Here is a 57,294-nt window from a genome sequence, read left to right as displayed (position 1 = left end):
TGCGACGCCGCTGGCCCACCGGCTGCGCCTCACGGCCGTGGAACCGGCCCCCCGCCCGGCGGACCTGCCGCCCGACATCGCCTGGACGACCGAGCCCCCGGCGGGAATCACCGGCCTGCTGACCGCGACCGAATGGCTGGACAACGTCCCCCTGGACGTGGCCGTCCCCACCGGCACCGGCTGGCGCTACCACCTGGTGGACCCGAGCACCGGAGAGGAGACCCCCGGCCCCCCGCTGACCCCGGAAGACCTCACCTGGCTGACCACCTGGCACCCCACCCCAACCCCAACCCCCACCCCGGCCGCGCCCCCCACCACCGCCCCGGTGATCAAGAGGTTTGCCTCAACGGAGGGGCCCGAACCTGACGCAAACCTCTTGATCACCGGGCGGGGGGAGCGGGGGGAGCGAGAGGGGCGAGGGGGGCGGGTAGAGGTGGGGCGGAGTCGGGACGAGGCGTGGGGGCTGGCCGTCGGGCGGCTGCGGCGGGGGGTGGCGTTGGCCGTGGACTACGGGCACCTGCGCGAGCGGCGGCCGGTGGACGGGACGTTGACCGGGTACCGGAACGGACGGCAGGTGCCGCCGGTGCCCGACGGGTCGTGCGACATCACCGCGCACGTCGCCATGGACTCCGTCGCCGCCGCCGGTGCACAGGTCGCCGGGTGCGCGTACACGCTGGTGTCGCAGCGGGAGGCGCTGCTCGCGCTCGGGGCCGACGGTGGGCGACCGGCGCTGAGCCTGGCCGGCAGCGACCCCGCCGGGTACGTGCGGGCCCTCGCCGCCGCCTCGGCGGTGGCCGAACTGACCGACCCGGCCGGACTCGGCGGGCACCACTGGCTGCTCCAGCCGGTCGGCGTCGCCGTCGATGCGCTCATGGCACGATGACCGGCATGACCACGGACACCGGTGAACTGCGCGAGCTGACCGTCGGCACCGGGGCCGGCGGGGAACAGCTCGGCACCGACATGGTGCTCAACATCGGCCCGCAGCACCCCTCCACACACGGCGTGCTGCGGCTGAAGCTGGTGCTCGACGGGGAACGGGTGGTCGCCGCCGAACCGATCGTCGGGTACATGCACCGGGGCGCGGAGAAGCTGTTCGAGGTCCGCGACTACCGGCAGATCATCGTGCTGGCCAACCGGCACGACTGGCTGTCGGCGTTCTCCAACGAGCTGGGTGTGGTGCTCGCCGTCGAACGGCTCATGGGCATGGAGGTGCCCGAGCGGGCCACCTGGCTGCGGATGGCGCTGGCCGAGCTGAACCGGGTGCTCAACCACCTGATGTTCCTCGGCTCCTACCCGCTGGAGATCGGCGCGATCACCCCGGTCTTCTACGCCTTCCGGGAACGGGATACCATCCAGGCGGTCATGGAGGAGGTCTCCGGCGGCCGGATCCACTACATGTTCAACCGGGTCGGCGGGCTCAAGGAGGAGGTCCCCGCCGGCTGGACCGGACGGGCCCGCGCCGCCATCGGCGAGGTCCGCCGCCGGATGCCCGACCTGGACCGGCTGATCCGACGCAACGAGATCTTCCTGGCCCGTACCGTCGGGGTGGGGGTGCTGTCGGCCGCCGACGCCGCCGCTTTCGGGGCGTCCGGGCCGGTCGCCCGCGCCTCCGGGCTCGACCTGGACCTGCGCCGCGACGACCCCTACCTGGCGTACGACCAGCTCGACGTGCCGGTGGTCACCCGCACCGCCGGGGACTGCCACGCCCGCTTCGAGGTGCTGCTCGACCAGGTGTACGCCTCACTCGACCTCGCCGAACAGTGCCTCGACCGGGTCGACCGGCTCACCGGGCCGGTGAACACCCGGCTGCCCAAGGTCGTCAAGGCCCCCGAGGGGCACACCTACGCCTGGACGGAGAACCCGCTCGGGATCAACGGCTACTACCTGGTCTCGCGGGGCGAGAAGACGCCGTGGCGACTCAAGCTGCGCACCGCGTCGTACGCCAACGTGCAGGCGCTGGCCACCCTGCTGCCCGGCTGCCTGGTGCCCGACCTGATCGCGATCCTCGGCTCGATGTTCTTCGTGGTCGGCGACATCGACAAGTAGACCGGGGCCGACACCACACCCGGGCCCGACCCGGCCCGGCACCGGGGGCCTGACCCGGCACTGCCCGGCAGCGGGGCCTGATCCGGCCCTGCCCCGCACGAGGGCCCGACCCGGCACCCGGACGGTCAGCGCCAGTGGCCGCCGGCACGCGGGACGTCGTCCTGCGGGGGGTAGCCGTACCGCTCCTCGCCGTCCCACTGCTGGTGCCCGCGTGGTTCGGGGTCGGGGGTACGCCACGACACCACCGGCTCCCGGTCCCGCCACTGCTCGACCGGTTGCCCGCCCCACCGCTGGTCGTCCACGGGAACGGACCGGTCCGCAGCGGACTGCCCGGTGCGCGTGGACCAGTCAGGCGACGGCTGTCGTACGCTGCCCGGCCACTCCTCGCCCGGCGGGACGGCCCGCCCCGGCCGCTCCTGGGCCGGCTGGGCAACAGACGCCGACCAGTCCGGTGCGGACGGCGCGGGCTGGGCGGTCCGGGCCGGCCGGTCCGGGGCCGCCTGGACCGGCTGGGCGGCCCCGGCCGACCACTGCTCGGCCGGCCGGTGACTGCGCGCCGGCTCCCGCCACTGCTGCGGCACCGGGACACCACCCGCCGGCAACGCCGGGCGGCCCTCCGGCGTCGACCGGCCGCCACCCCACCGCTCACCGGTCCGCGCCGGCTCCTCCCGGTAGGCGTCCTCCTGCCGGTACGGGTCCTCCTGCCGGACCGAGGCCCACCGGTCGGAGTAGTGGTAACCGGCCCCGTCGGCGTGCACCTCCGCCCGGCGCTCCCCGACCCGCAGCTCCCGGGCACGCCCGTCGTCGCGCACCTCGGCCCAGCGGTCACCGGCGCGTACCTCGCGGGCCGGCGGGTCGGCCCGGTCCTCGACCCACCGGTCACCGGAAGGCACCTCGGGCGCGGACGATTCGCCACGGGTCTCGGCCCAGCCGGACCGGCCGCCGGACGACCTGACGCCGCCCTCCCCACCGACCGGGGACCACTCGGGGCGGGGCTGCTCGGGACGGGACCACTCCGCGCGGGCCGGTTCGGGGCGGGGCTGCTCGGGACGGTCGTCGGCCGGGGCACCCCACGAGGGGCCGGACGCGGCCGGCCAGGCCCGCTCGTCGCGGGACGGCGGGCGGGACGCCCGGGACCGGTCGTCGGACGGGGCGGACCAGTCCCGGCCGGGCGGCTCCGCCTGACCCGACCAGGGGTGCTGCGGCTCCCCACCGGCCCAGGACGGCTGCTCCGCGCCGGGCGTCCAACGACCGGCGTACCCACCGCCGTAGCCGCCGGCCGGATCGGGACCGTCGACGACGGTGTGCCGGGTGGTCACGTGCACCGTCTCGGTGTGCCGCACCACGCCGAGCGGACGCGACGTCGACTCGGCACCGGGCACCGGGCCACGTGGTTCGCGAGCGGACGTCCCGTACCCGCCGGGCTGGCCGGTGGTCGGGCGGTCCGGGGCGTACCGGCGGCCGGACGCTGCGGGGGTCTCCCGGTCGGCGGCGACCCGGCCCCGGCCCGCCGCGACCGGCTCGGCGTCGTCCGCCGCGCCCCAGTCCGGCGGGCTCTCCTCGGCGACGGCCCGCCGACGGCCGACCGGGACCTCCGGCGCCGGCTCGACGACCGGGACCCGGGCCCGGCCCGCACCGACAGCCCGATCCTCGACGGCCGTCGGGTCGCCCGCGGCCGTCGCCAGATCGGCCGTCACCGCATCCAGCCGGCGACGCAACGCGGTGACCTGCTCCTCGGCCCGCTGGGACTGGTCCAACGCCTGGTTGCCTCGCTGGGCGGCGGCGACGATCTCGCTACGCAGCTCGCGCCGCAGCTGCGCCAGCTCGTCGAGCACCTCCGCGTCCGACGACCGGGTGCCGCCGTCGGCCCGCAGTGCGATGGAGAGGCCGATCAGCACCACGGCGGTGATGGCCAGCACCGCGGCGAACCGCAGCGGACCGTTGCCGTCGGCGAACAACAGGATCAGCGCGGCGATCGGCGCGAACGCCACCCCGATCCAGAACAGGACGGTCAGAAGCTGCGGGCTGCGCTTCTCGGAGACGACCGGGGAGGGCATGGCTGTGCAGCCTACCGAGATGTATGCGGGCTGGGAACGGTCCCAGGGCAGAAATGCCCTGATCTCGGCCGGTACGGCGCAGCGGGCCCGGCTGACCTGCCCAGTGCACCGAGGTCGTCGCCGCACCCGTCGACGGGGAAGGTGAGAAAAGACTCAGGACGGGCCCGGTCGCGGTCGGGGGGAGCCGACCGCGACCGGGAACGCTCAGCTGGTGGCGAGCGCGCCGTCGGACGAGAAGACCAGGCCCACGCTGGCGGTGCCGGTCTTCAGCGCGTTCTTGGTCTGCGGGCCACCGGCGTCCAGCGAGCTGAACGAACCGGCCTTGAAGTCGTAGACCTCGACCAGACCGGCCTGGCACTTCGGCCGCTGCGGGCACTCCGGCGGGCCGGCCAGCACGGTGTCCTTGCCGGAGCACTTGGCCGCCAGGTCGGAGAGGGTCTTGAGGGAGTACTTGTCGGCGAACGCCTTGGTCACCGCGAAGGCGTTCTGGTCCTGCGCCGAGGACGGGGTGCCGAACGTGATGCCCGCCTTGTCCCCCTCGGACTTCAACGCGCTGACCGTCTTGTCCAGCTCCGGCGAGGAGACCGGGGTGGCGTCCTTGCCGTTGGCCTTGGTGTTGAGGAACTCCGCCATGGTCGCCGCGTACTCGGGGACGACCTGGATCTCGCCCTTCTCCAGGCTCGGCCCGTACAGCTCGCGGTTGCCGATCTGCTGCACCTTGACCTGGTAGCCGGCCGCCGTGAGGGCGATGTTGTACAGCTCGGCCAGGGTCTGGCTCTCGGAGAAGTTGCCCGCCCCGACGACGATCTGCCCACCGGGCCCCTTGGCGATGCCGGTGGTCAGACCCGTGGCGACGGCGAACTCCTCGGCCGCCGCCTTCGGCGTCTTGCGGTCCACGTCGACGGCCTTGTTGAGGGCGATCAGCTTCGGGGTGTCCAGCGCGGCGGAGACCTTGTCCAGTGCGGCGAGCAGCTGCGGGTTCGCCACCTTGGCGTTGACCGCCGGAATGATGTTGTCGGTGTTCTGGAGCTTCTTGTCGTCGTCGAGGACGACCAGCTGCTCACCGGCGACCGGGGCGCAACCCGCACCGCTCGCGCCCTGCTCCGGAGCATCGGTGCCGGACGAGCCGGCGTCTCCGCACCCGGTCAACAGACCCGCCATGGTCAGGGCGCCCACCGCACCCACCGCCAGCCGTGTCCGTACGCGCATCGTGCCCGCCTTCCGTGTCCCGGCACGGCCCGGGCAGGGCCGGCCGCGTGTCCGACGGGCGACGGCCGCCGCCCGCGGGTTCAGCCAATATCCTTCCGGACCGACCGACAAACTCTGAACCGCTTTCGTAACGTGATCGTCACGGAAAGGGATCAGTTCCCCGCCGTGGCGTCCGCCGCCCGCCGGTTCGCCACCCGCCGGGTACGCCGCAGCGGTCGCGGCGTCACCACCCGCTCGACCAGTGCCAGCAGCCCCTCCGCCGCCAACGCCAGCCCGGCCACCAGCACCCCACCGGCGATGATCTGCCCGCCACCGGCCGCGATGTCCAGCCCGAAGCCGGCCCGGATGATCTGGCCCAGCCCACCACCGTTGACGAACGAGGCCAGGGCCGCCGTCGCCACCACCTGCACGGCGGCCGTCCGGAACCCGGCGGCCAGATACGGCACCGCCAGCGGCAACTCCACCCGCCGCAGCACCTGCCACCCGGACAGCCCCATCCCGCGCGCCGCGTCCCGGGCCTCCGGGTCGGCCTGCCGCACCCCGGTGTACGCGTTGGCCAGCAGCGGCGGCACCGCGAACACGGCCAGCGCCACCACCACCGCCGGCCGCCCGAACCCGAGGAAGGTCAGCGGGAGGATGGTGAGCAGCGCCAGCGTCGGGATGGACAGGGTCAGGTTGGAGATCAACACGACCGCTCCGCCGCCGCGCCCCGAGTGCCCCAGCCAGAGACCGACCGGCCAGGCCACCAGGCAGCCCAGCAGCACCGCCGCGACGGACATGCTCAGGTGCTCCCCGACCCGGTCCAGCACCCCACCGGGGTTGGTCCAGTTGAGCGGGTCGTTGAGCCAGACCACCGCCTGCTGCACCGGATTCACCGGATAGACCTTTCGTTCGTGACTGCCGGGCTCCGCTGCGCTGCGCTCCTCGCGCTCACCCGACCGACCTTCCGTTCGCGACTGCGGGGCTCCGCTGCGCTGCGCCCCTCGCGCTCACCGGGGACGGCTCCGCAGCCAGGGGGTGAGCAGGCGGCCCACGCCGGCCAGGATCAGGTCCAGCACCAGGGCCAGCAGGACGCAGAGCAGCGTGCCGGTCATGATCTGCGCCTTGTAGAAGTTGTTCTGGAACCCGGCGAAGATCAACTGCCCCAGGCCACCCCGGCCGATCACCACCCCGACGGTGACCAACGCGACGGTGGAGACCGTGGCGAGGCGTACCCCGGTGAGGATGCCGGGCAGGGCCAACGGCAGGTCGATGCGGAACAGCCGGGCCCACCGGCCGTACCCCATGCCCTCGGCGGCGTCGCGCACCTCCGGGGGCACCTGGTTCAGCCCGGCCACCGCGTTGCGGACGATCACCAGCAGCGCGTACAGCACCACCACCGTCAACACGGTCACCGCGCCGATGCCCAGATAGGGGGCGATGAACGCGAACAGGGCCAGGGAGGGGATCGTGTACAGCACGCCGGTCAATGCGAGAATCGGCCCGGCGAGACGGCGGTACCAGTAGGCCACCACCGCCAGCGGCAGGGCCACCAGCGCGGCGAGCAGCACGGCCCGGCCGGTCAGCGAGGCGTGCTCGCGCAGCGCGGCGAGAATGGTGTCAGAGTTGTCCCGCACGTACTGCCAGGAGAACCACGGATTACCCGGCTCGGCCCGGTAACTCAGGTGGAAGGACACACGTGGACGTTACCCCCGGGGGCACCGGCGACGCAGGACACACTGCCGCCTCGATCACGCTCGACGGCATCCGCAAGCGGTACCCCGACGGCACCGACGCCGTCCGCGAGCTGAGCCTGGAGGTGCCGGCCGGCGAGCTGGTGGTGCTGATCGGCCCGTCCGGCTGCGGCAAGTCGACGGTGCTGCGGATGATCAACCGGCTGATCGAGCCGACCGGCGGCCGGATCATGCTCGGCGACGAGGACATCACCCGCGTCGACCCGGTGAAGCTACGGCGGCGGATCGGCTACGTCATCCAGAACGTGGGGTTGTTCCCGCACCAGACGGTGACCACCAACGTCGGCACCGTACCCCGGCTGCTCGGCTGGTCGAAGGAGCGGATCCGGCAGCGCAGTGGCGAGCTGCTGGAGCTGGTCGGGTTGGACCCGGCCCAGTTCGGACGCCGCTACCCGCACGAGCTGTCCGGCGGGCAGCGGCAACGGGTCGGGGTGGCCCGCGCGTTGGCCGCCGACCCGGTGGTGCTGCTGATGGACGAGCCGTTCTCCGCCGTCGACCCGATCGTGCGGACCCGGTTGCAGGAGGAGTTCCTCCGGCTCCAGGCCGAGGTCCGCAAGACCATCGTGCTGGTCACCCACGACCTCGACGAGGCAGTCCGGCTGGGCGACCGGATCGCGGTGCTGTCCGAGGGCGGCCGGCTGGAGCAGTACGACACCCCGGCGGCCCTGCTCGGCACGCCCGCCTCGCCGTTCGTCCGGGACTTCGTCGGCGCGGACCGGGGCATCCGCCGGCTGGCGGTCACCCCGGTCACCCGGGAGGTGCTCGACGGGGAGGCCACCGACGCCACCCTGCCGGAGCTGCCGCTGGGCCGCTCGGCGTACGACGCCCTGGCCGCGATGCTCACCGCCGGCACCGACGCGGTCCTGGTCACCGCCGACGGCCGGCCGGCCGGCACGCTCAGCCGCGCCCGGGTCCTCGATCTGGGGCAGCCCGGCAGCTAGCCGGCGTGGAAGTGCCACCCGGACCGTCCAGCGGGTCGGTGCGGGGGCGGACCGGCCGCCTGCGGGTCAGGCCCGGCCGCCCAGGCTGGCCAGTCCGATGATCCAGCCGGCGAAGAAGCCGTAGCCGGCACCGGTGCCGGTGGTCTCGAACGCGGCCTGCAGCGGCCCGTCCGTGGTGAGTAGCGCCGCCACCAGGGTCGCCGCCGCCCCGGCCAGGGTGTACGCGGCCCAGCCGGAGAAGAACTGGCTGGCCGAACCCGGCACCCGGGCCACCTGGCCGGTCGGCAGCAGGTAGAGCAACGCGGCGGCGAACACCAGCAGCAGGATGGCCCGCAGGTCGGTGGCGAGCACCCCGTACGCCGGGTCCGCCGACTCGACCCGCCAGGCCGGCCAGGCGAGCAGCCGCAGATACCAGCCACCGGCGGAGTTCGGGTCGGTGTGCGCCTCGGCCCAGCTCACATACCACGGGCTGCCGCAGACGCCGACGAGGATCAGCGCGGCGAGGGTGCCGGTGCCGGCGGCGGTGCCGTACCCGCGCACGGTGCGGGGACGTTGGGTGAGGGCCATGCGGCGGGAAGTGCCCGACCCGCCCCGACCGGCAAACCTCTCCCGCCAGCCGGCGACGCGACCGCTCAGTGCTTCATCAGGTAGTCGATGAACGCGGCCCGCAGCAGCGGCGCGGACTCCTCGTAGCCGTGCCCGGTCAGCTCCCGCCACAGCGCCGCCGCCTCGTCGATGGTCGGCCCCACCGAGTTGGGCGCCCCGTCGAGCGCGGCGGCCTCGTCGGCGTTCGGCAGGTGCCGCAGCACCGACCAGAAGAAGCCGACGTCCCGCCGCTCCCGGGCCCGCGCGAAGGCCCGCTCCCGCAACTCCTCCGTGGAGAGGGCGTCGAGCTGGTCGAAGGTGTGGCCGGTGCCGGCGGAAGGAGTCTCGGTCATGCCCGCGAGCCTAACCGGCGAGATCCTTCCCGGCCCGTCGTCCACGCCCGCCCGTACCGTCGCCACCGGTCCGGGCCCCGCTGGGATGGTCGCCGCCCGATCGGGGTCACCGTTCGTCGGCGTCCCAGCGCGGCGGGCCGCTCTGCCACCGGGGGGCCTCCCAGGGGTCGGGCGGGGTGTCGGCGTCGGTCGTCCGCTCCGGCAGCGCCGGGGTCCAGTTGCGCGCCTCGCCGGCCGGGGGCATCGACCACCCCGAGCTGATCGCCCCGTCCCGCACCGGCGGCAGCTCCACCGGCTCACCCCGGGCCGTCCGGGGTCGGCCCCACGTCTCGACCATCCGGGTGACCACCAGTCCACCGGCGAGCGCCACCCCACCGACGGCCCACCGGTCGGTCGGAGCGCCGGTCCCGGTCGCCCAGGCCAGATAGGTCACCACCAGGGCGACCGCGAGGAGGGCACCGAAGATCCCGCCCCGCCGGCCGTACGCGCTGGCACCGCCGAGCATGGACACGCCCACCGCGAGCACCGTCCAGTCCAGCCCCGACCCCGGCGTCACCGGGCCGGTCGCGTTGGCGGCGACGAGCACCCCGGCGAGCGTGGCGAGCACGGTGGAGGCGGTCAGCGCGGCGGCGGTCACCAGGGCGGCCGCCATCCCGCGACGCAGGGCCGGATCGGCCACCGGCCGGAACCGGCCGACCAGCCGACGTACCGCCCGGATCGCGCCGAACGCTCCGAGCAGGACGGCCACCGCGGCGAAGCCGGCGAACAGGTAGTAGGCGTTGCGCCGGGGGTCGTAGTCGGCCTGCACCGCCACCGGCAGGGTCCACCGCTCGATCCACACGATCATCCCGGCGGCGGCCGCGAGGCTCGCCGCCCAGCCGGGCACGTGCAGCACCACCACCGCCCAGGCCAGGGCCAGCCCACCCAGCGCGGCGGCGACCAGGGCCGGCACGACCGCCGTGGACACCCCCCGGTCGCCCTGCTCGGCGAAGTGCAGCGCGGCGGCCAGCGCGACCGGGCCGATCGCCAGGTTCACCGCTGCGGTACGCAGGCTCAGCCCGGCGGCGACGACGAGCAGACCCAACGCGACCGCGTCGACGAGCAACCGGCGCAGGCCCGCCCCGCGCAACGCGTCGGGGTTCTCCCGCCAGAGCAGGTAGGCCAACGCGACGAGGGCGAGCAGCAGCACCAGTTCCCAGACCACGTGCACGCCCAGCCGGTCGCGGCCGGGCTCCCCGTGCGTCGGGTCGTCGAAGACGGTGTCCAGTGCGGTCACGGGCACCTCTGCCGACGCCGCCCGGCCCGGTTCGTCGTACACCATGCGGTGCGCCTCCCAGGTGACCGGCCGTCCCCGGTGACGGCTGACTGTTCTCCGGTCGCCAGGCACCGTACCCGCGCGCAGGGCTGGGCGTAACCCCTCGGTCAGCGGCCGGATCGGTCCTGCCGGTCGTCGGCGTCGTCGTCGGACTCGGGGACCCGGCAGGAGCGTTCGAGCCAGAGCGCGGCGGCGACCAGTGCCAGGGAGGCGAGCGCGCCGGCCCCGGCGGCCGGCCGGTCCTCGATCGCCGCGTTGGTCGGCTCGACGAAGAGCCAACCGGTCAGCCCGACGTAGAAGCCGAGGAAGATCGCCCCGGCCAGCGCGGACGCCTTGGCCAGCACCACGAACCGGGCCACCAGCAGCGGGTTGACCGGTTCCCGGCCGGGCTTGCGCTCGATGCGGCCCCGGGTGTTGACCGCCGCGTACGCCTCCAGCACCGCCAGCGCGGCCAGGGTGACCACCGGCAGCCAGGGCAACCGGGGGATCCCGCTGTAGTAGAAGCTGCTGATCAGCAGCCAGGCCAGGGCCGCGGCGGCGAGCGCGGCGACCACCAGGGTCGAGAACCGGGTGGGGCCCATCCTCGACCCGTCGGGTTCCTGGTCACGGGGCGGTCGGGGCGCTGTCATGCCGGCCGGCTCCACTGGTTCATAAGTCCGACTCTAACGTCAGATCGGGGCGCGGGTTCAGTTCCAGGGCGTCACCGGCGACCGGTTCGGCGTTGAGCAGGTCGGTGAGCCAGCCGTGGCCGGCCAGTCGCCCGTGCGGGTCGATGTCGATCCACGGTCGGAGCACGAAGGCACGCTGGTGGGCGCGGGGGTGCGGCAGGGTCAGCTCCGGGTCGTCGCTGAGCACCGGCTGGCCGCTGTCGTCCCAGACGGCGACGACGTCCACGTCGAGGGTGCGCGGGCCGAACCGGCGGGCCGGGTCGCGGACCCGACCGGCGGCCCGTTCGGCGGCCTGCGCGCGGGCCAACCAGTCGCCCGGGGCCGCCGCCGGGTCGGCGACCATCACCGCCGCGTTGAGGTACGCCGGCTGGTCGGCGTCCCCCCAGGGGGGCGTCTCGTAGACGCCGGAGAGCACCAGCACCGTGTCACCGAGGCGGTGCACCGCGGTCCGCAGGTGGCCGAGCCGGTCGCCCAGGTTGCTGCCGATCGACAGCACCGCCCGGGTCACCGGGTACGCCGCAGGGTGACCGACACGTCGGCGAAGGGGTGCGGGATCGGGGCCTCGGGTTTGTGGACGGTGACGGTGGCGGCGGTGACCAACGGTTCGGCGAGGCAGACCGCGAGCAGCCGGTCGGCGAGCGTCTCGATCAGGTTGACCGGCTCGCCGGTGAGCACCGCGACCAGCCGCTGCGCCAGCTCGCCGTAGTGGACGGTGTCGGTCACCTCGTCGGAGCGGGCGGCCGGGGCGAGGTCGAGTTCGAGGACGGCGTCGACCACGAACTCCTGCCCCTGGGCGCGTTCGAAGTCGTACACGCCGTGTCGGCCCCGGGCCCGCAGGCCGGTCAGGGCGATCCGGTCGGTCATCGTCGTCCTCCCTCTGCCCGGCCGGCGTGGGCCGGGTCCTTCGCGATGGGGGTGGTGGCGAGCCGGGGGTGGCCGGTGGCCGACCAGACGGCGAGCGCGTCGACGGTGCCCAGGACGTCGTGCACGCGGACCCCCCAGGCGCCGGCGGCCACGGCGAGCACGCTGGTGGCGACGGTGGCGGCGGCCCGGCCGTCGGTGTCGCGGGGGGTGCCGTCGGGTGCGGCGAGCAGCCGCCCCAGGTAGGACTTACGGCTGGCCCCGAAGAGCAGGGGGAGGCCGAGTTCGAGCAGTTCCGGCAGGCGGGCGCTGAGTTCCCAGTTGTGCGCGGCGGTCTTGGCGAAGCCGAGCCCGGGATCGATCACGAGCCGGTCGGCGGCCACCCCGGCGGCCAGCGCGTCGTCGACCCGCTGGGCCAGCTCGACCCGGACGTCGGCGACCACATCGGTGTACGCGGCCAGTCCGGCCATTCCGCGCGAGTGTCCCCGCCAGTGCATCAGCACCCAGGGGCAGCCGGCGTCGCGGACCACCCGGGCCATGTCGGGGTCGGCCAGTCCGCCGGAGACGTCGTTGACCACGGCGGCACCGGCGGCGACGGCCGCCTCGGCCACCGGCGCCCGGGTGGTGTCGATGCTGACCGGCACGCCGGCGGCGGCGAGTTCCCGGATCACCGGCAGCACCCGGGCCGCCTCGGTCCGTGGGTCGACCCGGTCGGCGCCCGGTCGGGTGGACTCGCCACCGACGTCGACCAGGTGCGCACCCTCGTCGCGCAGTCGCACCCCGTGTGCGACGGCGGCGTCGAGATCCGCGTACCGGCCGCCGTCGGAGAAGGAGTCGGGCGTGACGTTGAGGACGCCCATCACCACCGGGGCCTGCGCCCGTACCAGATCGGTCACGACTAGACGGTACCGGTCGCGCCGGGGCGTCCCGGGAACCCCCACCGGCCCTCTCCACGGCCGGACTGACGTGCCGATTAGAACATGTGTACTATCGGTCTTCCGGGCCGAATCGGGTCGACTCTTCGCGGCTTGTCGCAAAGGGGGGCGGCCCGTACGCTGTGGAATTGCCCAGCATCAAGAGATGGCGAAGCCTGGAGGGAGGGCCAAAGCGGGAAAATCCCCCCAAATCTCGCCACTCTCCGTGGTGGGAGACCCGCACCGCGTCAACGACGCCGTGCACAGTGAGCACATTCCCGCCAGGCTTGCCTACTGCACCACCGCGGCGCCGCCGGCCGCGTTATGGGGAGGTTCCAGTGATCGCCTTCGAGCTGATGGAGACGACGTCGTCCGGCGTCGCGCAGGTGCTGCACACCCTGGCGACGGCGCCACTCGCCGAACCAGCCCCCAAGGGCATCGACACCAACGGTGTCGTCACCTTCTTCGCCAGCAAGATCGCTCCCATCCTGCTCGCGGTGCTCGGGGTCATCTTCATCGGGCGGGCCAGCCGGGGTGAGATCTCCAAGGTGCTCACCAGCTCGGCCATCGCGATCGTCGGGCTGGCCTTCATCGCCGGCGCGGCCACACTCTTCTTCATCGGTGACTATCTGATCGATCTGATCTTCGAATAGGCGCGGGCGAGACATGCGGCTGCGCACCGACGACGACATCTACCGGGCCCGCCTGGTCTACCTCGGGCCGCCCGGCTACACCCTTCCGGTCCACCTGCCCTACGCCCAGTACGGCCTGTTCATGCTGCTCGTACCCCTCTACATGTTCATCCACTGGCTGTTCACGTTGCAGGTCGAGCTGTTTCCCGCCTGGGAGATCGCGCTCGCCATCGTGAGCACCTCGTTCATCTTCCGGTACGTCGACCCGGACCGACCGGCGCGGATGGTCATCCGCACCGCGCTCACCGACTGGCGACGCACCCGGGAACCGGCCGCCGAGCTGCGGGACCCCCGCCTGGTCGGCAGCCGGATCAGGATCCGGGAGGAACTGGCATGACCGGGTGTACCCGCATCGGGCAGTCGGACCACATGGGTGAGGCGGTCGAATGAGTCGCTCTTCCACGCCGGGTTTCCCGGCCGGACGACACAGCGCCCCACACGGTAACCGTGCGCGCTCGTTCGACTACCCCCAGGAGGAGTTGCGGGACGACGAGCCGTACGACCCGGCCCTGCTCACCGGCCCGGGCAAGGTCGGCGTCTTCCAGGCACCCCGCCCAACCCCCGGCGGGGGCACCCCCCCGGTCGAGCCGGTCTCCGCCGCGCCGATGCTGGTGGGTGACGGCACCGACATCGACTCCCCCTTCCTCGACCTCTTCGGCGGCGGTCCACGCCCCGGCACCCCCCCGGCACCCGGTGGGCCGCCCCCCGGCACCGCCGCGCGGCGCGGCCCCGGCCGGCAGCCCCAGCCCGCCCCGCACCGAACGGCCGCCGCGTCGACGCCGCCGGCGGCGATCGAGGCGCAGGCACCTCCGGCGGCCATCGAGGCGGCCCCGCCGACCGAGCGACCGGCCCGTACCCGGGTTCCACACCAGCAGGGCGACCGGTCGGCGGTCGCCGGTGACCGGCCGACCGAACCACCGCAGCGGGCACCGCGCCGCGTCCCGGCCGAGTTGTTCCCCCGGGACACCGGCGAGCCGCTCACCGCCCGCGAAGCGGCCGAACGGGCCCGCCGGGAAGCCACCGAACGGGCCCGGGAAGCCGCCGACCGCAGCCGCCGCGAAACCGCCGAGACCGCCCGCCGGGAAGCGGCCGAGCAGGCCCGGCGGGAAGCCGTCGAACAGGCCCGCCGGGAGAGCGCCGAAGCAGCCCGACGGGAGGCGATCGCGCAGACCCAGCGCGAAGCCGCCGAACAGGCCCGACACGAGGCCGCCGAGACGGCGCAGCGGGAAGCCGCCGAGCAGGCCCGCCGGGCGGCGGCCGACGCGGCCCGGATCGAGGCCGCCGAGCGCAGCCGGCGCGAGGCCGCCGAGTCGGCCCGGCGGGACGCCGACGAACAGGCCCGAAGGGCCGCAGCGCTGACCGCTCGGCCCCGCCCCACCCCGGTGGAGTCCCCGCCGACGGCCTGGCCCGACCACGTCGAGCCGGTGTGGCCGGAGACCACCGACCCGGCCTGGCCGGAGCCGGCCGAACCGGTCCGCGTCGAGTCCGTGACCGCGCCGGCCGGCGCGCTGACCGCCGAACCGACCCGGCGTGCACTCGTCGAGCCCGACCCCACCGAACCCGGCCCCCGCGAACTGGCCGCGCCGAGGCAACGTGCGGCGAGCCGCCGGACCGAGGCGACCAAGCCCGTCCGGGTACGCCCCCCAAAGATCAAGTTCGGTGACCGGGACCCCTCGATCGACCTGGCGATCACCGAGATCGCCGGGCACCTGACCTTCACCCCCAACACGGTCACCGCCTGGTACTGGCTCCCCGAGGTCCGGTGGGCGTTCCGCCCTGACGCCGAACGCGAGGCGCTGCTCTCCGCGATCTCCGAGCAGTACGCCGGCCTGGCCGGTTTCCGGCTGCACCTGCGCCGCACCACCCGGCCGTTCCCGGCCGACGAGTGGGCCCGCACCATCGACGCGCACACCGCGTCACCGCTGCCCGACGTCCCCGGCACGCCCGGCTGGGCCGACCACCTGGTCGCCGCACAGCAGCACCTGATGTCGGTCAACCACGCCGAGGGGCAGACCTACCTGGGGGTCACCTTCGCCCGTCGCTCGCTCGGCGACTCCCTCACCGAACGCCTGCTGCGCGCCTTCGGCAGGGGCACCGCCGACGGGGAGCGTCGCAAGCTGGGCCGCACCGTCGAGCAGTTCGACGAGGTGCTGGGCAGCTTCGGCATGCGGGGTCGGCGGGTCACCGCACAGGAGCTGGAGTGGTTGCTCTACCGCTCGGTGGCGCTGTGCATGGCCCCGCCCGGCACGCTCTCCCCGGTGACCAACGGGCGGTGGGAACGCGGTGACCTGCTCGCCCTCACCGAACAGGTCGAGCGGTACCGCACCCCGTACGGCACCACGGTCAAGCTGGTCAACCGGATGACCGGGGAGGAACGGCACGTCGCCGTGCTCGCGGTCGGCCGGATGGAGCCGTTGGAGATCCCCGAACGGCACGAACCGTGGCTGCACTTCCACGAGCGGCTGCCCTGGCCGATGGAGATCTCCACCCGGGTCGACATCCTCGGCTCCGGTGACTCCTTCCGTAACCTCGAACACCGGCTGCGGATGATCCGCTCGCAGCAACTCGACTACGCCGAACACGGCATCGACGCCCCACCCGAGCTGGAACGGCTCGCCAAGCGGGCGCTGGTGATCGGTGACGAGATGACCACCGGCCTGCCGGTCGACTCCGCCCGGGCGCACGGCTGGCACCGGATCGCCGTCGGCGGCCGCACCCGCGAGGAGTGCATGGAACGGGCCCGCCGGCTCATCCAGCTCTACTCCCGCGAGCTGCGCATCTCGCTGCAACACCCCAAGAACCAGGACTGGTTGGCCCGGGAGTTCATCCCCGGCGAGCCCATCGCCAACACCGGCTACGTCCGCCGGATGCCGGTGCCGCTGCTGGCCGCCGCACTCCCCCAGGCGGCGTCCACCGTCGGTGACCGGCGGGGCGACCTGATCGGTCGTACCGCCGGGACCTGCCGCCGGCCGGTCTTCCTCGACCTGCACTTCCCGATGGAGGTACGCGAGCGCTCCGGCCTCGCCGTCTTCGTCGCCGAACCCGGCGGTGGCAAGTCGACGCTGCTCGGCGCGCTCGGCTACCTGGCCGCCCGGCGGGGGGTCCAGGTCACCCTGCTCGACCCGTCCGGCCCGTTGGCCCGGCTCTGCGCCATGCCCGAACTCAAGCCGTACGCCCGGGTGCTCAACCTGACCGGCTCGGAGCCGGGGACGCTGGCCCCGTACGCGCTCATCCCCACCCCGCTGCGCAGCGAGTTCAACAGCGGCGCGGCGGGTGACCGCGAGTTCGAGATCGCCGTCTCCAACGCCCGGGCCGAGCGACGCATGCTGGTGCAGGACATCTGCATGATGCTGGTGCCACCGCAGGTGGCCAGGGAGGCGTCCACCGCCACCCTGTTCCGGCACGCGGTACGCCAGGTGCCCGCCGAGGAGACCTCCACCCTCGACGACGTGGTCACCTGCCTGCAGGGGCTCGACGACGACGCCGGCCGGGAACTGGCCCACCTGCTGCTCGACACCGCCGAGATGCCGCTGGCCATGCTCTTCTTCGGCCGCCCGCCGGAGGGGCTGCTCGGTGCCGACGCGGCGCTCACCGTGATCACCATGGCCGGTCTCCGACTGCCCGACCTCAAGATCGAACGCGAGTACTGGTCGGCCGAGGAGGCGCTGGCGCTGCCGATGCTGCACACCGCGCACCGTCTCGCCGTACGCCGCTGCTACGGCGGGTCGATGTCCTCCCGCAAGCTCGTCGGCCTGGACGAGGCGCACTTCATGGAGGGCTGGCGCTCCGGCCGGTCCTTCCTGGTCCGCCTCGCCCGCGACTCCCGCAAGTGGAACCTCGCCGCCCTGGTCGCCTCACAGAACCCCAAGGACATCCTCGGCCTCGACGTCCAGAACCTCGTCTCCACCGTCTTCGTCGGCCGGATCGCCGAGGACACCGAGATCGCCTCCGAGGCGCTCCGGCTGCTCCGGGTTCCGGTCGACGACGGCTACGAGGCCACCCTGGCCTCCCTGTCCGCCGTCGACACCACCTCAGCCACCCGGCTCGGCTTCCGCGAATTCGTCATGCGGGACGTCGACGGCCGGGTGCAGAAGGTCCGGGTGGACGTGTCGTACGTCGAGGGGCTGCTGGACCACCTCGACACCACCCCCGCCGCAGCCGCTCAGGCCGCCGGGATACTACCGACCGTCCTGGCTGATCTGGAGGCGTGACAATGGCGAGGACCCGGGCACGGATCACGGCGCTCCTCCTCGCACTCGGCGTACTCGCCGGTGCCACGATCGCCTGGCCGGTGATCGGGGCCACACCGGCGTACGCCGCGACATCCGTGACGGCACAGGCCGCAGCGGATCTCTGCACCACCAAAGAGTGGCAGGCCGACTTCCGCGCCTGCGTGAAGAAACTGAAGCAGGTCAGCGAAACCGAGGTGGACTGCCGCAAGCCACCGGTTCCCTCAGCCCCCGACTCCGGGCTGGCCGGCTGGTTCGCCTCCCGGCCCGACGCGTCGAAGCTCCCCGGGCCGAAGGGCCTCTACAGCGACTACGGCTACGGCGGCTACAGCTTCAACACGTACGACGTCGATGGTGGCTGCGCCTCCACTGTCCTGCATCCGGACTACAAGTTCACCACGACCGTCGCCAACGGCGAACTGATGATGGCCACTGCGGTGGTTGGTGCCTCGAACGCGCTCCGGGAGCGCGCCTGGGATCCACGGTCGATGTGGAACTGGGCGGACCCACTGGTGGAGAAAGCGACCAAGGCCGTCTACCAGAAGGTGTTCAGCGTCTTCGGTATCGTGACGCTCTGCGTGGTGGGCCTCTACCTGCTCTGGCGTTCCCGTCAGTCAGACATGAGCAACGCGATGACCACCGCTGGCTGGGCCCTGCTGGTGATGGTCGCGGTGACCGCGCTGGCGGCCTGGCCGGTGAAGTCCGCCAACATAGCTGACGGCACCCTCATCACCTCCCTCGGCGTCGTACACGACGCCGTCGGACCTGCGACCCGTGACATTCCACCGGACCGATGCGTCCTACCGAACCCGGATGCATGCGTGGACAAACGGCCTCCTGCCGTCCGTGCCAGCGACACCGCCACCGAATCGATGTTGTACCGCAACTGGCTACGTGGGGTCCTCGGTTCGGCGGACAGTGAGACCGCGCAGAAGTACGGGGCGGCCCTCTACGACGCCAAGTCGCTCTCCTGGGAGGAGGCGGAAAAGCTCCGGCAGAACCCCGCCACCCGTGAGGCCACCATCAAGGCCAAGCAGCAGCAGTGGATGACGGTCGCCGAGCAGATCAAGGCCGAGGATCCCGAGGCGTACGAGTATCTCCAGGGCAGCCGGGACATGGACCGGATCGGTTCCGGGTTCATCGCGGTGCTCGCCTCTCTACTCTTCGCCATGTTCGACCTCACCGCCTCCTTGCTGGTACTGCTCGGATTCATGATCTTCCGGTGGGCGGTCATCGCCGCGCCGATCCTGGGCACGATCGGCCTACTCCGCCCGGCCAGCGCCGGGTTGCGGCGACTCGCAAATGCCGTCGTCGCCGCCGTCTTCAACATCGCCATCTTCGGCACCGGGGCGGCGATCTACCTGTTCGCCGTCGACCTGATCATGAGCACCCCCACCCTGCCGGGCTGGCTTCAGGTGGTGCTGGTCTGGCTCTGCGGTGTGGTCGGTTGGTTGTTGCTCCGGCCCTACCGGAGGATCACCCAGCTCGGCGGCAAGGACAGTAGTGAGGCGGTCGGCTCGGCCGGGTCGTGGCACCGCCGGTTCTTCCGGGACATGCGCGTCGCCGCCCGCCTCGACGTGGCCGAGCCGGGAGGTACGGCCGAGCCGAAGCTCACCCGGCGGCGCGGGGCCGCGCTGGAACCGGTCACCCTGCGTCCTGAGGCCAGACGCGAGGACCCCAGCCACTCCACGGTCAGCACGCCGGCGCAGCGGGAACGCCCGGATGGACGCGAGCGCGCCGACGAGACCGAGGCGAAGCCACCGTCGCGGGAGACCAGCCGGCCGACGGCCGCACCCCGCCCCCGGCGCCGCACCCCGGCGAGCTGGACCGAGCCGGACGTACCGGAGGAGGCCCCGTCCTTCGTGGTCTACCGACCCGACTCGGCCGCACCCGCAACGACACCCGCGAAGCCCAGCCCCCGTATACGCTCCGAGGCCAGGTGACGCGATGCGGCGAGCAGTCGAATTCCTCTTCACGCGACTCATCCGGTCGCGGCTCGGCATCGCACTCGTGATCGCCGTGCTGGTGCTCGGGGTGATCGGCACGGCCCGCCTGGTAGCCGGTCCCGATGACCTCAGAGCGGGACTCAGCAGCCGCCCACGGGAACCCATCACCACCGTCGATCCGGAAGAGGGTGACGACGGGGTCATCGCCACGCCGTCCCCGGAGTCACCGCGTACCCGACCCGGTGAGTTGACTCCCGAGCAGACGGCCACCCGGTTCACCACTGCCTGGCTGGGCGGGTCCACCACCACTGCCGAGCAGTGGCAGGCGGCTCTACGGCCGATGTCGACGCCGGAACTCACCGAGAAGTTGACCGGTGCCGACCCGGCCGGGGTGCCTGCTGTCAAGATCGCCGGCGCTCCGACGCTGCGTCCCCGGACAGCGGTCTTCGCGGAGGTTCTGGTTCCCTTGGAGGGCGGACGGCTGCGGCTGGAACTGGTTGCACCCGACGGCCATTGGTTGGTGGATGCCGTGGACTGGGAGCGGGAATGACTGCCGAGCTGTCACCGACCGGAGCCCCACGCCGCCGGGTCCGGGTAGGTGCCGTCGCCGCCGCACTGACCGGCGTTTTCGCGCTGCTCTGCTGTGGTGGCGGCAGCGCCGCGTTCTTCCTGACCAATCTCGGTGGCGACCAGGAGACCCTGGTGTCGAACGAGCAGCAGTGCGATGACGAGCACCGGGTCAGTGTTACCGGCAAGATGCCCCGGATGTCGGTGTACGGGGCCACTCAGATGCGTAATGCCGCAGTCATCATCAAGGTCGGTCAGGAGATGAAGGTTCCGCCCCGGGGCTGGGTGATCGCGGTGGCCACGGCGATGCAGGAGTCGGCGTTGCGCAACCTGTCCAACAGCACCGTCGCCGGTTCCCGCGGCATTCCGAACGAGGGTGTCGGGTCTGACCACGACTCCCTCGGCCTGTTCCAGCAGCGGGCCGGCTGGGGCAGCGTGACCCAACGGATGAGCCCCGACTACGCGGCCCGCAAGTTCTACGAAAAGCTGCTGAAGCTCGACGGTTGGGAGCGGATGCCCCTGACCCGGGCCGCGCAGAAGGTGCAGATCAGCGCCTACCCCGACGCGTACGCAAAGCACGAGGACATCGCCAGTCAGATCGTCAACGCGCTGGCAGGTGGTGCCGCCCGGACGGTCCAGATCGCCGACCGGCCGGTGTGTGACCGGGCCTCCGCGCGGACCATCGCCGCTTCCGGATGGACCGCACCGATCGAGGGCGGGGTCGGCTCCGGCTTCCGTACCGCGAGTCGACCGCGACACAACGGCGTAGACATCGGCGCACGCAAGCGAACCGAGATCCATGCCGCTGCCACCGGCCGGGTGCTCGTTGCCCGCTGCGATCCGGACCACGATGGCAATCTCAGCTGTAATGTCGACGGCTTCCCCGGAAAGGGGGGGTGTGGCTGGTTCGTCGACATCCTGCACGCCGGTGGCTTCGTCAGCCGCTACTGCCACATGATCGAAAAGCCGCGGGTGACCCCAGGGCAGCTCGTCAAGGCCGGTGAGGTGATCGGCCTGGTGGGTAGCAGTGGCAACTCCTCCGGCCCACACCTGCACTTCGAGGTGCACGTCGACAGTGACCGCAGCTTCGCCGGTGGGATCAACCCGGTGCCGTTCATGCGGCAACGTGGTGCACCGCTGAACGGCTCGGCATGAGACCGACGCGACGATGAGCGGACCGCTGCCGGACCCCTTCGCCGGCCAGCCCGACTGGGCGCCGCTACCGCCGAGACCGATAGAGATCGTTCCCGCCACCAGCCGGGTCGAGCTTCGTGGCCGCCGCGTCCTCGTCGGGCTTCCGGGCCTCGGGTGGCGGGGAGACCTACGCGCCGACGAACGGGTGGTGCAGGGCAGCCGCACCTATGTGCCGATCATTCCCGAACACGAGTGGTACCGGGCAGAGTCTGACCAGGTCGAAGTTTTCGCCCCGCTCGTCCCCGTGGAACGGGTCTGGGTGGAGACTCTCGGGGCCCGCCCATCGGCCACTGATGCTGCTCGTGGCCAGGGAATTCGTCTGGTCTCCCTGGACGGACCGACACACCCCGCCCCCACCCCGGTCTTCGAGACGGATGCGGTCAACGGACGACGGGTGGTGCACGTCGAGGACGCTACGGAACGCCGTGATCTTCGCGCGGTGACCGAGTCGTACTCGGGTGCCGACGGCGACATCTGCGTGCGGGTCACTCCGGAACTGGAGTGGTACCGCTGGGCCTGGCGCGGACAGCCGCCCACCACCCTCGAGGTTCCGGTCCACCTGCTGTGGATCGAATGAACTAAAACTTCTTCGTGGCTTCGCAGACTCTCCAATGGTCTTTGAGTCGGGTTTGAAAGCGCCAACGTTGCCGGTCGGTCTGGGAGATGCCGTCGACGGCGGCTGAGAGAATAAGGTCGGTCTCCACTTGCGCACTTTCGCCCTCTCGTTTGATCAAGAGGGCACCCCAACTGACCGTGAGGGTGGTCGCGAAACGGCGCTCCCTGTCGCGTAGGTCGTCACGTAGGGCTCGAAGTTCGGCAAGGCCGTCTGGGTTCCCCTCGCAAACAAGGAGTTCTGCGCGGGTGTCGTTCTCATTGACCAGAAACTCGCGAAGGTAGTTGTCCACCACTACGTCCGGGGCGCTGCGGTCGGGGGTGGCCGCCCGCTCGTACAGCACGTAGCCGGTCACTCCCGCCCCCACACAGAGCAACGCCAACACCCCGCCGACGACGGTGAGGACGGTCCGGAGCCGGCGAGGCCGACGCGGCGGCACCGGCAGCGGCGCAGGGGGTGCCGACTGGTCCGGTGGGGTCCGCTGCGCCGGTACGCGGGACACCTGGGAACCGGCGGGGGGCTGCACTGATTCCACCCCCTGAGGCTATCGGCTGGCCGCCTCGTACCCAATGCCCCGGAAGCTGCAGATCGTGACAGGACGACCCCGACAGGTGAGAGTTCTCCACCATTCGCGACAAGCCCGGCGCATCGCCGTCGTGCATCCCGGGGGAGCGGCCCGGGCTGGGATACGGTCTGCAGTCGGGGGTATCCAACCTCGAAGGAGGGGTGGACACGCCTCGGAAAGAGGGGTGGACGCGGTGGCCGGTCCGAAGGCTCGTACGAACCGCGCCGCAGCCCTGCACCGTCGGGCCGCCGCCACCGTCGCCGCGGCCACCGTCGTCCTCGACGAGATCCGTCCCGCCCCCGCTGACCAGCGTCGCCAGTACGAACTGGCGGACCGGCTGCGCAGCGCCGCCGCCCTGCTCGCACCGGGGTGGGCCGGTGTCCCGCTGGAGACCGTGTCGGCGGACGCCCCGTGTGGTGAGGACAATCCGCCCTTCGTGCGGATCGGGGTGGCGGCCCCGTTGGAGGACGCCCGGTTCCCGGCCCTGGTGCCGTTGTTCGGGTCGGGGCACCTGACGCTCGACGCGGACGCCCGGGACCTGCGGGTGCGCGGCCTGCTACGGGCCGTACTGCTGCGGGTGCTGGCGGCCATCCCCGCAGGTTGCCTGCTGGTGCGCGGCGTCGACGGCACCACCAGCCGGCCCGGCGCGGGCGTCGCCCCGGGCGGTAGCCGGGGCGACGGTGTCGGGTCGGGGGGCGACGGCGTCTTCGCCCCGTTCGCGGCGCTGGTCGACGCGGGTCTGCTGCCGCCTCCGGCGGCGGACGTGGCCGGGCTCCGGTCGGTGCTGACCGAGGCAGAGCAGTGGGTGTCTCCGGGTGCCGGTCGTCCCCGTCGGCACGACCGGACCCTGTTGCTGGTGATCGCCGGGTTGCCCGAGTCGACCGGGTCGAGCGACCTGGACCGGATCGTGGCGCTGGCCGAGCGCGGCCGGGGTGCCGGTCTGCACCTGGTGGTGGCTGGTTGGCCGGTACTGGGTCGGCCGCCGTTGCCACAGGCCACGCCGGTGCGGCTGCGCACCTCGTACGCGCTGGTGGGTGATCCGCCGGGCAGTCCGTTCAGCGGACCGGGCACCGAGTCACCGGGTGGGCTGAACTGTCCCGTCCTCGTCGATGACGATCCCGGTCCGGAGCTGATCGGGGCGGTGTGTCGTCGGCTGGCCGACCAGGTGGAGGCGGGTTCCCGGTTGGGTCTGGCCGAGTTGTTGCCACCCGGGGACGCCCAGCTGTGGACGACCGCGTCGGTCGACGGACTGTCCACCACGGTCGGGGATGCCGGCGGCCGGCCGGTCACCGTGGGCTTCACCGAGTTGACCCCGCACTGGTTGGTCAGTGGCCGGTCGGACGCGGGTCGGTCGGCGTTCCTGACCACCGCCCTGCTCGGCCTGACCGCCCGGTACGGCCCGGACGAACTGGCGCTGTACCTGGTGGACCTGGGCGACGGCGAGTCGTTCGTGGAGTTCCTCCAGACCGAACGGGACCGGTCGTGGTTGCCGCAGGTCCGCGCGGCGGGGATGGCTGCCGACCCGGAGTACGTCCGGGACCTGTTCGACCAGTTGGCGGCGGAGATCCACCGACGGGAGGAGGCGGCGGCGCGGGCCGGTGGTCAGCGGTTCGCGGAGCTGCGTGACCATCAGATGCTGCCCCGCATCGTCTGTGTCCTCGACAATTTTCCGCTGTTGTTGTCGGATCGGGATCCGGTGGCTGCCGAGGTGCTGGCCCGGTTGGACGGGCTGGCCCGCTCGGGGCGGGGGTACGGCGTCCACCTTGTCCTGGCCGGGGCGGGTGACCTGGGTGTCGGTGCGGGGTCGGCCCCCCGGGACTCGGTGCTGGGGCAGTTCCCGGTGCGGGTGGCGCTCGCCGGGGGCAGTGCGGTGCTGATGCCGACCAACGATGCCGCCGCCGGTCTGGCGGTGGGCAGCGCGGTGGTGAACACCGCCGGTGGGCTGGGTGGTCCACGCGGCGCGACCCGGGGGCACGAGCGGTTGGTCCGGTTCCCCGATCCGCACGACGCCCCGGAGGTGGTCGAAGGGCTGCGGCGTCGCCTGTTCGCGGCGCGGCCGGAGGGTGCCGTACCGCCGGTGGTGTTCGCCGGGTGGGCCCGGCCGTTGCTCGGTAACGACCCACGGATGCGGGCCGCCGTCGCCGGGCGGTCCGGTGCCCCGGCGGCGCTGCTGGGTCGGGCGGTCGACGTGGCACGGACGACCGTGGCGGTGCCGCTGGGTCCGGTGGCCGGGCGCAACCTGGCGGTGCTCGGGCCGGGCCTGGCGGCGGCGGCGCTGCTGGCGACGGCCGCCCGGAGCGTCGCCGCGCACCACCCGCCGGGCGGCGCGGAGTTCGTGGTCGCCGCGCTGGCCGAGGGGTCCGCCCCGCTGGCCGCCGCGCTCGCCGCCGAGTTGGGTGGGTGTCACCGCGTGTCGACGGTGGACGGGCCGGGCCTGCTGACCGCTTCCACCGGCACCGGCCCGACCTATTTCGTGGTGTTCGGGGTGGACGTACCCACCGCGGAGGAGCTGCCGCCGGAGCGGCTGCGCACGCTGCTGCGGGAGGGCCCACCGGCGGGTCGGCACCTGTTGGGCTGGTGGCGGACGGTTCCGCCGTTCGCCGGGTTGGTGGAGCCGGACGACGAGGTGGGCAAGCTGGCTGCGGTCGCCACCGTCGACGTGCCTGGTGCGCAGCTCGCTCCGCTTTTCGGCCATCCGGTGCAGTGGCGTCCCCGACCGGCCCGGGTGGTCCTCTGGGACAGTGCCGACGACCGGGGCACCGTCCTGGTGCCGTTCGCCGACGAGGAGGAAACCTCGTGACCGACCGCGCGGGGAACGGATACGGCCTGACCGCGAGGAACCGACCGCCACGGGGGCCGCAGCTGTGCGACCGCGAGGGGGACCTGAGGTGACCGACCGCGAGGGGGACCTGGCCGTGACCTGTCATGCGGAGCGTCGGGCGTGAGCATCGATGACGCGGTGACGGTGGCGCCGGTCCGGCAGCGGCCCGCCGGTGAGCCGGCCCCGTCGATGACCGCAGCCTGGACCGAGTATCTGGCCGCCGCCCGCCAGCTCGACGGGGTACGCCGGGGTGCGGCGACGGCTGCCGCGGCGCAGTCCCGCGCCGTGGAGGCGGCCCGTGCGGAGTTGGCCGAGGTACGCGCCCGGTTGGTGCCGCAGCAGGCGAGACTGCGCGAGTTGGGCGTACCGGCGATCTCGTTGGCCCCGACGCCGCCGGAGCTGACCGAGGCCACCAGGGTGATGCTGGGCGGTCCGGCGGCGGTGCTGGCCGGACTGCGTACGGCCCAGGGCTGGGTGGAGGGCGCGGACGCGGCGTTGGCCGCGCGCGGTGCGCCGCGTCCGGCGGCCTGGCCACCCCGGTGGCGCAACCTGCTGGTGTACGGTCCGCTGGCGCTGATCGTGCCGGTGGTGCAGTTGGTGCTGTTCCTGACGGTCGACTCCGGCCCGGTGAGCGTGGCGGCGCTGCTGGTGGGTCTGCCGATGCCGGCGGCGGCGTTCGCGGCCGGCTGGGTCGGGATCAGCCAGCTGTTCCCCCCGGGACCGGACGGGAGGTGGGAGCGTACCCCCCGGCTGGGGCTGCTGACCTGCCTGGTGCCGGCGGTGGTGACCACCGCCGGGATCATGCTGGCCCTGCTGGCCGGCTGACCCCCGGCCCCGGCCCGCACCCCGGCTCAGGGCTCAGGGCTCAGGGCTCAGGGCTCAGGGCTCAGGGCTCAGGGCTCAGGGCTCAGCGGGGGATGATCAGTGACATCGCCTCGGCGCGGGACTTCGCGTCGTGCTGGAGCACGCCGCGCACGGCCGAGGTGATGGTCTTGGCGCCGCTCTTCTGGATGCCGCGCATGGCCATGCACATGTGCTCGCATTCGAGTATCACGATGACGCCGCGCGGTTGCAGTCGGCTCATCAGCAGGTCGGCGATCTGCGAGGTGAGCCGCTCCTGCACCTGCGGGCGGCGGGCGAAGACCTCGACCAGTCGGGCCAGCTTGGACAGGCCGGTGATCCGGCCGTCGGGGCCGGGGATGTAGCCGATGTGCGCGCTGCCCCGGAACGGCAGCAGGTGGTGCTCACAGAGGCTCATCACGTCGATGTCCCGGACGAGTACCAACTCCTCGTGGTTGGCCTCGAAGGTGGTGCTGAGCACCTGGGCCGGGTCGACCCGCAGGCCGGCGAAGAGTTCGGCGTACGCCCGGGCGACCCGGGCCGGGGTCTGCTGGAGACCGTCCCGGTCCGGGTCCTCGCCGACGGCGATGAGGATCTCGCGGACCGCCTTCTCGATCCGGCCGAGGTCCATGGTGTCCTCGATCGGGCGACCGTTGAGCTTGCCGCTGATCAGTCGGGCGGCGACGTGGTCGAGCGCCTCGTCACCGGGCTCGGTGGACGAGGCGGCCAGCCCCGCGTTGTCGGGGCTGGCCGCGGCGTCGGTGTTCAGTGCAGACCGTCCGAGTTGTTCGAGGAGCCGCCGACGGAGATGCCGTCCGCGGTGGCTTGCGCCTTGAGCTTCTCCTTCTCGGCCGGGGTGAGCACCGGCGGCTCGGTGGAGGGCAGGCGCTTGCCGAAGCCGTTGTACGGGGCCATCGGCGGGCGCTTGACCACCCGGGAGCAGATCCGGGCCATGTCGGCGGTGGAGAGGGTTTCCTTCTCCATCAGCTCCAGGACCATGTTGTCCAGGACGTCCCGGTATTCCACCAGGATCTCCCAGGCCTCGTCGTGGGCCAGCTCGATCAGGGCCCGCATCTCGCCGTCGATCTCGGCGGCGACCGAGTCGGAGTAGTCCCGCTCGTGGCCCATGTTGCGGCCGAGGAACGGCTCGTCCCCGCTGGTGCCGTACTTGATCGCGCCGAGCTTCGAGCTCATGCCGTACTGCGTGATCATCGCGCGGGCCAACTGGGTGGCCTTCTCGATGTCGTTGCCGGCGCCGGTGGTGGGCTCGTGGAAGACGAGTTCCTCGGCGGCCCGACCGCCCAGCGCGTACGCCAGGGTGTCGATCATCTCGGCCCGGGTCTGGGTGTACTTGTCCTCGGTCGGCAGGACCAGGGTGTGCCCCAGCGAACGACCCCGGGACAGGATGGTCACCTTGTGCACCGGCGCGGCGTGCGGCAGCGCCCAGGCGACCAGCGCGTGCCCACCCTCGTGGTACGCGGTGATCTTCTTTTCCTGGTCGCTCATCACCCGGGTCCGGCGCTGCGGCCCGGCGATCACCCGGTCGATCGACTCCTCCAGCGAGTCGTTGCTGATCGCCCGCTGTTCCTTGCGGGCGGTGAGCAGCGCGGACTCGTTGATCACGTTGGCCAGGTCGGCCCCGGAGAAGCCGGGGGTACGCCGGGCGACCGCGTCGAGGTCGACGTCGGGGGTGAACGGCTTGCCCTTGGCGTGCACCCGCAGGATCGCCTTGCGGCCCTCCATGTCGGGGGCGTCGACGGGGATCTGCCGGTCGAACCGGCCCGGACGCAGCAGCGCCGGGTCGAGGATGTCCGGTCGGTTGGTGGCGGCGATCAGGATGACCCCGCCCTTGGTGTCGAAGCCGTCCATCTCGACGAGCAGCTGGTTGAGGGTCTGCTCCCGCTCGTCGTGGCCGCCGCCCATGCCGGCGCCACGGTGCCGGCCCACGGCGTCGATCTCGTCGACGAAGACGATCGCCGGGGCGTTCGCCTTGGCCTGCTCGAAGAGGTCGCGGACCCGGCTGGCGCCGACACCGACGAACATCTCCACGAAGTCCGAGCCGGAGATCGAGTAGAACGGCACCCCGGCCTCGCCGGCGACGGCGCGGGCCAGCAGCGTCTTACCGGTACCGGGCGGGCCGAAGAGCAGTACGCCCTTCGGGATCTTGGCGCCCAGGGCCTGGTATTTCGCGGGGTTCTGGAGGAAGTCCTTGATCTCGTGGAGTTCCTCCACCGCCTCCTCGGCCCCGGCCACGTCCGCGAAGGTCGTCTTCGGGGTGTCCTTGGTGATCATCTTCGCCTTGGACTTGCCGAAGTTGAGCACCCGGGAGCCGCCGCCCTGCATCTGCGACATGAAGAACAGCAGCAGGAGCACGAGCAGCGCGATGGGCAGCAGGTTGACCAGCAGGCTCACCCAGATGCTGTCGGACGACACCTTGGCGTCCGCCGGGCCGGTGACCCGGTTGGCCGCCTTGGCATCGAGGACCTCGTTCCAGACCTGCTCGCCGGCCTGGTAGGGGAACTGGGCCTCGATCCGGTCGGTCGTGGTGTCGCCGAACTTGGTCTTCTCGGCCAGGTTGAGCTGGAGCGTCTGCTCCTTGTCCTGGAAGACGACCTTGTTGATCTTGGCGGTGTGCAGTTGGTCGAGCGCAACGGAAGTGTCCACCCGGTGGTAGCTGGGACCAGCGGTGAACAGCTGACTGAGCACAACGGCGCCGAGGATGACCAGGATGATCCAGACCACCGGTCGGCGGAAGAAACGCGTACGTTCCATGCTGTTGTCGAGCGCCGAGGCGCCCGCATCCTCCTGATCGACGTCCTGACCGTCTGAATGGTGTCGCCGCCGGAGGCGGCGTCGAGCCGCCGTGCGGGCCGGCCTCGACCCCGGGGCGCGCGAACTGCCGCACCGCGGTCATTCGACGGTACACCGTGCGCGCCAGGTGCGAGCTTGCGAGCCCCGCAGTCGGGCACATTCGTGACCCCGAGTTGCGAGCCTGCGAGCCCGGCGCCCGCGTGGACGGCGAACCGGGGTCTCAGCCGACGTGGCGGGGAACTGCGCACCGGCTCCGTCGACCGCCCGGTCACGCGGGTCGGGGTGCCGGGCGCGGAGCTGCCCCCACGCCACCCGTCCCTACCGTAGTCGGATTGGCTGGGAGCCCGCTGAACGTCCGCTCGATGACGACCGATACGAGCGGAAGTTCAGGCCCGGGCGTAGACCTCGGGCTTGAGCACACCGACGTACGGCAGCTCGCGGTAGCGCTCACCGAAGTCCAGGCCGTAGCCGACCACGAACTCGGTGGGGATGTCGAAGCCGACGTACTTCACCGGGACCGTGACCTTCACCGCCTCCGGTTTACGGAACAGGGCCACCACCTCGACGCTGGCCGCCGACCGGGACTCCAGGTAGCGCAGCAGCCAGGACAGGGTCAGGCCGGAGTCGACGATGTCCTCGACCACCACCACGTGCCGACCGGCGATGTCCCGGTCCAGGTCCTTGAGGATGCGCACCACGCCGGAGGAGGTGGTGCCCTGGCCGTACGAGGAGATGGCCATGAAGTCCAGCTCCACGGGTGGACCCTGGCGGCCCAACGCCCTGGCGAAGTCGGCCATGAACATGACCGCGCCCTTGAGTACGCAGACGAGCAGGAGCCCGTCGGTGACCCCGGCATAGTCCGCCGAGACCTGCTTGGCCAGCTCCGCCGTTTTCTCGCGGATCTGTGCCTCGGAGATGATCACGTGATCGATGTCGGCGTCGTACCAGGAGCCGTCAGCCATGCTCCTAGCCTGCCGTACGCCGGCCGACCCGCGTCGGCGGGGCCGCACCTTTCGGCGCGACCCCGCCACGGTTTTTTCCGGCACACCGGGAGCAACCACCTCAGCAGGCGCGGGACCGCCAGCGGCGACCGTCCTCGGTGGGCTTCCAGTCGGCGGAGTCACGGGTGTCGGCGGTCAGGCCGACCGCCGAGGCGACGGCCAGCGCGACGATGAAGAGCAGGAACAACAGGAACTGCATGGCGGCGCTCACTTTCCGGGGATCTGAGTGGTTTTCGCCGCCGGCGCGCACCGGACTGCTACCAGTTTCCGCCCCCACGCCAGCCCCGGACAGTGGCAGCAATGCCATACCCCCTCGATTTTCTGCCACTCCTGCGGTTACCCTCGTCACATGATCCGATCGGTGGCCGTCATCGCACTGGACCAGGTGGCCGTCTTCGAGCTGGGCGTGCTCACCGAGGTCTTCGGCACCGACCGCACCGACGACGGTTTCCCCGGCTACCGGTTCACCGTCTGCACCGCCGACGGCGACCCGGTGCGCACCGCCTCCGGCTTCGGCCTCACCCCGCACGCCGACCTCGCCCCGGTCGACGACGCCGACCTGGTCGCGGTGCCCGCGTACACCCACGGCGACGGTGAGCTGCCCGAGGCGGTGCTGGCCGCGCTGCGCCGCGCTGCCGACCGGGGGGCGTACGTGTTCAGCGTCTGCTCCGCGGCGTTCGTGCTCGGTGCGGCCGGCCTGCTCGACGGCCGGGAGTGCACCACCCACTGGAAGTACGTCGACGAGCTGCAACGCCGCCACCCCTCGGCCCGGGTCCGGTGCGACAGCCTCTACGTGGCCGACGGGCCGGTGCTGACCAGCGCCGGCACCGCCGCCGGCATCGACGCCTGCCTGCACCTGGTACGCCAGGAACACGGTTCGGGCACCGCCACCCGGCTCGCCCGGCGGATGGTGGTCCCCCCGCACCGCGACGGCGGCCAGTCCCAGTACGTCGAGGCGCCGATCCCGGCCACCCCCGACGCCCCCACCCTCGAACCGGTGCTGAGCTGGCTGGTGGGGCACCTGGACCGGCCGACCACCGTGGACGAGCTGGCCGCCCGCGCCGGCATGTCACCGCGGACATTCGCCCGCCGGTTCCGGGCCGAGACCGGCACCACTCCGCACGACTGGCTCACCAACCAGCGGGTGCTGCTGGCCCGTCGGCTGCTGGAGGAGACCCGGCTCAGCGTGGAGAGCGTCGCCGCCCGCTCGGGGTTCCCCGACGCCGCCGCCCTGCGCCACCACTTCGCCCGCCGGGTCGGCACCACCCCGCAGGGCTACCGCACCACCTTCCGCGACCGGGTCCCCACCGCCTGAGCCGCCGCCCCCGGGGGCAGCGCCGGGGTCAGTAGCCCAGCGCCGCGCCGTCGACCCGGGGCTCCGCGCCGACCACCCAGCCGCCGGCCGGGTCACGCCACAGCGCCTGGCCGTACCCGAAGACCGACGGCTCGTCGGCGACGGTGACCTCGTGGCCCCGGGCGCGCAACCCCGCGACCAGGCCGGGTTCCGCCGCCAGGGCCGGCTCGACGAGCAGGGTCCGGCCGGCGTGCCAGTACCAGCGGGGGGCGTCCAGGGCGGCCTGCGGATCGAGGCCGGCGTCGACGGTCGCGGCGACCAGTTGGACGTGCCCCTGCGGCTGCATGTGCCCGCCCATCACCCCGAACGGCCCGACCGGTGCCCCGTCGCGGGTCAGGAAGCCCGGGATGATCGTGTGGAAGGGCCGCTTGGCCGGCCCCACCACGTTGGGATGACCCGGGTCGAGCCGGAAACCGGTGCCCCGGTTCTGCAGGACGAAACCGTGGCCGGGCAACACCACCCGGGAACCGAACCCCAGGTAGGTGGACTGGATCAGGCTGACCATCAGCCCGTCGGCGTCGGCCGTGCAGAGGTAGACGGTGCCGCCCCGCTCGGGCGTGCCGGCCACCGGGTCGCCGGCCCGGTCGGTGAGCAGCGCCCGCCGCGCCGCCAGGTAGCCCGGGTCGAGCAGGCCGGCGGTCGGCACGTCGGCCCGGTCCGGGTCGGCCACGTGCGCGTGCGCGTCGGCGAAGCCGAGCTTCACCGCCTCCACCTGGCGGTGCACCCGGTCCACCGGGTCGGCGACCGGGTCGAGCCCGTCGAGGACGCCCAGCGCCTGCAGCGCCGCCAGCCCCTGCCCCGGCGGCGGCAGCTCCCACACCTCGTGCCCCCGGTAGCTGACGCTGACCGGGTCGACCCAGGTCGAGGTGTGCGCGGCCAGGTCGGCGGCGGTGAGGAAGCCACCGGTCCGGGCGGCGTGCCGGTCCAGCTCGTCCGCGATCGCACCCCGGTAGAAGTCCTCCGCGCCGGTGGCGGCGATCAGCCGCAGCGTCCGGGCCGCCGCCGGATTGCGCCAGCGTTCACCCGGCCGGGGTGCCCGACCCCCCACCGTGAAGACCCGGTCGAACTCGGTGAACTCGGCACCCGTCGGCACCGGCTGCGCCAGTGCCCGGGCCCAGGTGGCGGCGGTGCCGGTGGAGACCGGGTGGCCATGCTCGGCGTACCCGACCGCATCGGTGAACAGGTCGGCGAAGGGCAGCACACCGAACCGGTCGTGCAGGTCCCGCCAGCCGGCCGGCGCACCCGGCACCGTCACCGGCAGCCAGCCCCGGGCGGGCATCGCCGGCCCGGCCGCCTGCGCGCCACCGAGCGCGGCCACCGGTTCCGCCGCCGCCCCGCCGGTGGCGGCCAGCACCACCTCCCGGGTCAGCGCGGCCGGTGACCGCCCGGCGGCGGCGAGACCGTGCAGCCGGTCGCCGTCCCAGACGATGGCGAACAGGTCACCACCGATGTCGTTGGACGGCGGCTGCACCACGGTCAACGTGATCGCGGTGGCCAGCGCCGCGTCGACGGCGTTGCCGCCGCGCCGCAGCACGGCCAGGCCCGCCGCCGCCGCGAGCGGGTGGCTGGTCGAGACGGCACCGTGCGGGGCGAACAGGGCACTGCGGGGGTACGCCATCAGCCCTGTCTACCGCACCACCCCAACCCACCCCCACGGGTACGCGGCCACACCGCTGCACGGGCGCCTCGGCGCTCGGCGCTCGGCGCTCGGCGCTCGGCGCTCGGCGCTCGGCGCTCGGCGCTCGGCACATCATGATCAGATTGCGAAAATGGAGACGACACGCCGGCCCGAATGCTCAAAAACGCAATCTGATCACTCCCCCGCCCCCGGTCACCCTGCCTGAGGCGCACTCAGCCAGCCAACGGGTCCCCACTCGGCACGCGCCCAGCCAACGGGTCCCACTCGGGAGGCGTCCAGCCGACGGGTCGCCCACTCGGGCACGCTCAGCCGACGGACCCCGATCGGATGTGCTCAGCCGACGGGCAGCAGCCGGCCGCCCCGACGGCCGACGCGTACCCCGCCGGGCAGCGCCGTCGCACCCTGCCCCCGCCAGGCGGTGACCAGCGCGTCCAGCGCGTCCACATGCCGGTGGGAGAGCGCACCGGGTGGGGCCCCCAACTCCCGCGCCCAGGCGTGCAGCACCCGGCTGCGGACCGCCCCCGGCAACCCGGCCAGCGCCACGACGGACAAGCCCCCACCGTCCCGCAGGGGAGGCCGGTCGACTGCCGCCCCGTCGGATGGGGGTGGCGGGGTGGCGAGGGCGGCGGCGGCCAGGTCGTCCAGGGCGGCGGTGTCGGCGGCGAGCAGTCGTGCTGTCCGGGCCAGGTTGTCCAGGACCCCCTCGCCGAGGGCGGTGACCAGGGCCGGCAGCACGTCGGCGCGGACCCGGGCCCGCGCGTACGACGGATCGGTGTTGTGCGGGTCCTGCCACGGGGTCAGGCCCGACGCCGCGCACGCGTCGCGGGTCTGTGCCCGGGTGACGTCGAGCAGGGGGCGCAGCAGCGGCACCCCGGCCAGGTCCCGCCGGGCGGGCATCCCGGCCAGCCCACGCGGGCCGGCCCCCCGGGCGAGCGCCAGCAGCACCGTCTCGGCCTGGTCGTCGCGGGTGTGTCCGAGCAGGACGGCACTGGCCCGGTACCGGCGGGCGGCGTCCGAGAGCGCCTGGTAGCGGGCCTGCCTGGCGGCCGCCTCGGGGCCCCCCGGCCGGCCGGCCACCGTCACCGGCACCGCCTCGACCGGATCGAACCCGACGCTCGCAGCCCAGTCGGCGACGGCGGCGGCACGTTCGGCCGACCCGGCCTGCAACCCGTGGTCGACGGTCACCAGAGCGGCCCGCCGCCCGAGCCGGGACGTCACGAAGGCGGTGGCGACGGCGAGGGCGAGCGAGTCCGGCCCGCCCGAGCAGGCCACCAGCACCGGCCCGTCAGCGGGCAACCCGGCCAGGGCACGGCGCACCGCGACCCGGAGGGTGGCCACCGACGGCGCGAGGGCCACCCCGGGTGGGGCACCGCGAACGTGCCGTCCGGCCACGGCCGGGTCGACGCAACTGGTTCCGCCCACCGGCTCGGCACCGCTCTGCCCGACCACCGGGCCGACGGTCGAGCCGACAGCGCTGCCCCCAACCACCGGACCAACGGCCGGGCCGACAGCGCTGCCCCCGACCACCGGGCCGACAGAGCCGGGCCCGACCACCGGGCCGACAGAGCTGTCCCCGACCACCGGGTCGACGGAGCTGTCCCAGGCCAACGGGTCGACGGAGCCGGGCCCGACCACCGGGCCGACAGCGCTGTCCCCGGCCAACGGGCCGACAGAGCTGGGCCGACCGGCCACCGGGTCAGCCGGCGGTCGGGGTGGCGCCGGCCGGGCCGTGTACCCGGGCCACCCAGGCGGCCGGGTCACCCAGCTCGTCCAGCCGGGGCAGGGTCAGCGGCGAACCGAAGATCTTGTTGAAGCCGGCCATGCCCACCTGCTCGACCACGCCGTGCACGAACTTGCGCCCCTCGGCGTACTGGCGCATCTTGACGTCCACGCCGAGCAGCCGGCGGATCGCCTTCTCCAGCGGGTTGCCCGCCTCCCGGCGGCGGTTGAACCCCGCCCGGATCCGCTCCACGCTGGGGATGACCTGCGGGCCGACGCCGTCCATCACGAACTCGGCGTGCCCCTCCAGCAGGGTCATCAGCGCGGTCAGCCGGTCCAGCACCGCCCGCTGCGCCGGGGTCTGCACGATGTCCAGCACGCTGGTGCGGCTGTCCGGGTCGCGTACCGCGTCGGAGAGGGTGGACACCCCCCGGCGCAGGCGCTCGACCAGGTGTTCGGTGCCCTGCGAGGCGTCCACGAACGCCTGCACCTCACCGAGGAAGTACGCCCGCATCCACGGCACGGCGGTGAACTGGGTGCGGTGGGTGACCTCGTGCAGGCACACCCAGAGCCGGAAGTCGCGCGGGTCGGCACCGAGCTTGCGCTCCACCTCGACGATGTTCGGCGCGACCAGCAGCAGCTGCCCCGGGTCGGCGGAGAAGACCTCGTACTGGCCGAGCACCCGGCCGGAGAGGTACGCCAGCACGGTGCCCGCCTGCACCCCGGTGAGCCGGGAGCCGACTGCCTCGGTCAGTACGCCTGGCGGCTTGTCGCCGGAGAGCCGGCTGACCAGTGGGGTGATCACCTCCCGCAGGCCGGCGATGTTGGTGGCCGCCCAGTCCCGCCGGTCCACCACCCGCACCGGCGGATGACCCACCTGCGGGCGCAGCCCCGTGTAGTCGGCGACGTGCCCGGCCGCCTCGTCGGTGAGCCGGCGTAGATCGCCGACCACCTCGGTGGCCTCCGCGTACGACACGCGGGGGCCCGACTTGCTCAGCGCCCCCGCGGTGGCGGCGGCCAGATCCCAGTCCACGAACTGCGCCATGCCACCCACCGTACCCGCGCCGCGACACCCCGGCCGGTTCCGCACGACGGGCTGCCCCACGGCCGACCGGGCACGACCCGGGCGCGACCCGCCGGACGGCAGCGGGCGAGACCCCGCCCACCCGGCGACGGACGGCAGGGCTGCTCAGCGGCAGCCGCAGCCGGCCAGTGCACCGGCGATCCGGTCCAGTGCCGCCCGGGTCACCTCCGGATCGCCGCCCGGCGCCTGGTCGGTGAGCACGGCGAAGGTGAGCAGCCGGCCGTCGCGGGTGGTCACCAGGCCGGCGATGGCGTGCACCCCGGTCAGGGTGCCGGTCTTGGCCCGGACCACGCCGGCCCCGGCGGCGGTGGACGTCGACTCGTACCGGGTGCCGAGGGTGCCCGACCAGGCGGCCACCGGGAGGCCACCGAAGATGGCGGTCAGCTCCGGATGGGTGCCGTTGCCGGCCAACCCGATCAGGTCGGTGAGCAGCGAGGGGCTGATCCGGTTGTTCCGGGACAGTCCGCTGGCGTCGGCGAGGCTGATCTCGTCGGCCGGCAGGCCCAGCTCGCCGATCACCTCGTCCATCGCCGCCGCGCCGCCGGCGAAGGACGCCTGCTGGTTGCGGGCCAGGGCGACCTGGCGGGCCAGCGCCTCGGCGATCACGTTGTCGCTGTCGGTGATCATGATGTCGACCAGCCGGATCATGGGCAGCGACTCGACCTTGCCCAGTTCGGTGCCGGGCGCGGGTGCACCACCCTCCGTCGCGCCGCCGGCCGCCGGGGCGGTGCCCCGGACCACCCCGGTCTCCGGCAGGCCGAGCAGCCGGGCGAAGGAGCGGCCGGCGGCCAGGTCGGGCTCGGCGTACCGGGTGGCCGCACCGTGGCTGTCGGCGAAGTTCTTCCGCGCCCCCGCCGGGTCCTGGCGCGCGCCGTCGGTCATCAGCGCGGTGATCGACGCGCCGAAGCCGCCGGTCGGGATGTCCGCGTCCCAGCCGGGACCGTGGACCGGGCCGGGGAAGAGGGTCGAGTCGACCACCACCCGGGTCGGGGCGGTGCCGCCGAGGGCCTGCTTGACCTGGGCGGCGAGGGTGTCGAGCCGGGCGGCACCGGGATAGAAGCCGGATTTGTCGACGGCCAGGGTCGGGTCGCCCCCACCGACCAGCACCACCTCGCCCGGGTTCGCCCCGGCGAGCGCACGGGTCGCGATCCGGTAGCCGGGGCCCCGCGCCTTCAACACGGTCACCCCGGTCGCGAGCTTGGTGACCGAGGCGGGGACGGTGCCGTCGTCGCCGCCCCTGGCGTACAGCGATTCGCCGCTGACCACGTCGGCCACCGACACGTTCACCCGGCTACCCAGGGCGGCGGCACCGGTCAGCGGCTCGACCGCGGCGCGTACCCCGGCGGGGGTCGGCACCGGGGCGGCGGCGTCGGGGCCGGCGAGCACCGGGGACGGGTCGGGCTCGGGGGGACGCGCGGAGGGCGACGGGGTGGGGTCCGCGCCCAGCCAGCCGGCGACCGGACCGGGCCGGAGCACCGCCGCCGCCCCGGCGAGGCCGACCAGCAGCACGAGGACCAGCAGCACCGGCACCCACCGCCGACGGCGACGCGGCGGCCCACCGGCCGCCCCCGGTGGGCCGGTGACCGGCGTGGAACCGGGGGGTACGGGACGCGACGCCGGCCCCGGCTGGGCGGCCGACGACGGGTGGGCAGGCGAGGGATGACCAGTCGACCCCGGCTGGGCAGGTGACGACGAATGGACGGGCGGCGACGGCATCCCGCCCCCGGGGGAGACCGACGCCGCACCATGGTGCGGCGCGACCTGCGCGGACCCGAAGTGCGGCGCGACCTGCGCGGTGCCGGACTGCGGCGCGACCTGCGCGGACCCGGAGTGCGGCGCGACCGGGGCGCTACCCGCGTGCGGCGCGACCGGGGCGGTGCCGGAGTGCGGGGCTGCCGGGGCGGAGCCGGACGGCGGCGGGACCTGCGCGGAGCCGGAGGGCGGGGCTGCCGGGGCGGAGCCGACGGACGCGCGACCGGCGGCGGCCGTGGCCGGGGGACGCCAGGCCGGCGGGGGCGGCTGGTCGGCGACCCGACCAGCGGCCGACGGTGACTCGGGGGTCGACTCCGGGCGGCGTGGGACGTTCGCGTCGGGCACCGACACCCGGCCGGTGGCCCCGCCGGTCACGGGTCGCCCCGAACCCCGGCCGTCAACCCCCTCCGGGCGGTAGTGTGAATCTTCCCTCCCCACGACCCCCTCCTCCCGCCGCCGAACTCGCCTGGGTGACACTACTTCGGTCCGAAGACTATGCGGCGTCCGGAGCCGACGGGTGGCCATTCATCCGTACCGGGGGCGTCAGTGGTTCCGTTCAGCCAGCGTGGGCAGACGAGGGAGCGTGGGAGATGGATTTCGACGTCACGGTTGAGATCCCGAAGGGTCACCGAAACAAGTACGAGGTGGACCACGCGACCGGCCGGATCCGGCTGGACCGCACCCTGTTCACGTCGACCCAGTACCCGGCCGACTACGGCTTCATCGAGGGCACCCTCGGCGAGGACGGCGACCCGCTGGACGCGCTGGTGCTGGTCCCCGAGCCGACCTTCCCGGGCTGCCTGATCCGCTGCCGCACCATCGGCATGTTCCGGATGACCGACGAGAAGGGCGGCGACGACAAGGTCCTCTGCGTGCCCTACGAGGACCCCCGCCAGGAGCACCTGCGCGACATCCACCACCTGGGCGAGTTCGACCGGCTGGAGATCCAGCACTTCTTCGAGGTCTACAAGGACCTCGAACCGGGCAAGTCGGTCGAGGGTGCCACCTGGGTCGGCCGGGTCGAGGCCGAGGCCGAGGTGTTGGCGTCCTACCAGCGGGCCCGCGACGCCGAGGCGCAGGGCGGCACCGCCCACTGACCCACCAGCTCCACCGCAGGCCCGGACCCCGGTGGTCCGGGCCTGCGGCGTGACCGGGCGGGCGGTCGGGCTCAGCCCAGCAGGCCCCGGGCGGTGTCGTAGAGGTCCAGCACCGCGCAGGCCACCGGCACCACCGACACCACCAGTGCGGTGTCCGTCAGGTCAGCCACCCGACCGAGGTACGGCGAGACCGGTCGCCGGGCGTACGTCGTACCGGCGGCGACGGCGAGCAGGGCGACGAACAGCCCTCCCCCGCTCAACGCCAGCAGCCCGAGGGCACCGGAACGGCCGGCGAGCACCGCGCCGAGCACCACGAACCCGGCCAGCCCGGCGACCACCGGGGGCACCCGGTGCCGGACCGCCACGAACAGCCGGGACCGCAGCAGCAGCACCGCCGCCCCGACCGCCACCAGCACCCGCCCGGCGACGCCGCCGGTGACGGCGAGCACCGACACGGTCGCGACGACCAGGGCGGCGTGCCCGAGCAGCATCCCGGTCAGCATCTCCTCGCTGCGGGCCACCGCCGCGTACACCCGGGCCCGGTCCGGCAGGTCCCGCACCCCGTCCGGGCCGCCCGTCGGGGCGTCCGGCAGGGTGATCGGCGGCAGCGGCACCTTGCCCAGCCGGATCGCCGCCAACGGCAGCACCCCGAGGGCGAAGACCAGCACGCAGAGCAGTACGGCGGCGGTGGCGGCCGAGGTGAGCAGCAGCCCACCCAGGCCGGCGAGCGTACCCACCGCGCCGACGGTCGCGCCGGCCACGAAGACCCGCAGCCGGGTGGCGACGCCGAGCAGGCCCAGGACGGCGGCCAGCAGCAGCGCCACCGCACCGGCGAGGAGTTCGGGTGCGCCGAGCCAGGGCAGTGGCTGCACCGACCCGACCGGGTCCCCGGAGCTGACCGCGAGGGCACCCGCCGTCGCGGCGTACGGCAGGGCGTAGCCGCCGAGGGTGGCCCCGGTCGGGCCGTCGCCGTACGCCCGGGAGGCGATCGTGGCGGCGAGGGTGAGCAGCAGCGCCACCGCGCCCGCGGCGGGCCAGCCGGCGGGTTGCCCCGGCCCGGCGGCCAGGACGGCGAGCAGCCCCACGGCCAGCGGCACCCCCGCCCCGGCCAGTACGGCGGCCCGGGTGGTCGCCGCCGACCAGGCGGCCCCCCGGCGGCGGGCGCCGTCGGCGATGGCCTCGACCACGTCGTCGTACTCCAGCTCGGGCCACTGGTCGTGGGCGGGCACCAGGTGCAGCACCTCGCCGTCGCGCACCCCCTGCGGCAGCAGCGGCTGCGCGGTCACCAGCACCGCGCCGTCGGTGCGTCGCAGCACCCAGCCGCCGTGCCGCTCGCCGTCGTCGGCCAACCCCTCGCCGGCGTGCCGCAGCACCTCGGGGAGCAGTTCGGCCAGGGGCACCTGCTCCGGCAGGGCCACGTCGACGCGGCGCCCGGGGGCGCTGATGGTGACCCTGGCCAGCCCGGTTGTCATCGACTGGACTCCATATCGATCGGGAGCGGTGGCTGACGGACGACGCGCACTTTACCTACGATGAGCCAGGTTCGGGTTACCGAGCGCCACAGGGAGGTGCCTTTTGTCCACTGTCGTCATCAAGCGGCCACCGCGCCGGCCCGCGCCGGAGATCCCGGTCGGCGAGCTGCCCGTGGAGGGCCCGCCGGAGATCCCCGTGGTCACCGGCGGACGCTGGCAGCAGGCGCTGATGGTGCTGCCGATGCTGGGTGGCACGGTGGCGATGGCGATGATGTTCGGTCGCGGCGGTGGCGCCTACTCGTACATGGTGGGCGGCATGTTCGGGCTCTCCTCGGTGGCGATGCTGATGACCTCCTGGGGCAGTGCCTCCGGCACGCCGAGGAAGTCGGAGATGATGGCCGCCCGCCGGGAGTACCTGCGGCACCTGACCGGGCTGCGGCGACGGGTCCGGCAGACCGCCCGGCAGCAGCGGGCCGGGCTGTACTACCGGCACCCGGACCCGGGTCGGCTCTGGTCGACGGTGGACAGCCACCGGGTCTGGGAACGCCGCCCCGCCGACCCGGACTTCGGTGTGGTCCGGATCGCCGTCGGGCCGCAGACGCTGGCCACCCCGCTGGTCCCGCCGGTCACCCGCCCCCTGGAGGAGTTGGAGCCGATGACCGCCGGGGCGCTGCGGCGCTTCCTCGACGCGTACTCGGTGGTGCCGGACCTGCCGGTGGCGCTGTCGCTACGCAGCTTCGCCCGGGTCTTCGTCCGGGGTGGGCGGTCCGACGGCACCGGCGGGGCGGCGGAGAGCGGCGGCACGGGGTCGCCCGACGCGCAGGCGTTGGCCCGCGCGATGCTCACCCAGCTCGCCGTCTTCCACGCCCCCGACGAGTTGCTCGTCGCGGTCTGCGCCGGCCCGGAACGGCGGCGGCACTGGGAGTGGGTCAAGTGGCTGCCGCACGCCCACCACCCGAGCAGGGTCGACGCGCTGGGCCCGGTCCGGCTGGTCGCCAGCTCCGCCGTCGAGCTGGAACGGCTCCTCGGCGAGGTGCTGGCCAGCCGGTCCCGGTTCAGCCCGGCCGGGCCGGCCACCGACGGCCCGCACGTGGTGGTGCTCCTCGACGGCGGCGACCTGACCGACGCCACCGAACTGACCGGCGACGGCGGCATCGACGCGGTCACCGTGCTCGACCTGGACACCCCGCCGCCGCGCCTGCTGGACCGGTTCGCCCTGCTGCTGGAGGTCCGGGCCGGCCGGCTGCACTCCTGGTCGGCCGAGGGGCACGCCGAGGTGGGCCACGCCGACCGGCTGGACGTCGCCGACGCGGAGGCGGTCGCCCGCCGGCTCGCCCCGCTGCGGCTCGCCGCCGTCAGCCGGGGCACCGAGGCCACCCCCGGTGCCGAACTCGACCTTCCCGAGCTGCTCGGGCTCGGCGATCCGGAGGGGTTCACCGCCGACCAGGGTTGGCTGCCCCGCTCACCCCGCGACCGGCTGCGGGTGCCGATCGGCGTCGGCGTGGACGGCGGCGCGGTCGAGCTGGACCTCAAGGAGTCCGCGCAGGACGGGATGGGCCCGCACGGGTTGCTGATCGGCGCGACCGGCTCCGGCAAGTCGGAGCTGCTGCGTACCCTGGTGCTGGCGTTGGCCGCCACGCACAGCTCGGAGCAGCTCAACTTCGTGCTTGTCGACTTCAAGGGCGGAGCCACCTTCGCCTCCTTCGACCGGCTGCCGCACACCGCCGCCGTGATCACCAACCTGGTCGACGCGTTACCGCTGGTCGACCGGATGGTGGACGCCATCAACGGCGAGCTGATGCGCCGCCAGGAGCTGCTGCGCCGGGCCGGCAACTTCGCCAGCCTGCGCGACTACGAGCGGGCGCGGGCGGCCGGTGCGCCGCTCGCCCCGCTGCCGTCACTGCTGCTGGTCTGCGACGAGTTCTCCGAGCTGCTGTCGGCCAAGCCCGACTTCATCGACCTGTTCGTGCAGATCGGCCGGCTCGGCCGGTCACTCGGCGTGCACCTGCTGCTGGCCAGCCAGCGGCTGGAGGAGGGGCGGCTACGCGGGTTGGACACCCACCTGTCGTACCGGATCGGGTTGCGGACCTTCTCGGCGTTGGAGTCCCGCACGGTGCTCGGGGTGCCGGACGCCCACGAGCTGCCCCGCTCCCCCGGGCACGGCTACCTGCGCGCCGGCACCGACCCGCTGGTCCGGTTCCGGGCCGCGTACGTCTCCGGGCCGGTCCGGCGGCGCAGCGGGGCGGGCGGCGGCGGGGCGGGCGGGGCGGCCCGGCTGCTCGCCTTCTCCACCCACCTCGTCCCGGTGCCGGAACCGGTCGCCCCGGTGGCCCTGCCGGCCGTCGGGGAGGCCGCCGAGACCCTGCTCGACACGCTGGTCGGCCGGTTGGCCGGGCAGGGTCCGCCGGCCCACCAGGTGTGGCTGCCGCCGCTGGAGCACGCGCCCACCCTGGACGAGTTGCTCGGTCCGCCCACCGTCGACCCGCAGCGTGGCCTGGGCTTCGCCAACCCGGAGCTGCACGGTGGCCTCCAGGTGCCGGTGGCGATCGTCGACAAGCCGTACGAGCAGCGACGTGACCTGCTGTGGTTGGCGCTGGGCGGGCCGGCCGGGCACGTGGCCGTGGTCGGGGCACCGCAGAGCGGCAAGTCGCACGCGGTGCGGACGTTGATCTGCGCGCTGGCGCTCACCCACACCCCGACCGAGGTGCAGGTCTACTGCCTGGACTTCGGTGGCGGCGGGTTGACCGCGCTGCGGGAGCTACCGCACGTGGGCGGGGTCGCCGGCCGGGCCGACCCGACGGTGGTCCGGCGTACCGTCGGGGAGATCGCCACCCTGCTCGCCGAGCGGGAACGCCGCTTCGCCGAGCTCGGGGTGCAGTCGATGGCGGCGTGGCGTGACCGCCGCCGGGCACTCACCGTCGCCGGTCAGCCCACCGTCGACCCGTTCGGTGACGTGTTCCTCGTCGTGGACGGCTGGGCCACCCTGCGCGGCGAGTACGACGACCTGGAACCCCTGATCACCGACCTGGCCACCCGGGGCCTGTCCTACGGGGTGCACGTGGTGGCGAGCGCCGTGCGTTGGCTGGACTTCCGGCCCGGCATCCGGGACCTGTTCGGTTCCCGGGTGGAGCTGCGTCTGGGCGACCCGTCGGACTCGGTGGTGAAGCGGGCGGCGGCGGCCGGGGTGCCGGAGCAGGCGGGCCGGGGGATCACCGCGCAGAGCCTGCACCTGCTCACGGCCCTGCCGCAGCTCACCGGCGGGGACACCGGGGATCTGGTGAAGGCGGTCGCCGGTGCCTGGTCGGGCCCGGTCGCCCCCCGGGTGCGGTTGCTTCCCCCGGTGCTGCCGTACGCCGAGTTGGACACGGGTGCCGGCACCGGCCTGGCGTTCCCGGTCGGGATCGCCGAGGCGGATCTGCGCCCGGTGCTGCTCGACTTCGCCACCGAGCCGCACTTCGTGGTCTTCGGCGACGCCGAGTGCGGCAAGTCGTCGTTCCTGCGGGCGCTGGCCACCTCGATCATCGACCGGTTCACCCCGGAGCAGGCCCGGGTGATCCTGGTCGACTACCGGCGCAGCCTGCTCGGCACCGTCGAGACCGACCACCTGATCGGGTACGGGACGGCGGCGGCGCACACCGCTGAGTTGATCGAGTCGGTCGCCGGTTACATGCAGGGTCGACTGCCCGGCCCGGAGGTCACCCCGGCGCAGTTGCGGGACCGTTCCTGGTGGTCCGGCCCGGAGCTGTTCATCCTGGTCGACGACTACGACCTGGTGGCCAGCGGTCCGGCGAACCCGCTGCGGGCGTTGGAGGAGCATCTGCCCCAGGCCCGTGACGTCGGCCTGCACCTGGTGCTGGCCCGCCGCTGCGGTGGCGCCGGCCGGTCCCAGTACGAGCCGATCGTGCAGCGCCTGCGCGAGTTGTCCACCGCCGGGCTGGTGATGAGCGGCAGCCCCGACGAGGGGCAGTTGGTGGGTGCGGTCCGGCCGGGTCCGTTGCCGGCGGGGCGTGGCCGGCTGGTCACCCGACGCGAGGGCGTACGCCTCGTGCAGCTGGCCCATCTGCCGCCACCGTGATCCGGGTGTGCCGGAACGTGCCGTGTCGGCGGGGAGAACCGGTAATCTCCGTGCAGCAGGTGTCCCGTGATGAATGGCTGACGATGTGACCAGGGTTGGGCAGGGCTCCCCGACGGCGCTGCACCGGTTCGCCGGGCGGGCGCTGCTCGGTGTCGCGGCGACCACCGTCACCGTGTTGGGCACGGCCCCACCCCCGGCTGCCGCCGCGGTCCCCGCCTCCATGCCGGCCGCGTCGTCGGTCTCCACGGTGGCCGGCCGTCCGGCCGCGCTGGCCGGGGCGCGCACCGGCACCCCGCTGGCCGAGCCCGACTTCGCCCCGGTGCAGGCCCGTGCCGACCGGGTCCGCGACGACCAGTTCCAGCTCGACGAGCTGAACGCGGCCACCGCCTGGCGTACCTCGACCGGGCGCGGCGTGACGGTCGCGGTGATCGATTCCGGGGTGGACGGTGGCCACCCCGACCTGGTCGGCCAGGTGCTGCCCGGCATGGACCTGGTCTCCCCCGCCGGCGGCGACGAGCCGGACCCGGTGGGGCACGGCACCACGGTGGCCAGCCTGATCGCCGGGCGCGGCGACGACCGGCGGGGCGTGGTCGGGCTCGCGCCGGACGCCCGGATCCTGCCGGTGCGGGTGCTCGACGACGAGAACCGCTACGACGACGCGATGATCGTCGCCAAGGGGGTGCGCTGGGCGGTCGACAACGGCGCCCGCGTGATCAACCTGTCCCTGGGTGGCAGCGGCGACAGCCCGGCCCTGGCCGCCGCGCTGGACTACGCGTTCGCCCGGGACGTGGTGGTGGTGGCCTGCACCGGCAACGTCGCCACCTCCACCACCTCGAAGGTCTGGTATCCGGCCCGGGAGCCGGGGGTGATCGCGGTGGCCGGTCTGGAACGCGACAGTGAGAACCTCTGGTCCGGTTCGATCACCGGCCATGCCACCACGCTGGCCGCTCCGGCGACCGGCCTGGTCGGGGCCCGCCCGCCGAGCAACTACTGGGGGGTGCAGGGCACCAGCTTCGCCGCGCCGCTGGTGACGGCGACCGCCGCCCTGGTCCGCGCCCGCTACCCGCAGATGTCCGCCGGGGATGTGGTGAACCGCCTGCTGAGCACCGCGAAGGACATCGGTCCGACCGGCCGGGACGACCGCTTCGGGTACGGCCTGGTCGACCCGGTGGCCGCGCTCACCGCCGACGTGCCGCTGATCTACCGCAACCCGTTGGACGACAACGACTCCCCCGGGGTGGTCGGGTTCGGCCCGGCCCCCGGTTCCGCCGACGACACCCGGGCCGGCGGCACCGGTAGCGACCCGCTCGGCTTCGCCGCACCCCGCCAGCAGACCCGGTGGACGGCCCAGCCGGCCGGTGGTGCCGACGACGCCGCCCCCCGCCGGTTGTGGACGGGGGTCGCCGTGGCGGTCGCCCTGGTCACCGGGGTGGCGTTGATGGTGCGCCGGTTCCGGTTGTGGGGCCGGTGAACCGGGCCTGAGATCGGGTGCGGGTGGGTAGAGCAGGGCGCATGAGTTCCTCCGGTCCGCGTACCTCCGTATCCTCGTCGGAACGGTCCTGGCGGGACCGCCGCCTGGACCGGGACCACTCGCTCGGGTTGCGGTTGACCCTGGCGTCGGCGGCGGCGTTCCTGCTGCTGGTGCCGTTCGCGTTGCTGGCGGTGCTGGTGGTGGGGGCCTGGTCGCCGCTGCACGACCTGGACGCCGCGGTCACCGACGCCCTGCACCGGTTCGCCGCCGACCATCCGGTGTGGGTGCGGGCGATGAAGGCGTGGACGCACCTGGCGTCGCCGGGGCCGCTGCGGGTGGCCGCGCTGGTCGTGGTGGTGTGGTCGTGGCGTCGCGGAGCCCGCCGGCTGGCGCTCTGGGTGGTCACCACGATGGCCGTCGGCGGGGCGCTCGGTGCGCTGTTGAAGCTGCTCGTCGGCCGGGACCGACCGGAACTGCTCGACCCGGTGGCCCGCGCCGCCGGGTTCTCCTTCCCGTCCGGGCACGCGCTGAACGCGACCCTCGCGGCGGGGGTGCTGCTGCTGGTGTTCCTGCCGTTCACCCGGGGCCGCCCGGTGGCCCGGGTGCTGCTCTGGACGGCCGCCGTGCTGCTGGTCGGGGTGACCGGGCTGAGTCGGGTGGCGCTGGGCGTGCACTGGGCCAGCGACGTGCTCGGCGGCTGCCTGCTGGGGGTGGCGGTGGTGGCGGCCACCACGGCGGCGTTGCGCACCTGGCGGGAGCAGGCCGGACTGCCGGCCACCCGGGCCACCGTGGACGGGGTGTCGCCGGAAGTGGCCGATCGACCGGGCCCGTACGCGTAGCGGGTCACCGGCGGGGGTACTGGGCGGCCATGTCCGCCATCGCTGCGCAGGTCGCCAAGCGGGTCCTTCTTCCGGTGACCCTGCTGCTCGCCTTCATGGTCCTGCTCGGGCTGCTGGTGACCCGGGTCCTCGACGACGTCTGGCCGTTCACCGTGGAGGACACGGTCAACCGGGAGTTGGCCGCCGACCGCACCGGCGGGTGGAACAACGTCTCGCTGGTGTTCAGCACGCTGGCCAGCACCCAACTGATCGTCGTGGTCACCGTGCTGGTGGCGCTGGTGCTCCGGCTGGTGCTGCACCGCTGGCGGGAGCCGCTGTTCCTGTGCGCGGCGGTGACCGCCCAGGCGCTGGTCTTCCTGCTCACCACGATGGCCATCGACCGGCAGCGCCCGGCGGTGGAACACATGGACGTCTCCCCGCCGACGTCGAGCTTCCCGTCCGGCCACACCTCGGCGTCGGTCGCTCTCTATGTCGGTATCGCGCTGCTGCTGGCGCTGCGGGCCAGGAGCACCGCCGGCAAGGTCACCTGGTGGACCCTGCTGGTGCTGGTGCCGGTCGGGGTTGCGGTGACCCGGATGTACCGGGGCATGCACCACCCGAGCGACGTGGTGGCGTCCTTCGTCAACGGCGGCACCTGTGTGGTGATCATGGCGCGGGCGGTCCTCGACCGTTCGCTGACCTGGGGCCGGGCCAAGCTGCCCGGCCGCGCCCCGGCGGGCGGGGACACCCCGCCCGCCCACGCTCCGGCCGCCGGCTGACCCCGGGTCCCGCCCGACCGCCGGCTCACCCCGGTCCCGGCCGGTCGGGAGGCGTCGGCGGGCTCAGGTGCAGTCGCCGGTGGCCACCCCACGGGTACGCTCCGCGCCGGCCAGCGCCACCGGTCGGGCCTCCTCGGCGGTGACCGCGAAACCGGTGTTCGGGTCGTCCGCCGCCGCCGCGAAGATCACCCCGAGCACCAGGCCGTTGGAGGAGACCAGCGGGCCGCCGGAGTTCCCGCTGCGCACCAGCGCCCGGATCGTGTAGATCTCCCGGTTCACCTTGCTGGCGTTGTAGATGTCCGGGCCCTCGATCCGGTCCACGTCCCGGATCCGGGCCGGCCGGGCGTCGTACGGGCCGTCGAGGGGGAAACCCAGCACGATCGCGTCCGCGCCGCTGCCGGCCTGCCCGGCGGCGAAGCGCAGGGACGGACCGGGCAGCCCCGGCACGTACAGCACGGCCAGGTCGCGGTCCGGGTCGTAGACGACGACCTCACCGTCGTACCGCTCGCCGCGCAGTTCGACCGCGACGGTACGGGTGCCGGCCACCACGTGCGCGTTGGTCATCACCCGGTCGTCGGCGTAGACGAAGCCGGAACCCTCGATCCGGCGTGAGCAGCTCGGCGCGGAACCCAGCACCTTCACCACCGCCCGCTGGCTGTTCGCCACCACCTGGGAACCGGCCAGCGCCGGGTCCGGTGGGGCGACCTGCCGCGCCGAGGTACGGCCCAGCCCGTTGAACACGTCGGGGAACCCGTTGGTGTCGACGGTGTCCCGCAGCGCGGTGGACAACTCCTGGGCCTGGTCGGGCAGGACCCGGTCCACCACGGTCAGCAGCGCGCTGTTCTTGACCGAGGCGGCCAACCAGGGCAGCGACGAGGAGCCCAGCGGGACCGCGACCAGCCAGGCCACCAGCATCACCGCGAGGATCGAGACGAACGCGCCCCCGATGTCATCGGCCCGCCTGGCGGTGTCGTTGGTGATCGTGCGTCGCAGGTGGGAGCCGAGCCAACCGGCCAGCGCCTGGCCGAGCACGGCGAGCCCGAACACCGCGACCAGGGAGACCAGCACCCGTGTCCCGCTGTCGACGAACTGTCGGGCCAGCAACGGCCCGAGCTGGAGACCGATGAGCGCACCCAGGAAGAACCCGGAGAACGACAACGCCCCGATGACGAAGCCCTGACGGTATCCGCTGATCGCGAACACCAGCATGAGCAGGAGCAGAACGAGATCCACGGCCGACACCGGTCAAGGGTACGTGCACCGGACACCCGTGCGGCGCTGTGGATGCGGAACGTGACGGTCAGGTCAGCGGGCCGGCCAGTTCGTCCGCCTCGTCGGTGCCGGCGGAGGGGGCCGGGGTGGCCCCGGTCGGCGGTAGTTCGACCACCCGCGACCAGGGCCACGGGCGGGCCCAACCGCCCATCTCCAGCAGGGCGGCCAGCACTCCGGCGGTGAAACCCCAGACCAGCATCCCCCGGACGGAGAACGCCGGGCCGATCCAGCCGCTGGAGTGGCGGACCCGCAGCCGGTTGGCCGGGTCGACCAGCTCGGCGACGGGCAGCCGGGCGACGTGCGCCACCTCGGCCGGCTCCCGGGGGTGCACCGGGTGCGGGCTGTGCCACCAGGCCAGCACCGGGGTGACCACGAAGTCGCTGACCGGGATCCAGAGCTTCGGCAGCTCGGCGAGGACGGTCACGCTGGCCGGGTCGAGGTCGACCTCCTCGTTGGCCTCGCGCAGCGCGGTGGCCCGCGCGTCGGCGTCCTCCGGGTCGGCCGCGCCGCCGGGGAAGGCCGGTTGGCCGGCGTGGTTGCGCAGCGTGGCGGCCCGTTGGAGGACCAGCACGTCGGGGCCGACGCCGGGCTGTTCACCGAGCAGCACCAGCACCGCGCTCTCCCGGCCGCCCTCCTCGGGGGTGGTCAGTCGGGTGAAGTCCTCGGCGCGGGCGGTGCCGAGCCGGTCCAGCAGCGGGTCGAACCAGGACGGCGGACGGGGATTCACCGGGTCGGCCCGGCACCGGGGGTCGGCCTCACACGGGCACCGGGGGTCGGCCTCACACGGGCACCGGGGGTCGGCCTCACACGGGCACCGGGGGTCGGCCTCACGCGGGCACCGCCAGACCGAGGTGCCGGCGGACCAGGTCGGCGAGGCGGGTGTCGTCGAGCGCGCCGGAGTTGTCGGTGTGCCGGATCCGCCCCTGCGCGTCGACCAGCAGGGTGAGCGGTACGGCCGTGCGACGCAGCTCCCGTTGCAACGCCTCGCCCTGGTCGAAGAGCACCGGGAACCGGATGCCGAAGTCCTCACCGATGGCCTGCGCGCCGTCCCGGCTGTCCCGGCTGTTCACCCCGATCACCTGGAGCTGGCCGGCGGCGCGGACGCTGAGCCGTTGGAAGGCGGGCAGCTCCTGGCGGCAGGGCGGGCACCAGGAGGCCCACACGTTGATCACGGCCGGGCCGTGGATGTCGCGCAACGCCACCGGGGACCCACCGGTGAAGCAGGAGAGCGTCAGCTCGGGCAGGAGGCTGCCGCCACCGTCGGCCGGAGCCGGGCTGCCGGCCGTACCGCTGCCATCGCCGGCACCGGCGGACCCGGTGGGGGCGGCGGTGCCAGGGACCGGCGGGGCGGTCAGGGTGGCGCAGTCGGCGAACGGCGACGGGCGCGGGGCCCGGTCGGGGCCGGTGGCGGAGCCAGTCGGCTCGGCGGCGGCGGTGCAGCCGGCGAGGACCAGCAGCGGCGGGACGAGCAGTGCGGCGAACCGGCGTTTCACGGTGCCTCCGCGACGACGGCCTGTGCCGGCACCAGCTCCGGGTCTACCCCGGCGGCGACCGCGAGCTCCCGGGCGCGGGGGCCCTTGAGCAGCTTGGCGGCGGCGGCCGGCTCGGTCGGCCCGAGCCCGTACGACGGGCAGAGCCGGCTCAGGGTGCACGCCCCGCAGGCCGGCTTGCGGGCGTGGCAGACCCGCCGGCCGTGGAAGATGATCCGGTGCGAGAGCATGGTCCACTCCCGCTTGGGGTAGATCGCCCCGATCTCGTGTTCGATCTTGACGGGGTCGGTCTGGATGGTCAGCCCCCAGCGCTGCACCAGCCGCTGGAAGTGGGTGTCGACGGTGATCCCCGGGACGTCGAAGGCGTTGCCGAGGATGACGTTGGCCGTCTTGCGGCCGATCCCGGGCAGCGTCACCAGGTCGGCCAGCCGGCCGGGGACCCGGCCGTCGTACCGCTCGGTCAGGGCCTGGCCCAGCTTGATCAACGAGTCGGTCTTGTTGCGGTAGAACCCGGTCGGCCGGATCAGCTCCTCCAGCTCGCCCCGGTCCGCCCCGGCGTAGTCGGCCGCCGTCGAATAGCGGGCGAACAGCTTCGGGGTGACCTCGTTGACCTTCTTGTCGGTGCACTGGGCGGAGAGGATCGTGGCGACGGCCAGCTCCAACGCGGTGGAGTGGTCGAGTTCGCAGTGGGCGTCCGGGTGCGCCTCGGTCAGCGCCCGGCCGATCCGCCGGGCACGCCGGGTACGGCCGAGTTCCGTCTCGACCCGGCCGGGAGAGCTGATGGTCACGCCGGCCAGCCTACGTCGCCGCCCCGACGGGCCGCCGGAGCACGCCCCCGGGTCAGCCGGCGTCGGGCGGGCTGATCTTCCCCTTGCCGTCGAACCGCGCCCCGGTACGCGGGAAGTCGTTGCCGCTGAGCTGCTTGACCAGCCCGAGCCCCTGGTCGGCGGAGTCCATCCCCGGCTTGCCCACGGAACTCATCCGGGTGGAGGTGAACGAGCCACCGGCGAAGCTGCCGTCGGGCTTGAGGGAGACCTTCAGCACTCCGCCCCAGCCGAGCCGGCCGGTCGGGTTGAGCGACCGGGCACCCCCGGCGAAGTTGCCCAGGCTGTACGCGATCAGCCGGCCCTGGTAGAACTCCATCCCGCGCAGCACGTGCGGACCGTGCCCGACGATCAGGTCGGCCCCGGCGTCGATCATGGCGTGGGAGAACTTCACCGGGTCACCCCGGTTCTCGCCGAGGAACATCTCGGTGCCGGGCCGGACCCGGGTCTTGTCCGACCCCTCGCCACCCATGTGCACCTGCACCACGACCAGGTCGGCCATGGTGGCGGCCTTCTCGACGACCCCTTTGGCGGCGTCGATGTCGACCAGGCTGTTGGACCACGGGTACGACGAGAAGCCGGCCACCGCGACCTTCACCCCGCCGACCTCGACCACGGTGATCTGGTCCGGCGCCCCGGTGTGCTTCAGGCCGTGCTTCTCCAGTGCCTGCTGGGTGTTCTCGTAGCCCTGCGGGCCGAAGTCGTAGCCGTGGTTGTTGGCCTGGTTGAGCAGCTGGAACCCGGCGTCCTTGAGATGGGAGGCGTACTCCGGGGGGACGCGGAACTGGTAGCAGTTGCTGGCGTTCGCGCCGCACTTGCCGGTGCCGGTATCGGTGGTGAGCGGCTCCTCCAGGTTGCCCATCACCAGGTCGGCCTTGAGCGCACCCTTGACCTCGTCGAAGAAGCCCTTGCCGCCGTTGGCGGGCAGCCGGGACGGGGCCATCCCCATCACGATGTCCCCGGTTGCCGAAAGGGTCACCGACTCGTCCTTGCCGGCCGCCCCGGTGGTGGTCGGTACCGGGGAGCCGCTGGCACCACCGCCACCGCCCGGACGCCAGACCGGGTCCGGGGTGTCGTGCTGGGCGCAGCCGGCGAGGAGCACGGCGAGCAGCGCGCCGGTGGCGTACGCGGCGCGGCGGCGGGGACGGGACTGGGAGAAGGCGGCAGAGTACATCGCCCGCGACGCTACCGGGTGGGTAATCGACCGACGACGGCCGATCGGACGGAAGTTCAGCACGACCGCCGCTGCGACCACGGGACGCAGGGCACCGCCCCGCCGTCGCGGACCGCCGCGTGGACGACCCGGGCCAACGGGGCGCCCCAGGTCGACCGGGGGCCGCCGTAGGGCTCCGCCCGGCCGGCCGGCGGGCAGAGCACGGTGACCGCGTCGGTGGGGGTGCCGGTGCCCGGTAGGCCGAGTTCCCCGATCGCCTGGCACTTCGCCTCGGTGGCGGTGGCGACGGCGTTCACCAGTGCGGCGTCGCCGAGCGCCACCGGCACGTACACGACGACGTTGACCGTCCCCACCCGCTGCGCCGGGGCCCCGCCATGCCCGGGGGCAGTGCCCTGGCCGGAGGCGACGCCCTGCTCGGGAGCAGTGCCCTGCTCGGGGGTAGCGGGCTGGGCGGGGGCGGCGGCCCAGAGGGGGGTGCCGAGGCCGACGGTGACCCAGGCGCGGACGCCGGTGTCGGTCCGGGTCACCACCTCGGCGACGTCCACTCCGGTGAGCAGGCCGATCCCGGGCCCGTCGAGGCCGAGCCGGTCGGCGAGCTCAGCCAGGTGGGCCGCCGGGTCGTCCCGGTGGTACGACATCGGCACGGTCGCGTTGACCACCCAGTGGCGTACGCCGACCCCACCACCGAGCGGGCCGGAGCTGACCGCCCGCAGCGGTGAGCCGGCCCGCCACACCAGGAGCGGTATGTCCCATCCGTCCTCGAAGCGGTCGGTCAACACCGGGTCGCCAAGCACCGGGACACCCTACGACCAGCGGCGACAACTGCCGGTGAGCAGGTGGTGTGGGCGGCTGATCGTAGTGGCCGATCGGGTCGGCGGGGTTACGCCCAACGATCAAGTTTCCCGGGGTGCAGCTCTGATTCGTCCTCACGTGCGCCTAGACTTGGCGGCGCGCGAGGGATCAGCGGACGGCGGACCCGGCCGAGGGACGGCAACGCGCAACCGGAGGTGCGCGATGGACGAGGTACTGGCCCGCAGCGGGATCTTCCAGGGTGTCGACCCGGAGGCTGCCGAGGCGCTCGCCAAGGAGATGGAGACGATCGACGTCCGCAAGGGCGAGATCGTGTTCAACGAGGGCGAGCCCGGCGACAGTCTCTACATCCTCCTGTCAGGCAAGATCAAGGTCGGGCGTCGGGCAGCGGACGGCCGGCAGAACCTGATCGCGGTGATGGGCCCGTCGGACATGGTCGGCGAGCTGTCGCTCTTCGACCCCGGTCCGCGTACGGCCACCGCCACGGCGGTCACCGACACCCGGCTGGTCCGGCTGCGCAAGCAGGCGCTGCGGCCCTGGCTGAACAACCGGCCCGAGATCGCCGAGCAGCTGCTGCGGGTGCTGGCCCGTAGGCTGCGCCGGACGAACGACTCGCTGGCCGACCTGATCTTCACCGACGTGCCGGGCCGGGTCGCCAAGAACCTGCTCCAGATGGCCGGCCGGTTCGGCACCCGCGACGGCGGCGTGCTGCGGGTGACCCACGACCTGACCCAGGAGGAGATCGCCCAGCTCGTCGGCGCCTCCCGCGAGACGGTCAACAAGGCGCTCGCCGACTTCGCCTCGCGGGGCTGGCTGCGGCTGGACGGCAAGAGCATCATCATCCTCGACCCGGAGCGTCTCGCCCGCCGCGCCCGGGTCTGACCGGCACCGCCTCACCGTCCGAGCCAGGACCGCCCCCGCCGGCGGCCCTGGCTCGTCGGCATTCCGGCCCGGTTCCACCCGCCCCGGTCGACCGGTCGGCGATGGCCCGCTCTGCCCGGCGCAGAATCCCTCGACAACCCGCTCCGCCGGGCGCGACCCTGGACCGGTGCTGGAACGCGTAGCGGTGCTCTCCGACGTCCACGGCGCGTTGCCCGCGCTGGAGGCGGTGCTGGCCGAGCCGGAGGTGGCCGCCGCCGACCTGGTCGTGGTGACCGGTGACGTGGCGGCCGGCCCACAGCCGGTCGAGGTGCTGGACCTGCTCGCCGGGCTGGGTGCCCGGGTCCGCTGGGTACGCGGCAACGCCGACCGGGAGCTGGTGCAGGCCCGCGCCGGCCGACCGTCGGAGCACGACGTCTCGAACTGGGCGGCCGAACAGCTCCGGGCCGACCAGGTGGACCTGCTGGCCGCGCTGCCGCTGACGCTCACCCTCCCGGTCGCCGGCCTCGGTCCGGTCCTCTTCTGCCACGCCACGCCCCGCGACGACGAGGAGGTGGTGCTCGTCGACTCCCGGCCGGCCCGCTGGGCCGAGGTGTTCGCCGGATTGCCCCCGGAGGTGCGCACCGTGGTCTGCGGGCACACCCACATGCCGTTCACCCGGCTGGTCGACCGCCGCCTGGTGGTCAATCCGGGCAGCGTGGGCATGCCGTACGGCGGGCCGGGGGCGTACTGGGCGCTGCTCGGTCCGGGGGTGCAGCTGCGCCGTACGGGATTCGACGTGGACGCGGCCTGTGCCCGGGTCGCCGCCGGGTCGGGCTATCCGGACGCCGCCGCCTGGGCGGACGAGTACCTGCGCTCCCGGCACAGCGACCTCGACGCGCTCACCGCCTTCGCCCCGCGCGACGGCCGCTGACCGGCGACCGGCACCGGAACGGCACCGGACCGGACCGGCGGCACCGGCCGGGGTCACCACGGGAGCCTAAAAAAGTCAGGCTTGACTGTTTGTTTCGACGACGGCACGCTGTTCCCGTGTCCACCCCGTCGACCCGCGTCCCGCAGCAGGAACGCAGCCGCGCCACCCAGGCCCGGCTGCTGGAGGCGACGGTCGACTGCCTGGTGCGGTACGGCTGGTCGGGCACCACCACGACCGTGGTCGCCGCCCACGCCGGTGTGTCCCGGGGCGCCCAACTGCACCACTACCCCACCAAGGCGGCCCTGGTCACCGCCGCCGTCGCCCACCTCGCCGAGCGCCGCGCCGAGGAGTTGCGCGTCGAGGCCGAGGCGCTGCCGGTCGGGCCGCAGCGGCTCGACCGGGTGATCGACCTGCTCGGCGTCGCGTTCACCGGGCCGCTCTTCGTCGCCGCGCTGGAGCTGTGGGTGGCCGCCCGCACCGACCCGGAGCTGCGCGGCGCGCTGGTGCCGTTGGAGGCCCGGGTGGGCCGGGAGATGCACCGGCTCACCGTCGCACTGCTCGACGTGGACGAGCGCCGCCCCGGCGTCCGCGAGGCCGTACAGGCCACCCTCGACCTGCTGCGCGGGCTCGGCGTGGCCAACCTGCTCAACGACGACTCGGCCCGGCGCACCGCCCTGCTGCACACCTGGAAACACCAGCTCGCCACCCTGCTCGCCCCCGGAGCAGCAGCACCGGGCCACGACGACCCGGCCTGACCCCATTCACCGGCCCACCCGACCGGAGGCACCATGGTCGACCCGACCGCACTGCTCGTCGACCTGACCGACGGGTCCGACCAGCTCGTCGCCGCGCCGGACCCATCGGACGTACTGCCCGACCGCAGCGGCCGTACCGTGCTCGCCGCCGCGTGGCTGGACGTGGCGCAGGTCCGCGCCGGCCCGCCGGGGGCAGACCGCGCACCACGCGCGGGCGCAGTCGGGACGGTCCTCCGGTGACCGGGGTGCTGCGGGTCGGCAACGCCTCCGGCTTCTACGGCGACCGGTCCACCGCCTGGCGGGAGATGCTCGACGGCGGTGAGCTGGACGTGCTGACCGGCGACTACCTGGCCGAGCTGACCATGCTGATCCTCGGCCGGGACCGGCTGCGCGACCCCGACCTCGGCTATGCCAGGACGTTCCTGCGCCAGCTCGAAGGGTGTCTCGGTACCGCCCTCGACCGGGGGGTGCGGATCGTCACCAACGCGGGCGGGCTGAACCCGGCCGGGCTGGCCGCCGCGATCGGCGTGCTCGCCGACCGGCTCGGCCTCACCGTCCGGGTCGCCCACGTCGAGGGCGACGCCCTGGCCCGGCCGGACGCGCTCACCGCCAACGCCTACCTCGGCGCGTTCGGCATCGCCGCCTGCCTCGACGCCGGGGCGGACGTGGTCGTCACCGGGCGGGTCACCGACGCGTCGCTGGCGGTCGGGCCGGCCATCGCCCGGTTCGGCTGGGGGCGGGACGACCTGGACGCACTGGCCGGGGCGACCGTCGCCGGGCACCTGATCGAGTGCGGGGCGCAGGTCACCGGGGGCAACTTCAGCTTCTTCACCGAGCTGCCCGACGGCGGTCACCGGCCCGGCTTCCCGATCGCCGAGATCCACCCGGACGGCTCGTCGGTGCTCACCAAGCACCCCGGCACCGGCGGCGCGGTCACCGTCGAGACGGTCACCGCCCAACTGTTGTACGAGGTGGGCGGCCCCGACTACCTCGGCCCGGACGTGGTGACCCGGCTGGACACGGTACGGCTGCACCCGGACGGGCCGGACCGGGTCCGGGTGGACGGGGTCCGGGGCACCCCACCGCCGGCCATCCTCAAGGTGGGCGTCAACAACCTGGGCGGCTTCCGCAACGCGATGACGTTCGTGCTCTGCGGGTTGGACATCCCGGCCAAGGCGGCCCTGGTCCGGGGGCAGGTCGAGGCGGCGGTCGGCACGGACGGGCTGGAGTTCACGCTGGCCCGTACCGACCATGTCGACGCGGTCGACACCGAGACGGCGAGCGCGCTGCTGCACGTACACCTGCGTGACGGTGACCGGGCGCGGGCCGGGCGGGCGTTCTCGGCGGCGGCGGTGGAGCTGGCCCTGGCCTCCTATCCCGGTTGCACGTTGACCACCCTGCCCGGCGACGCCACCCCGTACGGGGTCTTCACCGCCGACGCCGTGCCGCAGGCCGACGTGCCGCACGTGGCCGTCCTACCCGACGGCACCCGGCTGCCGGTCCCGCCGCCACGGACGGTGGCACCGGCCGTGGCGGGGCCGACGCCCGGCACGGCGGGCCCGACCCCGGTGGCCGGGCCGACCCGGCGGGGGCCGTTGGGTGAGCTGGTCGGGGCACGGTCGGGTGACAAGGGTGGCGACGCCAACCTCGGCGTCTGGGCGCGTACCGATGCGACCTGGGAGTGGCTGCGCGGGTGGCTGACCGTCGACCGGCTGGCCGAGCTGCTGCCGGAGACGGCCGCATCGACCGTCGAGCGGTACGAGCTGCCGAACCTGCGGGCGGTCAACTTCGTGATCCGGGGCCTGCTCGGGCCGGGGGTGGCCGCCTCCACCCGGTTCGACCCGCAGGCCAAGGCGCTCGGCGAACTGCTCCGCTCCCGCATCGTCGACCTGCCCGCCGCCCGCACCCCCGGACCGCCGGCAGCCGGGGAGGCGGACCGGTGACCATCGTGGA

51 protein-coding genes (2 of these 51 running past the window's edge) are annotated in these 57,294 nt (G+C 73.7%); 24 read left to right on the top strand and 27 right to left on the bottom strand.

The features are described from left to right. On the top strand, positions 1-883 hold the 3' portion of the coding sequence (locus JQN83_RS15000; RefSeq protein ID WP_208567926.1) for an SAM-dependent methyltransferase. The gene continues 272 nt to the left of window position 1, outside the view; 883 of the gene's 1,155 nt are visible here — the last part of the coding sequence; its start codon lies off the left edge, out of view; it ends in the stop codon at positions 881-883. Continuing rightward, positions 880-2,049 (top strand): NADH-quinone oxidoreductase subunit D, encoded by a 1,170-nt coding sequence (locus tag JQN83_RS14995; RefSeq protein ID WP_208567755.1) that lies wholly within the window; start codon positions 880-882, stop codon positions 2,047-2,049. Before JQN83_RS15000 ends, JQN83_RS14995 begins: the two co-directional genes overlap by 4 nt. A 125-nt stretch (positions 2,050-2,174) precedes the next feature. Here JQN83_RS14995 and JQN83_RS14990 read toward each other — a convergent pair whose 3' ends face one another. The 4 genes from JQN83_RS14990 to JQN83_RS14975 form a co-directional block, all read right to left on the bottom strand. Then, complete coding sequence (locus tag JQN83_RS14990) at positions 2,175-4,106, bottom strand: hypothetical protein (RefSeq protein WP_208567754.1); 1,932 nt, start codon at positions 4,104-4,106, stop codon at positions 2,175-2,177. A 204-nt stretch (positions 4,107-4,310) separates the two neighbouring features. After that, positions 4,311-5,315, bottom strand: coding sequence for a glycine betaine ABC transporter substrate-binding protein (locus JQN83_RS14985; RefSeq protein ID WP_208567753.1), 1,005 nt, complete (start codon positions 5,313-5,315; stop codon positions 4,311-4,313). 152 nt (positions 5,316-5,467) lie between these two features. Continuing rightward, complete coding sequence (locus JQN83_RS14980; RefSeq protein ID WP_208567752.1) at positions 5,468-6,190, bottom strand: ABC transporter permease; 723 nt, start codon at positions 6,188-6,190, stop codon at positions 5,468-5,470. A gap of 114 nt (positions 6,191-6,304) precedes the next feature. After that, entirely contained in the window at positions 6,305-6,991 is a 687-nt protein-coding gene (locus JQN83_RS14975; RefSeq protein ID WP_208567751.1) for an ABC transporter permease, read from the bottom strand. Between the two features lie 2 nt (positions 6,992-6,993). Here JQN83_RS14975 and JQN83_RS14970 point away from each other — a divergent pair, with 2 nt between their 5' ends. Then, the gene (locus JQN83_RS14970) at positions 6,994-7,989 is read left to right on the top strand and encodes an ABC transporter ATP-binding protein (RefSeq protein WP_208567750.1); all 996 of its coding nucleotides are present in this window, start codon (positions 6,994-6,996) and stop codon (positions 7,987-7,989) included. Between the two features lie 66 nt (positions 7,990-8,055). On the opposite strand, the gene JQN83_RS14965 is transcribed toward JQN83_RS14970, so the two are convergent. From JQN83_RS14965 to folP, 7 genes are all read right to left on the bottom strand, one after another. Further along, positions 8,056-8,556: a hypothetical protein gene (locus tag JQN83_RS14965; protein WP_208567749.1), complete on the bottom strand. Its 501-nt coding sequence runs from the start codon at positions 8,554-8,556 to the stop codon at positions 8,056-8,058. A gap of 65 nt (positions 8,557-8,621) precedes the next feature. Next, complete coding sequence (locus JQN83_RS14960; protein ID WP_088643875.1) at positions 8,622-8,927, bottom strand: hypothetical protein; 306 nt, start codon at positions 8,925-8,927, stop codon at positions 8,622-8,624. A gap of 106 nt (positions 8,928-9,033) precedes the next feature. Further along, entirely contained in the window at positions 9,034-10,248 is a 1,215-nt protein-coding gene (locus JQN83_RS14955; protein ID WP_208567748.1) for an ABC transporter permease, read from the bottom strand. A gap of 101 nt (positions 10,249-10,349) precedes the next feature. Then, positions 10,350-10,871, bottom strand: a complete 522-nt coding sequence (locus JQN83_RS14950; RefSeq protein WP_372444032.1) for a DUF3180 domain-containing protein — start codon at positions 10,869-10,871, stop codon at positions 10,350-10,352. A gap of 19 nt (positions 10,872-10,890) precedes the next feature. Further along, positions 10,891-11,418, bottom strand: coding sequence for a 2-amino-4-hydroxy-6-hydroxymethyldihydropteridine diphosphokinase (folK, locus tag JQN83_RS14945; protein WP_208567747.1), 528 nt, complete (start codon positions 11,416-11,418; stop codon positions 10,891-10,893). Then, positions 11,415-11,774 (bottom strand): dihydroneopterin aldolase, encoded by a 360-nt coding sequence (gene folB / locus JQN83_RS14940; protein WP_208567746.1) that lies wholly within the window; start codon positions 11,772-11,774, stop codon positions 11,415-11,417. The genes folK and folB overlap by 4 nt, the downstream gene beginning before the upstream one ends. Next, positions 11,771-12,667, bottom strand: coding sequence for a dihydropteroate synthase (folP, locus tag JQN83_RS14935; protein WP_208567745.1), 897 nt, complete (start codon positions 12,665-12,667; stop codon positions 11,771-11,773). Before folP ends, folB begins: the two co-directional genes overlap by 4 nt. Positions 12,668-13,023: 356 nt before the next feature. Between folP and JQN83_RS14930 the strand changes: the two genes are divergently transcribed. Genes JQN83_RS14930 through JQN83_RS14900 form a run of 7 tightly spaced genes read left to right on the top strand, consistent with a single transcriptional unit; the run spans position 13,024 to position 21,890 of the window. After that, entirely contained in the window at positions 13,024-13,338 is a 315-nt protein-coding gene (locus JQN83_RS14930) for a hypothetical protein (protein ID WP_091247662.1), read from the top strand. A 13-nt stretch (positions 13,339-13,351) separates the two neighbouring features. Beyond that, complete coding sequence (locus JQN83_RS14925; protein WP_067302246.1) at positions 13,352-13,714, top strand: hypothetical protein; 363 nt, start codon at positions 13,352-13,354, stop codon at positions 13,712-13,714. 49 nt (positions 13,715-13,763) lie between these two features. Beyond that, positions 13,764-17,588, top strand: coding sequence for an ATP-binding protein (locus JQN83_RS14920; protein ID WP_244252485.1), 3,825 nt, complete (start codon positions 13,764-13,766; stop codon positions 17,586-17,588). 2 nt (positions 17,589-17,590) lie between these two features. Then, a complete protein-coding gene (locus JQN83_RS14915) occupies positions 17,591-19,549 on the top strand; it encodes an MraY family glycosyltransferase (RefSeq protein WP_208567744.1) in 1,959 nt (652 codons plus the stop codon). Between the two features lie 4 nt (positions 19,550-19,553). Next, positions 19,554-20,102 (top strand): hypothetical protein, encoded by a 549-nt coding sequence (locus JQN83_RS14910; protein WP_208567743.1) that lies wholly within the window; start codon positions 19,554-19,556, stop codon positions 20,100-20,102. After that, positions 20,099-21,274, top strand: a complete 1,176-nt coding sequence (locus JQN83_RS14905) for a M23 family metallopeptidase (RefSeq protein ID WP_208567742.1) — start codon at positions 20,099-20,101, stop codon at positions 21,272-21,274. Before JQN83_RS14910 ends, JQN83_RS14905 begins: the two co-directional genes overlap by 4 nt. A gap of 13 nt (positions 21,275-21,287) precedes the next feature. Beyond that, positions 21,288-21,890: a hypothetical protein gene (locus tag JQN83_RS14900; RefSeq protein WP_208567741.1), complete on the top strand. Its 603-nt coding sequence runs from the start codon at positions 21,288-21,290 to the stop codon at positions 21,888-21,890. Between the two features lies 1 nt (position 21,891). On the opposite strand, the gene JQN83_RS14895 is transcribed toward JQN83_RS14900, so the two are convergent. Then, the gene (locus tag JQN83_RS14895) at positions 21,892-22,452 is read right to left on the bottom strand and encodes a hypothetical protein (protein WP_208567924.1); all 561 of its coding nucleotides are present in this window, start codon (positions 22,450-22,452) and stop codon (positions 21,892-21,894) included. A gap of 223 nt (positions 22,453-22,675) precedes the next feature. Here JQN83_RS14895 and JQN83_RS14890 point away from each other — a divergent pair, with 223 nt between their 5' ends. Both JQN83_RS14890 and JQN83_RS14885 read left to right on the top strand, forming a co-directional pair. Further along, complete coding sequence (locus JQN83_RS14890; RefSeq protein WP_208567740.1) at positions 22,676-25,291, top strand: FtsK/SpoIIIE domain-containing protein; 2,616 nt, start codon at positions 22,676-22,678, stop codon at positions 25,289-25,291. A gap of 141 nt (positions 25,292-25,432) precedes the next feature. Continuing rightward, a complete protein-coding gene (locus tag JQN83_RS14885) occupies positions 25,433-26,137 on the top strand; it encodes a hypothetical protein (protein ID WP_208567739.1) in 705 nt (234 codons plus the stop codon). Between the two features lie 82 nt (positions 26,138-26,219). Here the strand turns inward: JQN83_RS14885 and folE are convergent, their stop codons facing one another. The 4 genes from folE to JQN83_RS14865 form a co-directional block, all read right to left on the bottom strand. Continuing rightward, positions 26,220-26,882 (bottom strand): GTP cyclohydrolase I FolE, encoded by a 663-nt coding sequence (gene folE / locus JQN83_RS14880; RefSeq protein ID WP_208567923.1) that lies wholly within the window; start codon positions 26,880-26,882, stop codon positions 26,220-26,222. A gap of 35 nt (positions 26,883-26,917) precedes the next feature. Further along, positions 26,918-28,924, bottom strand: coding sequence for an ATP-dependent zinc metalloprotease FtsH (gene ftsH, locus JQN83_RS14875; RefSeq protein WP_208567738.1), 2,007 nt, complete (start codon positions 28,922-28,924; stop codon positions 26,918-26,920). Between the two features lie 425 nt (positions 28,925-29,349). Continuing rightward, positions 29,350-29,925 carry a hypoxanthine phosphoribosyltransferase gene (gene hpt / locus JQN83_RS14870; protein WP_208567737.1) on the bottom strand — a complete coding sequence of 192 codons (576 nt, stop codon included), beginning with the start codon at positions 29,923-29,925 and terminating at the stop codon, positions 29,350-29,352. Positions 29,926-30,025: 100 nt separating this feature from the next. Then, the gene (locus JQN83_RS14865; protein WP_208567736.1) at positions 30,026-30,163 is read right to left on the bottom strand and encodes a hypothetical protein; all 138 of its coding nucleotides are present in this window, start codon (positions 30,161-30,163) and stop codon (positions 30,026-30,028) included. 150 nt (positions 30,164-30,313) lie between these two features. Between JQN83_RS14865 and JQN83_RS14860 the strand changes: the two genes are divergently transcribed. Next, positions 30,314-31,279, top strand: a complete 966-nt coding sequence (locus JQN83_RS14860) for a GlxA family transcriptional regulator (RefSeq protein WP_208567735.1) — start codon at positions 30,314-30,316, stop codon at positions 31,277-31,279. A gap of 28 nt (positions 31,280-31,307) precedes the next feature. On the opposite strand, the gene JQN83_RS14855 is transcribed toward JQN83_RS14860, so the two are convergent. From JQN83_RS14855 to dacB, 4 genes are all read right to left on the bottom strand, one after another. Then, on the bottom strand, positions 31,308-32,936 hold the full coding sequence (locus JQN83_RS14855) for a gamma-glutamyltransferase family protein (RefSeq protein ID WP_208567734.1): 1,629 nt from the start codon (positions 32,934-32,936) through the stop codon (positions 31,308-31,310). A gap of 354 nt (positions 32,937-33,290) precedes the next feature. Then, the gene (gene tilS, locus JQN83_RS14850) at positions 33,291-34,313 is read right to left on the bottom strand and encodes a tRNA lysidine(34) synthetase TilS (RefSeq protein WP_307799333.1); all 1,023 of its coding nucleotides are present in this window, start codon (positions 34,311-34,313) and stop codon (positions 33,291-33,293) included. Positions 34,314-34,653: 340 nt separating this feature from the next. After that, a complete protein-coding gene (locus JQN83_RS14845) occupies positions 34,654-35,721 on the bottom strand; it encodes an Rv3626c family coenzyme F420 biosynthesis-associated protein (RefSeq protein ID WP_208567733.1) in 1,068 nt (355 codons plus the stop codon). A 144-nt stretch (positions 35,722-35,865) separates the two neighbouring features. Then, entirely contained in the window at positions 35,866-37,476 is a 1,611-nt protein-coding gene (gene dacB / locus JQN83_RS14840; protein WP_208567921.1) for a D-alanyl-D-alanine carboxypeptidase/D-alanyl-D-alanine endopeptidase, read from the bottom strand. Positions 37,477-38,102: 626 nt separating this feature from the next. Here dacB and JQN83_RS14835 point away from each other — a divergent pair. After that, positions 38,103-38,609 carry an inorganic diphosphatase gene (locus tag JQN83_RS14835; RefSeq protein WP_204927072.1) on the top strand — a complete coding sequence of 169 codons (507 nt, stop codon included), beginning with the start codon at positions 38,103-38,105 and terminating at the stop codon, positions 38,607-38,609. 71 nt (positions 38,610-38,680) lie between these two features. Here the strand turns inward: JQN83_RS14835 and eccD are convergent, their stop codons facing one another. Then, on the bottom strand, positions 38,681-40,081 hold the full coding sequence (gene eccD, locus JQN83_RS14830; RefSeq protein ID WP_208567732.1) for a type VII secretion integral membrane protein EccD: 1,401 nt from the start codon (positions 40,079-40,081) through the stop codon (positions 38,681-38,683). Positions 40,082-40,184: 103 nt separating this feature from the next. Here eccD and eccCa point away from each other — a divergent pair, with 103 nt between their 5' ends. The 4 genes from eccCa (at position 40,185) to JQN83_RS14810 (ending at position 47,224) form a co-directional block, all read left to right on the top strand. After that, a complete protein-coding gene (eccCa, locus tag JQN83_RS14825; RefSeq protein WP_208567731.1) occupies positions 40,185-44,156 on the top strand; it encodes a type VII secretion protein EccCa in 3,972 nt (1,323 codons plus the stop codon). Positions 44,157-44,229: 73 nt separating this feature from the next. Then, entirely contained in the window at positions 44,230-45,627 is a 1,398-nt protein-coding gene (mycP, locus tag JQN83_RS14820; protein WP_208567730.1) for a type VII secretion-associated serine protease mycosin, read from the top strand. 41 nt (positions 45,628-45,668) lie between these two features. Next, positions 45,669-46,466: a phosphatase PAP2 family protein gene (locus JQN83_RS14815; protein ID WP_208567729.1), complete on the top strand. Its 798-nt coding sequence runs from the start codon at positions 45,669-45,671 to the stop codon at positions 46,464-46,466. A gap of 29 nt (positions 46,467-46,495) precedes the next feature. After that, the gene (locus JQN83_RS14810) at positions 46,496-47,224 is read left to right on the top strand and encodes a phosphatase PAP2 family protein (RefSeq protein ID WP_208567728.1); all 729 of its coding nucleotides are present in this window, start codon (positions 46,496-46,498) and stop codon (positions 47,222-47,224) included. Between the two features lie 63 nt (positions 47,225-47,287). On the opposite strand, the gene JQN83_RS14805 is transcribed toward JQN83_RS14810, so the two are convergent. From JQN83_RS14805 to JQN83_RS14780, 6 genes are all read right to left on the bottom strand, one after another. Further along, positions 47,288-48,466, bottom strand: a complete 1,179-nt coding sequence (locus JQN83_RS14805) for a MarP family serine protease (protein WP_208567727.1) — start codon at positions 48,464-48,466, stop codon at positions 47,288-47,290. Positions 48,467-48,524: 58 nt separating this feature from the next. After that, positions 48,525-49,223 carry an NUDIX hydrolase gene (locus JQN83_RS14800; RefSeq protein ID WP_208567726.1) on the bottom strand — a complete coding sequence of 233 codons (699 nt, stop codon included), beginning with the start codon at positions 49,221-49,223 and terminating at the stop codon, positions 48,525-48,527. Positions 49,224-49,323: 100 nt separating this feature from the next. Then, a complete protein-coding gene (locus tag JQN83_RS14795; protein WP_208567725.1) occupies positions 49,324-49,989 on the bottom strand; it encodes a TlpA family protein disulfide reductase in 666 nt (221 codons plus the stop codon). Continuing rightward, a complete protein-coding gene (gene nth, locus JQN83_RS14790) occupies positions 49,986-50,774 on the bottom strand; it encodes an endonuclease III (RefSeq protein WP_208567724.1) in 789 nt (262 codons plus the stop codon). Before nth ends, JQN83_RS14795 begins: the two co-directional genes overlap by 4 nt. A 52-nt stretch (positions 50,775-50,826) precedes the next feature. Next, on the bottom strand, positions 50,827-51,984 hold the full coding sequence (locus tag JQN83_RS14785; protein WP_208567723.1) for a CapA family protein: 1,158 nt from the start codon (positions 51,982-51,984) through the stop codon (positions 50,827-50,829). A 56-nt stretch (positions 51,985-52,040) separates the two neighbouring features. Further along, the gene (locus JQN83_RS14780; RefSeq protein WP_208567722.1) at positions 52,041-52,778 is read right to left on the bottom strand and encodes an adenosylcobinamide amidohydrolase; all 738 of its coding nucleotides are present in this window, start codon (positions 52,776-52,778) and stop codon (positions 52,041-52,043) included. Between the two features lie 220 nt (positions 52,779-52,998). Here JQN83_RS14780 and JQN83_RS14775 point away from each other — a divergent pair, with 220 nt between their 5' ends. The 6 genes from JQN83_RS14775 to JQN83_RS14750 all read left to right on the top strand — a co-directional run. Beyond that, entirely contained in the window at positions 52,999-53,676 is a 678-nt protein-coding gene (locus JQN83_RS14775) for a Crp/Fnr family transcriptional regulator (RefSeq protein ID WP_067306583.1), read from the top strand. Between the two features lie 166 nt (positions 53,677-53,842). Then, complete coding sequence (locus JQN83_RS14770) at positions 53,843-54,586, top strand: metallophosphoesterase family protein (RefSeq protein WP_208567721.1); 744 nt, start codon at positions 53,843-53,845, stop codon at positions 54,584-54,586. A gap of 116 nt (positions 54,587-54,702) precedes the next feature. Continuing rightward, positions 54,703-55,341, top strand: coding sequence for a TetR/AcrR family transcriptional regulator (locus JQN83_RS14765; protein ID WP_208567720.1), 639 nt, complete (start codon positions 54,703-54,705; stop codon positions 55,339-55,341). A gap of 33 nt (positions 55,342-55,374) precedes the next feature. After that, positions 55,375-55,581 (top strand): hypothetical protein, encoded by a 207-nt coding sequence (locus tag JQN83_RS14760; RefSeq protein WP_208567719.1) that lies wholly within the window; start codon positions 55,375-55,377, stop codon positions 55,579-55,581. Next, positions 55,578-57,284 (top strand): acyclic terpene utilization AtuA family protein, encoded by a 1,707-nt coding sequence (locus tag JQN83_RS14755; protein ID WP_208567718.1) that lies wholly within the window; start codon positions 55,578-55,580, stop codon positions 57,282-57,284. The genes JQN83_RS14760 and JQN83_RS14755 overlap by 4 nt, the downstream gene beginning before the upstream one ends. After that, positions 57,281-57,294: the 5' end (the start) of an acyl-CoA dehydrogenase family protein gene (locus tag JQN83_RS14750; RefSeq protein WP_208567717.1), read on the top strand. Its footprint extends 1,183 nt past the window's final position; the window shows 14 of its 1,197 coding nt (coding positions 1-14); it begins with the start codon at positions 57,281-57,283; the stop codon falls past the right edge of the window. Before JQN83_RS14755 ends, JQN83_RS14750 begins: the two co-directional genes overlap by 4 nt.

Origin of the sequence: Micromonospora antibiotica, assembly GCF_017599305.1 — a bacterium.
In the GTDB taxonomy this organism is placed as follows: Bacteria; Actinomycetota; Actinomycetes; order Mycobacteriales; family Micromonosporaceae; genus Micromonospora; species Micromonospora antibiotica.
The sequence above is the reverse complement of the archived record's forward strand: the minus strand, read 5'-3'. Positions and strand labels throughout refer to the sequence as shown.

Bases quoted from the DNA above. Each gene is read 5' to 3' on its own strand.
- hpt (WP_208567737.1), bottom strand. From the start codon at position 29,925: ATGGCTGACGGCTCCTGGTACGACGCCGACATCGATCACGTGATCATC.
- ftsH (WP_208567738.1), bottom strand. From the start codon at position 28,924: ATGGAACGTACGCGTTTCTTCCGCCGACCGGTGGTCTGGATCATCCTG.
- JQN83_RS14985 (WP_208567753.1), bottom strand. From the start codon at position 5,315: ATGCGCGTACGGACACGGCTGGCGGTGGGTGCGGTGGGCGCCCTGACC.
- dacB (WP_208567921.1), bottom strand. From the start codon at position 37,476: ATGCCGTCGCCGCCCGTCCATTCGTCGTCACCTGCCCAGCCGGGGTCG.
- JQN83_RS14950 (WP_372444032.1), bottom strand. From the start codon at position 10,871: ATGACAGCGCCCCGACCGCCCCGTGACCAGGAACCCGACGGGTCGAGG.
- JQN83_RS14925 (WP_067302246.1), top strand. From the start codon at position 13,352: ATGCGGCTGCGCACCGACGACGACATCTACCGGGCCCGCCTGGTCTAC.
- JQN83_RS14760 (WP_208567719.1), top strand. From the start codon at position 55,375: ATGGTCGACCCGACCGCACTGCTCGTCGACCTGACCGACGGGTCCGAC.
- JQN83_RS14860 (WP_208567735.1), top strand. From the start codon at position 30,314: ATGATCCGATCGGTGGCCGTCATCGCACTGGACCAGGTGGCCGTCTTC.
- JQN83_RS14865 (WP_208567736.1), bottom strand. From the start codon at position 30,163: ATGCAGTTCCTGTTGTTCCTGCTCTTCATCGTCGCGCTGGCCGTCGCC.
- JQN83_RS14915 (WP_208567744.1), top strand. From the start codon at position 17,591: ATGGCGAGGACCCGGGCACGGATCACGGCGCTCCTCCTCGCACTCGGC.
- folB (WP_208567746.1), bottom strand. From the start codon at position 11,774: ATGACCGACCGGATCGCCCTGACCGGCCTGCGGGCCCGGGGCCGACAC.
- JQN83_RS14905 (WP_208567742.1), top strand. From the start codon at position 20,099: ATGACTGCCGAGCTGTCACCGACCGGAGCCCCACGCCGCCGGGTCCGG.
- JQN83_RS14855 (WP_208567734.1), bottom strand. From the start codon at position 32,936: ATGGCGTACCCCCGCAGTGCCCTGTTCGCCCCGCACGGTGCCGTCTCG.
- JQN83_RS14845 (WP_208567733.1), bottom strand. From the start codon at position 35,721: ATGGCGCAGTTCGTGGACTGGGATCTGGCCGCCGCCACCGCGGGGGCG.
- JQN83_RS14995 (WP_208567755.1), top strand. From the start codon at position 880: ATGACCGGCATGACCACGGACACCGGTGAACTGCGCGAGCTGACCGTC.
- JQN83_RS14835 (WP_204927072.1), top strand. From the start codon at position 38,103: ATGGATTTCGACGTCACGGTTGAGATCCCGAAGGGTCACCGAAACAAG.
- JQN83_RS14955 (WP_208567748.1), bottom strand. From the start codon at position 10,248: ATGGTGTACGACGAACCGGGCCGGGCGGCGTCGGCAGAGGTGCCCGTG.
- JQN83_RS14810 (WP_208567728.1), top strand. From the start codon at position 46,496: ATGTCCGCCATCGCTGCGCAGGTCGCCAAGCGGGTCCTTCTTCCGGTG.
- JQN83_RS14920 (WP_244252485.1), top strand. From the start codon at position 13,764: ATGAGTCGCTCTTCCACGCCGGGTTTCCCGGCCGGACGACACAGCGCC.
- JQN83_RS14775 (WP_067306583.1), top strand. From the start codon at position 52,999: ATGGACGAGGTACTGGCCCGCAGCGGGATCTTCCAGGGTGTCGACCCG.
- JQN83_RS14990 (WP_208567754.1), bottom strand. From the start codon at position 4,106: ATGCCCTCCCCGGTCGTCTCCGAGAAGCGCAGCCCGCAGCTTCTGACC.
- JQN83_RS14910 (WP_208567743.1), top strand. From the start codon at position 19,554: ATGCGGCGAGCAGTCGAATTCCTCTTCACGCGACTCATCCGGTCGCGG.
- JQN83_RS14965 (WP_208567749.1), bottom strand. From the start codon at position 8,556: ATGGCCCTCACCCAACGTCCCCGCACCGTGCGCGGGTACGGCACCGCC.
- JQN83_RS14900 (WP_208567741.1), top strand. From the start codon at position 21,288: ATGAGCGGACCGCTGCCGGACCCCTTCGCCGGCCAGCCCGACTGGGCG.
- JQN83_RS14815 (WP_208567729.1), top strand. From the start codon at position 45,669: ATGAGTTCCTCCGGTCCGCGTACCTCCGTATCCTCGTCGGAACGGTCC.
- JQN83_RS14785 (WP_208567723.1), bottom strand. From the start codon at position 51,984: ATGTACTCTGCCGCCTTCTCCCAGTCCCGTCCCCGCCGCCGCGCCGCG.
- mycP (WP_208567730.1), top strand. From the start codon at position 44,230: ATGGCTGACGATGTGACCAGGGTTGGGCAGGGCTCCCCGACGGCGCTG.
- JQN83_RS14960 (WP_088643875.1), bottom strand. From the start codon at position 8,927: ATGACCGAGACTCCTTCCGCCGGCACCGGCCACACCTTCGACCAGCTC.
- eccD (WP_208567732.1), bottom strand. From the start codon at position 40,081: ATGACAACCGGGCTGGCCAGGGTCACCATCAGCGCCCCCGGGCGCCGC.